At 73.0% G+C, this 57,171-nt stretch carries 50 protein-coding genes (2 of these 50 only partly in view); 25 read left to right on the top strand and 25 right to left on the bottom strand.

Annotated elements, in window-relative coordinates:
* Positions 1–288, top strand: partial view of a DUF5667 domain-containing protein gene (locus tag ABT015_RS11065; RefSeq protein ID WP_350878433.1) — the final stretch only. Its footprint begins 1,032 nt before the window's first position; 288 of the gene's 1,320 nt are visible here — the last part of the coding sequence; the start codon falls outside the window, past its left edge; the stop codon is at positions 286–288.
* Positions 289–453: 165 nt separating this feature from the next.
* On the opposite strand, the gene ABT015_RS11060 is transcribed toward ABT015_RS11065, so the two are convergent.
* The 5 genes from ABT015_RS11060 to ABT015_RS11040 all read right to left on the bottom strand — a co-directional run bounded on the left by ABT015_RS11060 (position 454) and on the right by ABT015_RS11040 (position 4,648).
* Positions 454–1,461: a lysophospholipid acyltransferase family protein gene (locus tag ABT015_RS11060; RefSeq protein ID WP_350878432.1), complete on the bottom strand. Its 1,008-nt coding sequence runs from the start codon at positions 1,459–1,461 to the stop codon at positions 454–456.
* A 7-nt stretch (positions 1,462–1,468) separates the two neighbouring features.
* A complete protein-coding gene (locus ABT015_RS11055; protein ID WP_350878503.1) occupies positions 1,469–2,581 on the bottom strand; it encodes an NAD-dependent epimerase/dehydratase family protein in 1,113 nt (370 codons plus the stop codon).
* 146 nt (positions 2,582–2,727) lie between these two features.
* Positions 2,728–2,826: a 30S ribosomal protein bS22 gene (locus tag ABT015_RS11050; RefSeq protein WP_003948845.1), complete on the bottom strand. Its 99-nt coding sequence runs from the start codon at positions 2,824–2,826 to the stop codon at positions 2,728–2,730.
* 189 nt (positions 2,827–3,015) lie between these two features.
* Positions 3,016–3,225, bottom strand: a complete 210-nt coding sequence (locus ABT015_RS11045; protein WP_063351305.1) for a helix-turn-helix domain-containing protein — start codon at positions 3,223–3,225, stop codon at positions 3,016–3,018.
* A 226-nt stretch (positions 3,226–3,451) separates the two neighbouring features.
* Entirely contained in the window at positions 3,452–4,648 is a 1,197-nt protein-coding gene (locus ABT015_RS11040) for an acetoin utilization protein AcuC (protein ID WP_350878430.1), read from the bottom strand.
* Positions 4,649–4,768: 120 nt separating this feature from the next.
* Here ABT015_RS11040 and ABT015_RS11035 point away from each other — a divergent pair, with 120 nt between their 5' ends.
* Positions 4,769–5,284 (top strand): hypothetical protein, encoded by a 516-nt coding sequence (locus ABT015_RS11035; protein ID WP_350878429.1) that lies wholly within the window; start codon positions 4,769–4,771, stop codon positions 5,282–5,284.
* A 28-nt stretch (positions 5,285–5,312) separates the two neighbouring features.
* On the opposite strand, the gene ABT015_RS11030 is transcribed toward ABT015_RS11035, so the two are convergent.
* The 3 genes from ABT015_RS11030 to proC form a co-directional block, all read right to left on the bottom strand.
* On the bottom strand, positions 5,313–6,509 hold the full coding sequence (locus ABT015_RS11030; RefSeq protein WP_350878428.1) for an MFS transporter: 1,197 nt from the start codon (positions 6,507–6,509) through the stop codon (positions 5,313–5,315).
* 150 nt (positions 6,510–6,659) lie between these two features.
* Entirely contained in the window at positions 6,660–7,310 is a 651-nt protein-coding gene (locus ABT015_RS11025; protein WP_350878427.1) for an HAD family hydrolase, read from the bottom strand.
* Positions 7,292–8,161, bottom strand: a complete 870-nt coding sequence (gene proC / locus ABT015_RS11020; protein WP_350878426.1) for a pyrroline-5-carboxylate reductase — start codon at positions 8,159–8,161, stop codon at positions 7,292–7,294. Before proC ends, ABT015_RS11025 begins: the two co-directional genes overlap by 19 nt.
* Before the next feature lie 165 nt (positions 8,162–8,326).
* On the opposite strand from proC, the gene ABT015_RS11015 reads away from it, so the two are divergent.
* Positions 8,327–8,776 carry a hypothetical protein gene (locus ABT015_RS11015; RefSeq protein WP_159398487.1) on the top strand — a complete coding sequence of 150 codons (450 nt, stop codon included), beginning with the start codon at positions 8,327–8,329 and terminating at the stop codon, positions 8,774–8,776.
* A 132-nt stretch (positions 8,777–8,908) separates the two neighbouring features.
* On the top strand, positions 8,909–10,273 hold the full coding sequence (locus ABT015_RS11010; protein WP_350878425.1) for an SCO2583/SCO2584 N-terminal domain-containing protein: 1,365 nt from the start codon (positions 8,909–8,911) through the stop codon (positions 10,271–10,273).
* Between the two features lie 3 nt (positions 10,274–10,276).
* Here ABT015_RS11010 and ABT015_RS11005 read toward each other — a convergent pair whose 3' ends face one another.
* From ABT015_RS11005 to ABT015_RS10980, 6 genes are all read right to left on the bottom strand, one after another.
* A complete protein-coding gene (locus ABT015_RS11005) occupies positions 10,277–10,807 on the bottom strand; it encodes a hypothetical protein (RefSeq protein WP_350878423.1) in 531 nt (176 codons plus the stop codon).
* Positions 10,808–10,886: 79 nt separating this feature from the next.
* The gene (ilvD, locus tag ABT015_RS11000; protein WP_350878421.1) at positions 10,887–12,731 is read right to left on the bottom strand and encodes a dihydroxy-acid dehydratase; all 1,845 of its coding nucleotides are present in this window, start codon (positions 12,729–12,731) and stop codon (positions 10,887–10,889) included.
* Positions 12,732–12,927: 196 nt separating this feature from the next.
* The gene (locus tag ABT015_RS10995; RefSeq protein WP_350878420.1) at positions 12,928–13,695 is read right to left on the bottom strand and encodes a class I SAM-dependent methyltransferase; all 768 of its coding nucleotides are present in this window, start codon (positions 13,693–13,695) and stop codon (positions 12,928–12,930) included.
* 46 nt (positions 13,696–13,741) lie between these two features.
* Positions 13,742–14,545: a sugar phosphate isomerase/epimerase family protein gene (locus ABT015_RS10990; protein WP_402448748.1), complete on the bottom strand. Its 804-nt coding sequence runs from the start codon at positions 14,543–14,545 to the stop codon at positions 13,742–13,744.
* Between the two features lie 629 nt (positions 14,546–15,174).
* Positions 15,175–16,137: a Ppx/GppA family phosphatase gene (locus tag ABT015_RS10985; protein ID WP_350878418.1), complete on the bottom strand. Its 963-nt coding sequence runs from the start codon at positions 16,135–16,137 to the stop codon at positions 15,175–15,177.
* A 96-nt stretch (positions 16,138–16,233) separates the two neighbouring features.
* Positions 16,234–17,085 carry a glycerophosphodiester phosphodiesterase gene (locus tag ABT015_RS10980; RefSeq protein ID WP_350878417.1) on the bottom strand — a complete coding sequence of 284 codons (852 nt, stop codon included), beginning with the start codon at positions 17,083–17,085 and terminating at the stop codon, positions 16,234–16,236.
* 267 nt (positions 17,086–17,352) lie between these two features.
* Between ABT015_RS10980 and ABT015_RS10975 the strand changes: the two genes are divergently transcribed.
* On the top strand, positions 17,353–18,189 hold the full coding sequence (locus ABT015_RS10975; RefSeq protein WP_350878499.1) for a DUF3109 family protein: 837 nt from the start codon (positions 17,353–17,355) through the stop codon (positions 18,187–18,189).
* Positions 18,190–18,271: 82 nt separating this feature from the next.
* Here ABT015_RS10975 and ABT015_RS10970 read toward each other — a convergent pair whose 3' ends face one another.
* On the bottom strand, positions 18,272–19,441 hold the full coding sequence (locus tag ABT015_RS10970) for an NADH-quinone oxidoreductase subunit D (RefSeq protein WP_350878416.1): 1,170 nt from the start codon (positions 19,439–19,441) through the stop codon (positions 18,272–18,274).
* The gene (locus ABT015_RS10965; protein ID WP_350878415.1) at positions 19,438–20,454 is read right to left on the bottom strand and encodes an SAM-dependent methyltransferase; all 1,017 of its coding nucleotides are present in this window, start codon (positions 20,452–20,454) and stop codon (positions 19,438–19,440) included. The genes ABT015_RS10970 and ABT015_RS10965 overlap by 4 nt, the downstream gene beginning before the upstream one ends.
* 128 nt (positions 20,455–20,582) lie before the next feature.
* Between ABT015_RS10965 and ABT015_RS10960 the strand changes: the two genes are divergently transcribed.
* The 15 genes from ABT015_RS10960 to ABT015_RS10890 all read left to right on the top strand — a co-directional run bounded on the left by ABT015_RS10960 (position 20,583) and on the right by ABT015_RS10890 (position 38,713).
* The gene (locus ABT015_RS10960; RefSeq protein WP_350878414.1) at positions 20,583–21,809 is read left to right on the top strand and encodes a sensor histidine kinase; all 1,227 of its coding nucleotides are present in this window, start codon (positions 20,583–20,585) and stop codon (positions 21,807–21,809) included.
* 37 nt (positions 21,810–21,846) lie between these two features.
* The gene (locus ABT015_RS10955) at positions 21,847–22,536 is read left to right on the top strand and encodes a response regulator (protein WP_350878413.1); all 690 of its coding nucleotides are present in this window, start codon (positions 21,847–21,849) and stop codon (positions 22,534–22,536) included.
* A gap of 209 nt (positions 22,537–22,745) precedes the next feature.
* Entirely contained in the window at positions 22,746–23,675 is a 930-nt protein-coding gene (locus tag ABT015_RS10950; protein WP_350878496.1) for a Rossmann-like and DUF2520 domain-containing protein, read from the top strand.
* Positions 23,675–24,580: a pantoate--beta-alanine ligase gene (panC, locus tag ABT015_RS10945; RefSeq protein WP_350878412.1), complete on the top strand. Its 906-nt coding sequence runs from the start codon at positions 23,675–23,677 to the stop codon at positions 24,578–24,580. Before ABT015_RS10950 ends, panC begins: the two co-directional genes overlap by 1 nt.
* Before the next feature lie 95 nt (positions 24,581–24,675).
* Positions 24,676–25,125 (top strand): aspartate 1-decarboxylase, encoded by a 450-nt coding sequence (gene panD, locus ABT015_RS10940; protein WP_350878411.1) that lies wholly within the window; start codon positions 24,676–24,678, stop codon positions 25,123–25,125.
* Between the two features lie 16 nt (positions 25,126–25,141).
* The gene (locus tag ABT015_RS10935; protein WP_350878410.1) at positions 25,142–26,815 is read left to right on the top strand and encodes an L-aspartate oxidase; all 1,674 of its coding nucleotides are present in this window, start codon (positions 25,142–25,144) and stop codon (positions 26,813–26,815) included.
* 4 nt (positions 26,816–26,819) lie between these two features.
* Positions 26,820–27,791, top strand: coding sequence for a carboxylating nicotinate-nucleotide diphosphorylase (gene nadC / locus ABT015_RS10930; protein ID WP_350878409.1), 972 nt, complete (start codon positions 26,820–26,822; stop codon positions 27,789–27,791).
* Between the two features lie 29 nt (positions 27,792–27,820).
* Complete coding sequence (locus ABT015_RS10925) at positions 27,821–28,606, top strand: type III pantothenate kinase (RefSeq protein WP_350878407.1); 786 nt, start codon at positions 27,821–27,823, stop codon at positions 28,604–28,606.
* A gap of 156 nt (positions 28,607–28,762) precedes the next feature.
* Positions 28,763–29,503, top strand: coding sequence for a hypothetical protein (locus ABT015_RS10920; RefSeq protein WP_350878405.1), 741 nt, complete (start codon positions 28,763–28,765; stop codon positions 29,501–29,503).
* A 94-nt stretch (positions 29,504–29,597) separates the two neighbouring features.
* Positions 29,598–31,154 (top strand): bifunctional lysylphosphatidylglycerol synthetase/lysine--tRNA ligase LysX, encoded by a 1,557-nt coding sequence (gene lysX / locus ABT015_RS10915; protein WP_079135798.1) that lies wholly within the window; start codon positions 29,598–29,600, stop codon positions 31,152–31,154.
* Between the two features lie 263 nt (positions 31,155–31,417).
* Positions 31,418–31,855, top strand: a complete 438-nt coding sequence (locus ABT015_RS10910) for a BlaI/MecI/CopY family transcriptional regulator (RefSeq protein ID WP_350878403.1) — start codon at positions 31,418–31,420, stop codon at positions 31,853–31,855.
* Positions 31,856–31,865: 10 nt separating this feature from the next.
* Entirely contained in the window at positions 31,866–32,402 is a 537-nt protein-coding gene (locus ABT015_RS10905; protein ID WP_350878402.1) for an amino-acid N-acetyltransferase, read from the top strand.
* Positions 32,403–32,493: 91 nt separating this feature from the next.
* Positions 32,494–32,844, top strand: coding sequence for a histone-like nucleoid-structuring protein Lsr2 (locus ABT015_RS10900; protein WP_350878401.1), 351 nt, complete (start codon positions 32,494–32,496; stop codon positions 32,842–32,844).
* Positions 32,845–33,494: 650 nt separating this feature from the next.
* The gene (locus ABT015_RS10895) at positions 33,495–36,014 is read left to right on the top strand and encodes an ATP-dependent Clp protease ATP-binding subunit (protein ID WP_350878400.1); all 2,520 of its coding nucleotides are present in this window, start codon (positions 33,495–33,497) and stop codon (positions 36,012–36,014) included.
* Positions 36,015–36,355: 341 nt separating this feature from the next.
* Positions 36,356–38,713, top strand: coding sequence for an immune inhibitor A domain-containing protein (locus ABT015_RS10890; RefSeq protein ID WP_350878399.1), 2,358 nt, complete (start codon positions 36,356–36,358; stop codon positions 38,711–38,713).
* Positions 38,714–38,813: 100 nt separating this feature from the next.
* Here ABT015_RS10890 and ABT015_RS10885 read toward each other — a convergent pair whose 3' ends face one another.
* Positions 38,814–40,007: a threonine aldolase family protein gene (locus ABT015_RS10885; RefSeq protein ID WP_350878398.1), complete on the bottom strand. Its 1,194-nt coding sequence runs from the start codon at positions 40,005–40,007 to the stop codon at positions 38,814–38,816.
* Positions 40,008–40,380: 373 nt separating this feature from the next.
* Here ABT015_RS10885 and ABT015_RS10880 point away from each other — a divergent pair, with 373 nt between their 5' ends.
* A complete protein-coding gene (locus ABT015_RS10880; protein ID WP_350878397.1) occupies positions 40,381–41,313 on the top strand; it encodes a M23 family metallopeptidase in 933 nt (310 codons plus the stop codon).
* 48 nt (positions 41,314–41,361) lie between these two features.
* Here ABT015_RS10880 and ABT015_RS10875 read toward each other — a convergent pair whose 3' ends face one another.
* On the bottom strand, positions 41,362–41,997 hold the full coding sequence (locus ABT015_RS10875; RefSeq protein WP_350878396.1) for a TetR/AcrR family transcriptional regulator: 636 nt from the start codon (positions 41,995–41,997) through the stop codon (positions 41,362–41,364).
* 219 nt (positions 41,998–42,216) lie between these two features.
* Between ABT015_RS10875 and ABT015_RS10870 the strand changes: the two genes are divergently transcribed.
* A complete protein-coding gene (locus tag ABT015_RS10870; RefSeq protein ID WP_350878395.1) occupies positions 42,217–43,818 on the top strand; it encodes an MDR family MFS transporter in 1,602 nt (533 codons plus the stop codon).
* Positions 43,819–43,889: 71 nt separating this feature from the next.
* On the opposite strand, the gene ABT015_RS10865 is transcribed toward ABT015_RS10870, so the two are convergent.
* On the bottom strand, positions 43,890–44,765 hold the full coding sequence (locus tag ABT015_RS10865; protein ID WP_063351300.1) for an HhH-GPD family protein: 876 nt from the start codon (positions 44,763–44,765) through the stop codon (positions 43,890–43,892).
* Between the two features lie 266 nt (positions 44,766–45,031).
* Between ABT015_RS10865 and ABT015_RS10860 the strand changes: the two genes are divergently transcribed.
* Positions 45,032–45,922, top strand: coding sequence for a hypothetical protein (locus ABT015_RS10860; protein WP_350878394.1), 891 nt, complete (start codon positions 45,032–45,034; stop codon positions 45,920–45,922).
* Positions 45,923–46,106: 184 nt separating this feature from the next.
* On the opposite strand, the gene disA is transcribed toward ABT015_RS10860, so the two are convergent.
* Complete coding sequence (disA, locus tag ABT015_RS10855; protein ID WP_350878493.1) at positions 46,107–47,165, bottom strand: DNA integrity scanning diadenylate cyclase DisA; 1,059 nt, start codon at positions 47,163–47,165, stop codon at positions 46,107–46,109.
* Positions 47,166–47,366: 201 nt separating this feature from the next.
* Entirely contained in the window at positions 47,367–48,878 is a 1,512-nt protein-coding gene (radA, locus tag ABT015_RS10850) for a DNA repair protein RadA (RefSeq protein ID WP_350878393.1), read from the bottom strand.
* Between the two features lie 150 nt (positions 48,879–49,028).
* On the opposite strand from radA, the gene ABT015_RS10845 reads away from it, so the two are divergent.
* The gene (locus ABT015_RS10845) at positions 49,029–50,921 is read left to right on the top strand and encodes a BACON domain-containing protein (protein ID WP_350878392.1); all 1,893 of its coding nucleotides are present in this window, start codon (positions 49,029–49,031) and stop codon (positions 50,919–50,921) included.
* A gap of 37 nt (positions 50,922–50,958) precedes the next feature.
* On the opposite strand, the gene ABT015_RS10840 is transcribed toward ABT015_RS10845, so the two are convergent.
* From ABT015_RS10840 to ABT015_RS10825, 4 genes are all read right to left on the bottom strand, one after another.
* Entirely contained in the window at positions 50,959–52,293 is a 1,335-nt protein-coding gene (locus ABT015_RS10840) for a DUF1254 domain-containing protein (RefSeq protein WP_350878391.1), read from the bottom strand.
* Between the two features lie 72 nt (positions 52,294–52,365).
* On the bottom strand, positions 52,366–53,715 hold the full coding sequence (locus ABT015_RS10835; protein WP_350878390.1) for a DUF1254 domain-containing protein: 1,350 nt from the start codon (positions 53,713–53,715) through the stop codon (positions 52,366–52,368).
* A gap of 285 nt (positions 53,716–54,000) precedes the next feature.
* Positions 54,001–55,050, bottom strand: coding sequence for a family 2 encapsulin nanocompartment cargo protein polyprenyl transferase (locus tag ABT015_RS10830; protein WP_350878389.1), 1,050 nt, complete (start codon positions 55,048–55,050; stop codon positions 54,001–54,003).
* Positions 55,051–55,322: 272 nt separating this feature from the next.
* The gene (locus tag ABT015_RS10825; RefSeq protein ID WP_350878388.1) at positions 55,323–56,744 is read right to left on the bottom strand and encodes a family 2B encapsulin nanocompartment shell protein; all 1,422 of its coding nucleotides are present in this window, start codon (positions 56,742–56,744) and stop codon (positions 55,323–55,325) included.
* A gap of 378 nt (positions 56,745–57,122) precedes the next feature.
* On the opposite strand from ABT015_RS10825, the gene ABT015_RS10820 reads away from it, so the two are divergent.
* Positions 57,123–57,171, top strand: the 5' end (the start) of a protein-coding gene (locus ABT015_RS10820) for an ATP-grasp domain-containing protein (RefSeq protein WP_350878387.1). The gene runs 1,031 nt beyond the window's last position; the window shows 49 of its 1,080 coding nt (coding positions 1–49); it begins with the start codon at positions 57,123–57,125; the stop codon falls past the right edge of the window.

Below are 57,171 nucleotides of genomic sequence, written 5' to 3'. Positions count from 1 at the left end.
GCCCCCGCCAGTACCGGCGCCAGCACGCCCGGCGGCACCGGCGCCAAGGGCGGCGGACTGCCCAGCGCCCTGCCCAGCAGCGCGCCGGACGCCGTCAACGGGCTCGTCGGGGACCTCACCAGCGGGCTCACCGGCGGCAAGACCTCGCCGAGCGCCGCCCCGGCCCCGCCGCAGGTACCGCAGCCGCCCTCCGGCACACCCAGCGCCCCGGCCGCCGGCCAGCCGCAGGGCGTCGAGGTGCCCCCGCTGATCCCGGGCCTGCTGCCCGGGCTGCGGCTCCTCGGCTGACCGACAGTTGGCCGACAGCTGCTCGACGGTTGCCCGACAACCGACCGGACGGCGCAGGGCCCCGGCGGTCCCTGGAGTTCCAGGGACCGCCGGGGCCCTCGGCCGTGCCTCGCAGGTCCACCGTGCCCCGGGGGCCACGGGAAAGACCCAAGGGTCACGGGAAACCTAGAAGAACACCGACCGCCGCTGCACCAGCAGCTTGTAGAGCGTGTGCTGGATCGTCTCGCGCACCTCGTCGGCCAGGTCGAAGACCAGCATCGGATCGTCCGCCGCCTCCGCCGGGTACCCGTCGGTGGCGATCGGCTCCCCGAACCGGATGGTCCACTTGGTCGGCAGCGGCAGCACGCCCAGCGGCCCCAGCCACGGGAAGGTCGGCGTGATCGGCACGTACGGCAGGCCCAGCAGCCGGGCCAGCGTCTTCACGTTGCCGATCATCGGGTAGGTCTCCTCGGCGCCGACGATCGAGCACGGCACGATCGGCACCTTGGCGCGCAGCGCCGAGGAGACGAAGCCGCCGCGCCCGAAGCGCTGGAGCTTGTACCGCTCGGCGAACGGCTTGCCGATGCCCTTGAAGCCCTCCGGCCAGACCCCGACCACCTCGCCGCGCTCCAGCAGCGCCTGGGCGTCCTCGTTGCAGGCCAGCGTGTGGCCGGCCTTGCGGGCCAGCTCGTTGACGCCCGGCAGCACGAACACCAGGTCGGCGGCGAGCATCCGCAGGTGCCGGCGGTGCGGGTGGTGGTCGTGGATGGCGACCTGGGTCATCAGGGCGTCCAGCGGGATCGTCCCGGAGTGGTTGGCGACGATCAGCGCGCCGCCCTCGGCCGGGATGTTCTCGACGCCCTGGACCTCGATCCGGAAGTACTTCTCGGCCAACGGGCGCAGCAGGGCGAGCAGCACCTCCTCGGTGAGCTCCCGGTCGAAGCCGAACTCGTCCACCTCGTAGTCGCCGGTGATCCGGCGGCGCAGGAAGGCCAGCCCGTCCGCGGCCCGGCCCTCCCAGCCCTTGCCGAACAGCCGGGTGGCCGCCGAACCGAGCTGCCCGGACAGCGCCCCGCCGACGGCGTCGGCGAGCCGGTCGGCGGGCCCGGGGTCGTCGGGCGAGGTCCAGCTGGGGGCGGACTCGATCGGGATGACCCTGGCCTCGCCCGGCGCGTTCTCGGCTGCGGCACTCATCGCGGGTTCAGCTCCTGGGTCGGCGGGGGCGGTCGGTACGGACGGTGGGGACGTCGGCGGCCGGGGCCCGCACCGGGCCGAGCAGGGCGGCCAGCCGGTCGGTGACGGCGGCCAGCCGTTCGGGCGGCAGCAGGCCGGGCCCCTGCGCGGCGGCGAAGTCGGCGAAGGCCTCCGGGGTGGTGAACGCCGGGCGGTAGCCGAGCGTCTCGCGCAGTCGCGCGGTGTCCACCACCCGGCCGTGGGTGAGCAGCCGCAGCTGCTCCGGCGAGACGTCCAGCAGCCGGGTCTGCCGGGCCAGTGCGGCCATCCAGCTGACCGCGGGCAGCAGCAGCGGCACGGTCGGCCGGCCGAGCCGGCGGGCGCACTGGGAGAGCAGCAGGACGCCCTCCCCGGCCACGTTGAAGGTCCCGGTGTTGACGGTGCCCGGCTCGGCCTGGGCGGCGGCCCGGCAGAGCACCGCGACGGCGTCGTCCTCGTGCACGAACTGGAGCCGGGGGTCGTAGCCGAGGACGGTCGGCAGCACGGGCAGCGCGAAGTACTCGCTGAGCGGGGTGTCCGCGCCGGGGCCGACGATGTTGGCGAAGCGCAGGACCGTCACCGCGACGTCCGGGCGGCGCCGGGCGAAGCCGCGGACGTAGCCCTCGACCTCCGCCGCGTCCTTGGCGAAGCCGCCGCCGGGCGGGTTCTTCGGCTGGATGCGCTCGGTGAACACCGCCGGGTCGCGGGGCGCGGAGCCGTAGACGCCGGTGGTCGACTTCACCACCAACCGGCGCACCCCGGGCGCCTTCTGGCAGGCGCCGAGCAGCTGCATGGTGCCGATGACGTTGGACTCCTTCACCGCGGAGCGGTTGGTGGAGCCCAGGCCGGTGGCGCTGACGCTGAGGTGGACCACGGTGTCGACCCGGTGCTCGGCGATCACCCGGGAGACCGCCGGGCGGCGCAGGTCGAGCTGGTGGAAGCGGTACTCGGCGGCCGGTCCGTCCGGTTCCTCGACCGGCAGCCGGGGCGGCTGCACGTCCACGCCGACCACCAGGTCCACGCCCGGACGGCGGCGGACCTCGGCGGCGAAGCGGGCACCGAGATGGCGTGCCACGCCGGTGACGAGCACGACCACGCCCACGGTGTGCACCCCATTCCCTCGACCCGAGCGGCCTGCGTGCACCGTACCGTGCCGCCCCGCCGGGCCGTGAAACGACACCGCCCGCCCAGGCCGAGGCCTGGGCGGGCGGTGGAAGCGCCGGGCGCGCTGAGCGCGGCCGGGGGCGCTTACTTCTTGTTGCGACGCTGAACGCGGGTCCTCTTCAGAAGCTTGCGGTGCTTCTTCTTGGCCATACGCTTGCGACGCTTCTTGATGACAGAGCCCACGGAACAACCCTCGCTCACTGAGACTCTCGCCCGTGAGAGACGGAGTCCATACGACTGACGGACGGCCTAGCCTACCGTCCACGGGCCCAGGGCCGTAATCGTGCTCCCGGTGACCGGGAAACTCGCGGGGAATCCCCGGCGAACGGGGGTGGGATCCGCAGCTGCGGCCCCACCCCCGCCCACCCGGAACTACGCGCTCTCAAGCCTCACGTAGGACTCCTTGAGGTACTCGTGCACCGCCTGCTGGGGCACCCGGAAGGACCGCCCGACCCTGATGGCCGGCAGCTCTCCGCTGTGCACCAACCGGTACACCGTCATCTTCGACACCCGCATGACCGAGGCAACCTCCGCCACGGTCAGGAAGACGACTTCCTGCAAGGGGCGTTCGCCGGAACTCATGACCATCACCCGACCCTTCACCCGTGTGCAAGGCACCGGCTTCCCCTCCGGTGACTCCACCGGCACACGTGTATCCCCAGAGTAGTTATGGGTGGTACCAGTGGGAAGAGGGGAGGTGCGGTCCTCGTACGGTGAGAGATAGGACTGTTGCAGTACGTAGTCGCTCGGCGGAACGCGGGAGCGGGCGTACGCACGTCCCACCTGCACCTGGGCCGGGAGGCCGGTCTCAGGCCAGGAGTCCGAGGTGGGGGAACACCGCTCGGCGGCTGGCGAGGATGGCCTGATCGAGTCGGTCGGCCGGATCGTAACCCGCGTCGAAGTCGCGCCAGACCGGTCGGGCGCCGTCGGTCATCCGCAGCGGGGCGGGCCGGCGGGTACGGCGGTAGACCTCGGCGCGCCAGGACTCGGGGGTCTCGGTGGCCGGGTCGACGGGCCGTCCGGCGGCGGTGGCGACCAGGTGGGTCCAGGTGCGCGGGACGACGTCCACGACGGCGTAGCCGCCCCCGCCGGTGGCGATCCAGCGGCCGCCGGTGAGCTGGTGGGCGAGGTCGTGCAGTTCCTCGGCGATCATCCGCTGGGCGTCCAGCGTGACGGCGAGGTGGGCGAGCGGGTCCTCCAGGTGGGTGTCGGCACCGTGCTGGGTGACCAGGACCTGCGGGCGGAAGGCGGTGAGCAGTTCGGGCACCACGGCGTGGAAGGCCCGCAGCCAGCCGGCGTCGCCGGTGCCGGCCGGCAGCGGCAGGTTGGCGGCGGAGCCGGGGGCGTCCGGGCCGCCGGTCTCGGTGGGCCAGCCGGTCTGCGGGAAGAGCGTGGCGGGGTGCTCGTGGAGCGAGATCGTGAGCACCCGGGGGTCGTTCCAGAAGGCCTGCTGGACGCCGTCTCCGTGGTGGACGTCCACGTCGACGTAGGCGACCCGCTCGGCCCCGAGTTCGAGCAGCCGGGCGACGGCCAGCGCCGGGTCGTTGTAGACGCAGAAACCGGAAGCCCTGCCGGGCATCGCGTGGTGCAGCCCGCCGGCGAAGTTCACGGCGTGCGGGGTCTCCCCGCGCCAGACCGCCTCGGCGGCGGCCACGGACTGACCGGCGATCAGCGCGGAGGCCGAATGGACGGCCGGGAAGGCCCAGTTGTCGTCGGTGCCGAGCCCGTGCCGGGGATCCGACTCGTCAGGGTGGGCGGCGGCGTATTTGACCGCCTCGACGTACTCCCGGGTGTGCACCAGCCGCAGGGTGGACTCGCCGGCGGGCGGTGCGGCCCGCACCGTCACCCCGGGCCCGGCGTCCAGTCCGAGGGCCTCGACCAGGCGCATGGTGAGCGCCAGCCGGGTCGGGTCCATCGGGTGGCCGGGGCCGAAGTCGTAGGCGGTGACGGCCTCGTCCCAGAAGAGGTGCAGGCCGCAGGGGGTGTCACGCTCGGCGTCGGGCATGGCCTCCACCGTAGCGGGTGGGGGTGTCCGGGCCTTGCCCAGGGCGCGCCGGGGGCGGGGCTCAGAGCTCCGGCGGAGGCCCTACAGACAAAACCTTCACGACTTCATATCCTCTCCGCCATGAAGCCATTCAGCGCGCAACGCCTTGGGGTAATTCTCGCTGCATTACTGGGACTTGGCCTGCTCTTTGCCGCCCAGCCGGCCTCCGCCGCGGTCAGCGGCAGCTCGTTCGCCGTCGACAGGAAGACGGCGGCGGCGGGCGACCAGCTGACCCTGACGCTCTCGCTCACCAACACCGAGACCACCGACATCTACTTCGCCTACGAGTTCATCCAGCCGATCTGGCCGGCCAACCAGGAGGCCGGCGCGTTCACGGTCACCGGGTGCTCCGGTGACTCCACCGACTGCGCCTTCGGCGGGAACAACGCGAACTTCCACTTCCGGGCGCCGATCGCCCCGGGCGAGACCCGCACCGTCGCGGTCACCGTCCAGATCACCTCGGCCCCGACCTGGACCGGGCCGTACACCCTGAACTGGGCGCCGTACGTCTACTACGAGTACTACCAGTCGGGTGGCGGAGCCAAGGGGCAGCTCTGGGCCGAGGGCCTGCCCGAGCTGGCCACCGTGATCGGCTGACCCCCCTTCCCGCCCCCGCTCGCCCCCGTCACACCGTGGCGGGGGCGAGCACGGGCGCCGGCGCGAAGCGCTCGGCCAGCGGCAGGACGGCGAGCACCAGCAGCATCGGGGCGAGCAGCGCCCAACGGTACGAACTCGCGTCGGCGATCGTCCCGACCAGCGGCGAACCGATCAGGAAGCCCACGTAGTTGAAGAGGTTCAGCCGGGCCACCGCGGCGTCCGAGTCGGCCGGGAACAGCCGGCCCCCGGCCGCGAACACCTGCGGGATGATCGCGCAGATGCCGAAGCCGAGCACGGTGAACCCGGCGATCCCCACCCAGGCGGCGGGCGCGGCGGCGGCCAGCGCGAAGCCGAGCGCGGCCAGCCCGGCACCGGCCCGGACCACCGGGACGGCGCCCCAGCGCTGCACCGCGCGGTCGCCCAGCGCGCGGCCCAGCAGCATCGCGACCATGTAGCCGAGGTAGGACAGCTTGGCGACGTCCGCGGCGCTGCCCAGGCCGTCGGTGAGGTACTTGACGCTGTAGTTGGAGACCGAGGCGTCCGCGATGTACGCGAAGGCCATCGCCAGGCACAGCGGCAGCAGTGGCCGCCAGGGGATGGACCGCGCGGCGGCCTCGGCGGCCTCCCGGACGGCGTCCCCGAGTTCGGCCGGTCCGGCGAACCGGGTGCCGGTCAGCAGGGCCAGCGGGGCGATCACCGCCGCGACCGTGCCGAACAGCACGGGCAGGCCGAGATCGTAGTGCGAGCCGAGGCCGGCGAGGGCCGCCCCGAGGATGCCGCCGAGGCTGAACGCGGCGTGGAAGCCGATCATGATCGAGCGGCCGTAGCGGTGCTGCAGGCCCACCCCGAGCATGTTCATACTCGCGTCGAGCGCGCCCACCAGCAGGCCGAACGCCCCGAGCGCGACGGCGAGTTGCCAGAGCGTGTCGCCCAGGCCGGCGCCCGCGAGACTGAGGCAGACCAGCGGCTGGACGACCCGCAGCACGGCCCGCGCGCCGGTGCGCTTCACCAGCCGTTCGGAGGTGATCGAGCCGACGCCGGCGAGGATCGGCACCGCGGCCAGGAAGAGCGGCAGCAGCGCGTCGCTCAGCCCGTACCGGTGCTGGATCTCCGGAATGCAGGTGACCAGCAGCGCGAAGGTGGTGCCCTGGAGCAGGAAGCTGACGGCGAGCGCGGCCCGCCCGGCGCGCAGGCCGGGCGGGATCGCGGGTGACTCGGCACTCATGGCGAACCTCGCTACTGGCCGGTACGACGATGTTGGCGAGAGCGTAGGCGGTGGACCGCGATTGCGGGAGGGGTCGCGCAGGGACTTTCCGCAGCCGGACGGAAGGGCCGGGCGGAACGGGTCGGGCGGAACGGGTCGGCGCAGAGCGGGTCAGAGCAGGGCGGCGACCTCGGCGAGGTCCGCGATCAGCCCGGTGGCCCCGGCCGCGGTCAGCTTCGCCGGGTCGGTGAGCGCCGTGTAGCCGTACACGTCCATGCCCGCGGCCCGGGCCGCCAGCACGCCGTTGGGGCTGTCCTCGACGACCAGGCAGCGGGCCGGGTCGACGCCGAGGGTGCGGGCGGCGTGCAGGAAGAGGTCCGGCGCGGGCTTGCCCACGCCGACGTCCTGGGCGCTGAAGATCCGCTCCTCGGCGACGTACCCGCGCAGGCCGGTGACGTCCAGCGCGGTGCGGATCCACACGTGGTGCGCCGACGAGGCCAGGCAGTAGGGGACGGCGCGCTGCCGCACTTCCTTCAGCAGCTGCTCCGCGCCCCGGACGGCCGTCAGCTCGGAGCCGAACGCGTCGAAGACCCGGCCGTGGAACAGCTCGTCGAAGCCCTCCGGCAGCGTCGCGCCGTCGTGCCGCTCGGCGATCACGTCGTGGATGCGGTGGGCGGCACAGCCCATGAAGTCCCGGTAGGAGTCCTCGACCGTGGTCGGGTAGCCGAGTTCGGTCAGGTACGCGGCCAGCACCCGGTTGGAGAGCGGCTCGCTGTCCACCAGGACACCGTCGTTGTCGAAGATCACCAGGTCGTAGGCCATGCCGTCGAGCCTACCCAGCCGACTACTTCCCCCCCGGAGGCGAGCTCCCGGGAGCGGTCCCGCGCCGCCTCCAGGGCGCCCAGCAGCGCGGCCCGCACCCCGTGGTTCTCCAGCTCGCGGATGGCCGCGATGGTGGTGCCGGCCGGGGAGGTGACGGCCTCGCGCAGCTTCACCGGGTGCTCGCCGGAGTCGCGCAGCATCACCGAGGCGCCGATCGCGGACTGCACGATCAGGTCGTGCGCCACCTGCCGGGGCAGGCCGAGCAGGATGCCCGCGTCCGTCATCGCCTCGACCAGGAAGTAGAAGTAGGCCGGGCCGGAGCCGGAGAGTGCGGTGGCCGCGTCCTGCTGCGCCTCGGGCAGCCGCAGCGCCTTGCCGACCGAGCTGAAGATCTCCTCGGCCCGCTCCAGGTGCTCCTCGGTGGCGTGGGAGCCGCCGGAGATGACGCTCATCCCCTCGTCCACCAGGACCGGCGTGTTGGGCATCACCCGGACCACCGGGGTGCCGGCCGCCAGCCGCTCCTCGAACCAGGCGGTGGGGATGCCGGCCGCGGCCGAGATCACCAGCCGGTCCGCGCCGACGTGCGGGGCCAGCTCCTCCAGCAGGGTGCCCATGTCCTGCGGCTTGACGGCGAGGATCAGGGTGTCGGCGAGCTTGGCGGCCTCGGCGTTGGAGGCGGCCACCACGCCGTAGCGGGCGGCGAGTTCGGCGGCGCGCTCGGGGCGGCGGGCGGTCACCAGGACGTCCGCCGGGTCCTTGCCGGCCCGCAGCAGGCCGGAGAGCAGGGCCTCGCCGATCTTGCCCGTGCCCAGGAAGGCGATCTTCTGTCCGTGTGCTGCGCTGGCGCCCATGGCCGCTCCTTACCTCGGTACTGCGGCCATCCTCGCACCGCGCGGGGGCACCCGCCGGGACCGTCCGACCCGTGGTCGGCGGCGGTGGTGCGTTCGGCGTCCCTAGGGAGAATCTCGGGGGTTTCCCCTATGGCCTCCGGCGCCGCGCGGGAGCACCGTGGAGTCATGGCACACGACGAAATGTCCCGACGTGAGAACCGGCAACTCGCGGTCGCCTCGGCGACCGTGGGACCGTGGCGGACGGCCGCGGGGGTCGGTGCGGTGGTGGGTGCGACCGCCCTGGGGATCGACGCGATCTCCGGGCACTGGTCCCTGGGCATGCTGGCCGGGCCGGCCGGCTGGGCCCTGTTCTTCTTCTTCCTGGTCGGCACCGTCGGCGGGCAGCTGCGCCGCGACACCTCCGAACGGCGGCTGCGCCGCTGGGCGAACGACCACCCGTGGCAGTCGGCCCTCCCGGCGGCCGGCGGGCTGCTGGTGCTGGACATGCTGGCGCAGCTGCTGCTCGGGGACGCGGGCCTGTTCGGCGCGTTCTTCCTGGCGCTGCTGCCGGCCGGCATCCTGCTGGCCGTCGCCGGGATCGTGGGGTCGGTGAAGCAGGCCCGCACCAAGGACTGACGCCCCCGCAGGGCGCGCCGGACACGGCCGGAACGGAACAGACCGGGACGGATCGCCACGCCCGCGCACGAGTTCACCACAAGGTGTGCCCCCGATCGACGAATCGTCACACCCCGTCGGCATACTGGCGCGATGCCGATAGCCGAAGATCCACAACCGCGCCCCGCCGAGGGCCGTGAGCCGGACGGGTCCGCCCCGTCCGGAGCGGGCGGGAAGGACCCGTTCGCAGACCTCGTCCTGGACGAGGAGTTCGTCAAGGGGGCGGCCGTCACCGAGCAGTCCGGGCGCACCCGGATGCTGGCCGCCCGATGGAAGCACACCCCGCCGGTCGACCCGGGCGGCCGCCGCTCGGTCAACGACGGCCCGGCCAAGGCCGGCCGCCGGTTCGGCCGCACGCCGAAGCCCCCGGTGACCGACCCCTGGGGCAACCCGCGCCCGCGCCGCCGCCGGCTGGACTGGCGCGCGCCGCTGTACGTCGCGCTGACCATCGCGGTGCTGCTCGCGGCCCTGAACCTCGACGGGCTGCGCGGCTGGTACTCCGACCACTACGGCGGGGGCTCCTCGAACGCCCGCACCCCCGTGCCCACCGTCGCCCCGGAGACGGCCCAGCCGACCGCCGCGCCGCCGAAGGTCGACGAGCAGCAGCCGACCGTGGACCACCCGTGGGCCGGTTCCATCGCCGAGGGCTGGCCGAACGGCGCCGAGGCCTTCGTCCTGCCCGACGCCCGGGCCACCGGCGTGTTCTCCGCCGACCAGGTGGGCGCCCAGCTGCAGTTGGTCAAGGACTACCTGACCGCCGCCAACCTGGACCCGCAGGTCATCGCGGGCGGCCGGCCGGAAGCCGCCCTGGCGCTGCTGGACCGGGAGGACCGGGACCGCGCGATCAACGCGCTGGCGAACCCCTCCAAGGACACCGACCCGACCACCTGGTTCAGCCGCTTCGACCAGCGCGAGGCCGTCCAGGTGGGCGACACGGTCAAGGTGCAGGGCCGGATCACCTTCGAGGGCGACGGGGACAAGGGCCTGCTCGTCCACGCCGACTTCAGCTACGTGTACGCGATGCGCCCCGGCCCGGACGCCGCCAAGCGCGCCGCGTCACCCCAGCCGCCGACGGGCGGGCAGCCGCCGACGAAGCCGGCCGCGCCGAAGGACGGCACGGCCAAGCCGGTGGGTCTGCTGGTGCCGGCGGCCGACGTGACCGGGGACACCTGGACCACGCGCACGATCGTGCGCCGGGTCGAGAACTTCCGCTTCTACGATCCGGCCCGCTACCGGATCAACCCGAAGAAGCTCGTGTTCGGCGAGGGCGGCGGGTCGGAGTCGGCCAACTCGTCCTGCGACGTCTACGACGGCTACTACCACCCGCAGTTCGACCAGTTCGCGGCGCAGTCGCCGGACACCCCGGGCAGCCGCCCGACCGGCCCCACGACCGACCCGTACGACCGCCACAAGGACCTGTCGACCCGCGACGAGTGCGGCGCGGCCAGCCGCCTCTGAGGCTCAGCCCTTGCGCTTGCCCCGGCCCGGCGCCTTGGCGCCGGGCCGGCCGCTGCGGCCCGCCTGGCGCTTCTCGTACTGGGCGACGGCCCGCTCGTACGAGGACCGCCTGACCGTCTCGCCGGGGGCCTCGACCAGGCTGCGGGCGAAGTAGGCGGCCAGGCTGCCGGCGCCGCCGATGAGCCAGACCGCGCCGAGCGACTTGTCCTCGGCCATCCAGCCGCTCAACTGGTCCTTGCCCTCGGTGAGGACCTTCCAGGTGCGCATGACGCACATCATCGAGCACACCGCGATCGCGGCCGTCAGCAGCCCGTTCAGGAAGCCGCCGCCGTCGGAGAGGGCGACGCCCTCGACGCCGAAGCGCAGCAGCAGGACGGCGGCGGCGGTCGCCACCAGCGCGCCCGCCGACACGGCGACGCGGCGCAGCCAGTAGCCGTTGTCCCGGTTCACCCAGGTGGTGCCGAACCAGCGGATCGGCTCCGGCTCGGGGGCGCCGGCGGGCTTGGGTGCGGGGGTGGGGGGCTGCTCGCTCACGGGGTCGATTATCACCCAACGCGCGAGGAGCCGCCCCGGCCTGCGGGACGGCTCCTGCGGTACTGCGGTGCTGCGGTGCTCAGCCGAGCTTGGTGACGTCGCGGACGGCGCCCTTGTCGGCGGAGGTGGCCATCGCGGCGTAGGCGAGCAGGGCCTGGCTGACCTGGCGGTCGCGGTTCTTCGGGCGGTAGCCGCCCGCGGCCTCAAGGGCGCGGCGGCGCTCGGCCAGGACCTCGTCCGGCACCTCCAGGGAGATGCTCCGGCCCGGGATGTCGATGGCGATGGTGTCGCCGTCCTCGACCAGGGCGATGGTGCCGCCGGAGGCGGCCTCCGGGGAGGCGTGGCCGATGGACAGGCCGGAGGTGCCGCCGGAGAAGCGGCCGTCGGTGACCAGCGCGCAGGCCTTGCCGAGGCCGCGGCCCTTGAGGAAGGACGTCGGGTAGAGCATCTCCTGCATGCCCGGGCCGCCCTTGGGGCCCTCGTAGCGGATGACGACGACGTCGCCCTCCTTGACCCGCTTGGCGAGGATCGCCTCGACGGCGTCGTCCTGGGACTCGACGACCACGGCCGGGCCGCTGAAGGTCCAGATCGACTCGTCGACGCCGGCGGTCTTCACGATGCAGCCGTCCTCGGCGAGGTTGCCGTGCAGGACGGCGAGGCCGCCCTCGACCGAGTAGGCGTGCTCGACGCTGCGGATGCAGCCCTTGGCGGCGTCGGTGTCCAGCGACTCCCAGCGCTCCGACTGCGAGAAGGCCTCGGCGGAGCGGACGCAGCCGGGGGCGGCGTGCCACAGTTCGACGGCCTCGGCGGAGGGCGAACCGCCGCGCACGTCCCAGGTCTTGAGCCACTCGGCGAGCGAGTCGGAGTGGACGGTGTGGACGTCCTCGTTGAGCATTCCGCCGCGGTACAGCTCGCCGAGGATGGCGGGGATGCCGCCGGCCCGGTGCACGTCCTCCATGTAGTACGAGCCGTTGGGCGCGACCTTGGACAGGCAGGGGACCCTGCGGGAGACGGCGTCGATGGCCCGCAGGTCGAAGTCCAGCTCGGCCTCCTGGGCGGCGGCGAGCAGGTGCAGGATGGTGTTGGTCGAGCCGCCCATGGCGATGTCCAGGGCCATGGCGTTCTCGAAGGCGGCGCGGGTGGCGATCGCGCGGGGCAGCACCGAGGCGTCGTCCTGGCCGTAGTGGCGGTCGGCGATCTCGACGACCGTCCGCCCGGCCCGCTCGTACAGGGCCTTGCGGGCGGTGTGGGTGGCGAGGACGGAGCCGTTGCCGGGCAGCGAGAGGCCGATGGCCTCGGTGAGGCAGTTCATCGAGTTGGCGGTGAACATGCCGGAGCACGAGCCGCAGGTGGGGCAGGCGTTCTCCTCGATGATCGCGATGTCCTCGTCGGAGACGTTCTCGTTGGCCGCCTGGGAGATCGCGTCGATCAGGTCGAGCCTGCGCACGGTGCCGTCGACGAGGGTGGCCTTGCCGGCCTCCATCGGGCCGCCGGAGACGAAGACGGTCGGGATGTTCAGGCGCAGCGCGGCCATCAGCATGCCCGGGGTGATCTTGTCGCAGTTGGAGATGCAGATCAGCGCGTCGGCGCAGTGCGCGTTGACCATGTACTCGACCGAGTCGGCGATCAGGTCGCGCGAGGGCAGCGAGTAGAGCATGCCGCCGTGGCCCATCGCGATGCCGTCGTCCACGGCGATGGTGTTGAACTCGCGCGGGATGCCGCCCGCCTGCTTGATCGCCTCGGAGACGATCCGCCCGACCGGCTGGAGGTGGGTGTGGCCCGGGACGAACTCGGTGAAGGAGTTGGCGACCGCGATGATCGGCTTGCCGAAGTCCTCGCGGGCTACGCCGGCGGCCCGGAGAAGCGCCCGGGCGCCTGCCATGTTGCGACCATGGGTGACCGTACGGGACCTCAGCTCGGGCACTGTGCTCCACTCCTTCGGGGCTCTCGCCGGCGCCCCGCCGGTAGGAGGATGCGGGGGCCGCTGTGGCTACCGAGCCTACGCCCGACGTCCAGGCGGCGGACGGTCCGTCCGCGATGCGGGCACGCGGACGGGCCGTCCGGGCGAGGGTCGGGCGGGGTGCGGGTCGGCCGGGGTGCGGGTCAGGCCGGGGTGCGGGTCAGGCCGGGGTGATGCCCACCGCCAGTTCCAGGACGTAGGGCTCGACCACCCAGCCGTCCGGGAACTCGGCGATCATCGCCTGCCGCTCGACGGCCAGCACCGGTTCGCGCTCGGCAGGGGGGAGCGAGGCCATGAACGAGCGGGAGACCAGGTCGTCGAGCACGTGGTCCACGGTGATCCGCCGCTCCCAGCGCAGCACCGCGCGTTCGACCCTCAGCCCGGCCGGGGCGAGCAGGGCGATGAACTCGGCCGTCCGGCCGTAGCCGTGGTAGTTGGGCAGCGCGGCACTCAGCCGCTCGGCCCGGGCCCGGACCCAGGGCACGGTCTCGTCGTGCACGTTCCACCAGACGGCGAGGGCGCCGCCGGGCCGCAGCACCCGGATCGCCTCCGGGATGGCCCGTTCGGTGCGGGTCCAGTGGAAGGACTGGGCGTAGCTGATCAGGTCCGCGGAGTCGTCGTGGAACGGCAGTTCGTCACCGCCGGCCCTGACCAGCGGCAGGCCCGCCGAGGAGGCCAGGAACTGGGCGGCCATGCCCGCGTTGGGCTCCACCGCGACGACGTCGGCGCCGCGCGCGGCCAGCAGCCGGGTGGCGATGCCGGTACCGGCGCCGACGTCCAGCACCCGGGCCCCCTTGAGGCTGCGACCGGACAACCGCTCCAGCGCCTCGAACAGCCCGTCCGGGTAGCCGGGGCGGGCCCGGTCGTACTCCGCGGCGACCCCGCCGAAGCTCTGGGCGATCTCCCGGAAGTCCTGTTGGTCCGTCATCTCTCCCCTTACGCAAGGAAGTTCGCACCCAGCCGGGCGCGGTTCCTCAGCGTACGCGCGAGGGGGTGGCCAGGTGCAAGCGGGTGAAGGCGAGGGCCTCGGCCAGGTCGGCCTCGCGTTCGGCGGGGGACGCGGCGCGGCGGGTGTTGACCTCCAGCACCACGTGGCCGTCGAAACCGGTACGGGCCAGGTGCTCCAGCAGTTCGGCGCAGGGCTGCTTGCCGCGGCCAGGGATCAGGTGCTCGTCCTTGCCGGAGCCGCTGCCGTCGGCGAGGTGGATGTGGGCGAGCCGGTCGCCCATCCGCTCGACCATGGCGAACGCGTCGATCCGGGAGGTGGCGACGTGCGAGAGGTCGATGGTGAAGTGCCGGTACTCCTCGTCGGTGACGTCCCAGCCCGGGGCGTAGGCCAGCACCTCGCGGTCGCGGTACCGCCACGGGTACATGTTCTCCACCGCGAAGCGGACGTCGGTCTCGCCCGCCATCCGGTTGATGCCCGTCACGAAGTCCCGGGCGTACTGGCGCTGCCAGCGGAACGGCGGGTGGACCACGACGGCGCTCGCACCGAGCTTCTCGGCCGCCGCCCGGGCGCGGACCAGCTTGGTCCACGGGTCGGTGGTCCACACCCGCTGGGTGATCAGCAGGCACGGCGCGTGCACGGCCAGGATCGGCAGCTGGTGGGCGTCGGAGAGGCGGCGCAGGGCCTCGATGTCCTGGCTGACCGGGTCGTTCCAGACCATCACCTCGACCCCGTCGTAGCCGAGCTTGGCGGCCAGTTCGAAGGCGACGGCGGTGCCCGCCGGGTACACCGACGCGGTGGACAGGACCACCTTGGTGTCGGGGATGTGCAGGGTCGGGTGCGAGGGCAACACCAGCCGGTCGGTGGTGCGCAGCAGCGGCGGGCGGGCGGCGTCGCGCCGGGCGGCCTTGACCGAGCGCACCGACTGGACGGCGGCCTTGGCGGCGCCGGCGGCCCGGGCGGTGCGGGTCTCCCGGGGGGCGGCGGTCGCGGCGGCCTTCCGCGTTCCGGACTTCCTCGCCTCGGGCTTCGTCCCGGCGGGCTTGCTCGCTTCGGGCTTCGTCCCGGCGGGCTTGCTCGCTTCGGGCTTCGTCCCGGCGGGCTTCGTTCCGGTGGACTTCCGCGCTTCGGACGCGTCCCCCGCGGGCTGCTTCGCCCCGGGCGCGGACGGCTTCTCGGCGGCCTTGCGCGCGGTGCTCTTCCGCGCGGTGCGCCGGGCCGCCTCGACGGCCTTCGCGGCCTGCGCCCCGGTGGCTCCCTTGACGGCCTTGCCGAGTTTGCGGCGCGGGCTGTCCGGCCGCGGCTGCCCGTCCCCGGGAGCGCGGCCCTCCCGCGTCCCGTCCTCGCCCGCTGGTTGCGCCACGGGAGACAGCGTATGCGGACCGCGCTCCGAACGGGACCGGATCCCCGGCCGGCCCCGGCGAGCCGCCGGACGGGCCATCGGGCCGCCGGTGCGGAGCCCTACGGGGTGAGGGCGGGGCGGCGGCGGTCCGCCGCGCCGTCCATGGCGTCCAGGCGGCGCAGGATGATGCCCTCGCGCAGCGCCCACGGGCAGACATCCAGCTCGTCGAGGCCGAACAGGTCCATCGCGGCGTCCGCGACCAGCGCCCCGGCCAGCAGCTGCCTGGCGCGGCCCTCGGAGACGCCGGGGATCCGCGCCCGCTCCTCGACGGTCATCGAGGACAGTCGCGGCAGCCAGGCGGACAGCCCGCTGCGAGTGAGCCGGCGGTCGGCATACGGGCCGGCGTCGGCGGGGGCGGCGCCGGTCATCCGGGCCAGCTGCTTGAAGGTCTTGGAGGTGGCGACGGCGTGCTGCGGCGCGCCGAGCCGGGCGACCTCGCCCACGACGGTGGCCATCTCGGCCCGGATGTGGCGTCTCAGCCCGCGCAGCCCGTCCGGGTCGGCGACGTCGCCGGGCAGCCAGCGGGCGGTGAGCCGGCCGGCGCCCAGCGGCAGCGAGCAGGCGACGTCGGGCTGCTCGTCCAGGCCGCAGGCGATCTCCAGCGAGCCGCCGCCGATGTCCAGGTTGAGCAGTCGACCCGAGGACCAGCCGAACCAGCGCCGGACGGCCAGGAACGTGAGCCGGGCCTCGTCCTGCCCGGACAGCACCCGCAGCTCCACCCCGGTCTCCGCGGCGACCCGGCGCAGCACCTCTTCCCCGTTGGCGGCCTCCCGGACGGCGGAGGTGGCGAACGGCAGGATGTCGACGACGCCCTTGTCCTCCGCGACCCGCAGCGACGAGGCGATGTGGCCGACCAGCCGTTCGACGCCCGCCTCGCTTATCGCGCCGTCGTCGTCGAGCAGTTCGGCCAGCCGCAGTTCGGCCTTGTGCGAGTACGCGGGCAGCGGGGCGGCACCCGGATGGGCGTCCACCACGAGGAAGTGGACGGTGTTGGAACCTACGTCGAGTACACCGAGTCGCATAACTCTCCACGCTACGCGATCCGGCCCCGGGGGAAACCGGTCTCGACCGTCTTCACACCGGTCCCAGCCGTACCCCGCCTCCGGCGACCGGACGCGTCAGTGGCCGCGCGGTCCGGCCCGGCGCTCGGGGCGGCAGTTGGTGTCCACCCAGCGACGGGCCCGGCCCGGGGTGTCGGTGATCAGGCCGTCGGCGTCCCGGGCCGACATCAGCTGCCAGGACTCCTCGTCGTCGAGCGTCCAGACGTACACCTCGCGGCCCGCCTTGCGCTCGGCGGCGATCCGGGAGGCGCTGGCCAGCGCCGCGTCCAGGGCGATGCCGCGCAGCGGCAGGTCACCCGGGTCCTCGGCGATGGCGGAGCCCTGGATCAGCACGACCGGCAGGGCGGGCGCGGCGGCGTGGGCCTGGCGCAGGTGCTCCGCCGAGAACGAGTAGAGGACGACCCGGGCGCCGCTGGCGGCGGCGATCCGGGCGATCCGGGTGACGTCCTCGGCGCGCTGCCACTTGATCTCCATCAGCAGGGTGGCGTTGCTGTCGGAGAGGCGTTCGAGCAGTTCCTGGAGGGTGGGGACGGGCTCGGTGGGGCCGGGGCCGACGGTCACCCGCAGGGCGGCGATCTGGGCGGCGGTGAGGTCGGCGATGGCGCCCTTGCCGTTGGTGGTGCGGTCCACCGTGGGGTCGTGCATCAGCACCGGGACGCCGTCCCGGGTGGTCTGGACGTCGGTCTCCAGCCAGTCGGCGCCCTGGTCGAGGGCGGTCTCGAAGGAGGCCATGGTGTTCTCGGGGGCGTTGCGCGGGGTGCCCCGGTGGCCGATCACCACCGGGGCGTCGCACAGCGGAGCGGCGGCGGCCGACCGGGCCCGCAGGGCGGGCGCGGAGGCGCACCCGGCGGCCAGGACCGCGAGGGCGGCGAGGACGGCCGTCTGGGCGGCGCGGGGCGAGGCGGTCACGGCTCGGGGCTCCAGTGGTGATCCGGGGTGTTCCAGGGCATCCAATACGGGTCAACGCGAGATCATCAAACTGATCTGACAACCCGACAGTGCCGCCCGGTTCCCTCCAGCCTGCGGTCGGTCGGCCGCCGCCGGCGCCGCGGCGCAGCCCGGATCACCCGGACGGGTCCGGGCAGGCCTCCCCGAAGGCTCTACCCTTGCCGGGTGGCACCAGCAGAAACGTCCAAGAAGAAGTCCAAGGCCTCCCCCGCCCCCGTCGACCTGGCGATGCCGACCCTGCGCGGCGAGGCCCCGCTCGGCGGGATCCCGCGTGACGAGGTCCCGCTCGACTTCCCGCGCGCCTGGGTCGAGTTCGCCGACCCCGACGACGAGGAGCAGGTGTTCCGCTGTGACCTCACCTGGCTGACCTCCCGCTGGGGCTGCGTCTTCGGCCAGGGCTGCCACGGCATCCGCGAGGGCCGCGGCGAGTCGGACGGCTGCTGCACGCTGGGCGCGCACTACTCGGACGAGGACGACGAGAAGCGCGTCCTCGGCCACGCGGCGCGGCTGACGCCCGAGCTGTGGGAGAACTTCGCGCACGGCACCGACGCCGCGGGCCGGATCACGTCCGACGGCGGCATCACCATGCTCGACGAGGACGGCGACCGCCAGACCCGCCGGGTGGGCGGGGCGTGCATCTTCGTGAACAGCCCCGGCTTCGCGGGCGGCGCCGGCTGCGCGCTGCACGCGCTGGCGCTCAAGGAGGGCCGGGAGCCGCTGGAGACGAAGCCGGACGTCTGCTGGCAGCTGCCGGTCCGCCGCACCTACGACTGGATCGACCGGCCGGACGACACCCGCTACCTCCAGGTCTCGATCGGCGAGTACGACCGCCGCGGCTGGGGCCCGGGCGGCCACGACCTGCACTGGTGGTGCACCGGCAGCCCGGCGGCGCACCAGGGCCCGGACCCGGTGTACGTCAGCTACCGCCCCGAGCTGACCGAGCTGATGGGCAAGGCGGCGTACGACGTGCTGGCCGGCCTGTGCGCGGAGCGGATCGCCACCAAGGGCGACCGCAAGGTGGCCCCGCACCCGGCCGACCCGGTCAAGCGGCCGAAGAAGGGCTGAGCCGGAGCAGGGCTGAGCCGGAGCAGGGCTGGGCTCGGAAAGCACCGGCCCTGCGCAGGCCCGGCCCGCGAAGGGCCGAGCCCTACTTGTCGATGTCCCCGACGACGAAGAACATCGACCCGAGGATCGCCACCATGTCCGCGACCAGCGTCCCGGGCAGCAGCTCGGTCAGCGCCTGGACGTTGTTGAAGGAGGCCGAGCGCAGCTTGAGCCGCCACGGCGTCTTGTCGCCGCGCGAGACCAGGTAGTAGCCGTTGATGCCGAGCGGGTTCTCGGTCCAGCAGTAAGTGCTGCCCTCGGGGGCCTTGAGCACCTTGGGCAGCCGCTGGTTGACCGGGCCGGGCGGCAGGGTGGCGATCTTGTCGAGGCAGGCGTCGGCGAGGTCCAGCGAGTTGAGGGTCTGCTCCAGCAGGCACTCGAACCGGGCCAGGCAGTCGCCCTCCTCGCGGGTGACCACGGTGAGCACCTGCCGCAGCTCGTCGGAGCCGTACGCGAGGTAGGGCTCGTCGCGGCGCAGGTCGAAATCGAGGCCGCTGGCGCGGGCGATCGGGCCGCTGACGCCGTACGCCTGGGCCTGGGCCCGGGTGAGGGTGCCGACGCCGGCGGTGCGGGCGCGGAAGATCTCGTTGCCGAGGACGAGCTCCTCGAAGACCGGCAGCTGGGAGCGGACGGTGGCGACGGCGGTGCGGACGCGGCCGAGCCAGCCGGCCGGGATGTCCTCCTTGAGGCCGCCGACCCGGTTGAACATGTAGTGCATGCGCCCGCCGGAGGCCTCCTCCAGGACGTGCTGGAGGTCCTCGCGGCTGGTGAAGGCGTGGAAGATCGGGGTGATGCCGCCGAGTTCCAGCGGGTAGGAGCCGAGGAACATCAGGTGGTTGAGCACCCGGTTGAGTTCGGCGAGCAGGGTGCGGATCCACACCGCCCGCTCGGGGACCTCCATGCCGAGCATCCGCTCGACGCCGAGGACGACGCCGAGCTCGTTGCCGAAGGCGGAGAGCCAGTCGTGCCGGTTGGCCAGCATGATGATCTGCCGGTAGTCGCGGGCCTCGAACAGCTTCTCCGCGCCCCGGTGCATGTAGCCGATCACCGGCTCGGCGGTGATGATCCGCTCGCCGTCGAGCACCAGCCGCAGCCGCAGCACGCCGTGCGTGGCGGGGTGCTGCGGGCCGATGTTGAGCACCATGTCGGTGGTGCCCGCCTCGCCGGTGAAGTTCTCGGCTCCCGCCCCGATGCCGACCGTGGTCTCCCTCATGGGGTCAGAGTCTGCCACCCCGGGAGGGCGGCCAGGGCCTCCGGTACCGGCATGCGGACGGCCTGGGCGAGCCAGCCGAAGGCGCCGAGCCCGGCCGGGTCGGTCAGTTCGGCGCCCTCGCCGGCCCCGCCGAGCGCCCGCAGGTAGCCGACCGGGTCGGTGGAGGCGAGCGCGAGCGGCGGCCGGGCGCCGTTCACGCCGAGGGCGCGCAGGGCGTCCCGCTGGGTTGTCCACAGGCTGTGGAGACCGGGTGCGGCGGCGGAGTCCAGGGCGACGTGCGCGGTGACGTCGCAGGAGCCGTCCGGCACCGGCGACACCTCGCGGCCGCCCCGGAAGCCGGTGAGGGTGCCGAACAGCGGACGCCGGTCGGCGGTGTGCCCGTAGTCGACGGCGACGGCCAGGCCGCGCTCCAGCCCGGCGACGGCCCGCGCCCAGGCGGCATCCCGGGTACCGCCGAACTCCACGAAGTCCCCGGGGTGCCCGACCGGCCACCAGCGTTCGGCCCAGGCCGCGTCGGCCGCCGAGGCGGGCCCGCCGAGCCGCTCCCCGCCGGTCGCGGTGTCCACCTCCCGGTAGCGCAGCACCCCGTCCTCGTCGACCTCGCCGACGTCCAGCGGCACGTTGTCCAGCCATTCGTTGGCGAACAGCAGCCCGGTGAGGCCGCGCGGCACCTCGTCCGTCCACAGGGCTGTGGACGGCAGGCCCGCCGGGCGCGGCGCGATCTCCACGCCGTACGGACGCAGCCGCGCCAGCACCTCGCCGGGCAGTTCGGCCAGCACCCCGGTGAGCAGTTCGCCGCGTCCGGCCCCGACGTCGACGAGGGCCAGCTCCTCCGGACGGCCTAGGGCGGCGTCAACCTCCAGCAGCAGCCGGGCCACCGCGCGGGCGAACCGCGGCGAGGCGTGCACCGAGGTGCGGAAGTGCCCGGCCGGGCCCTCCGGCCTGCGGTAGAAGCCGCCGTCCGGGTCGTACAGCGCCTGCTCCATGGCGGGCGCCCACCGCATCCAAGTCATAGCGCGGGACGCTACCCGGAGCCGGGCGCGCCCTCCCCACCGGTACGGTGCGTCTCCGACCTACGGAGTAGGACGGATCGCCCTACCGGCGGACCTGAACACGCCAGGTGACTGCCTAGGCTGGAGACGTGCATCGACTCAACGCCTGGCTCCGCCGTCACCCCGTGGTGGTCGACGCCGCCTGGGCTGCGATGGTGCTCTTCGCCGGCCTGCTGCCGAACGACAGTTTCAGCGACGGCTGGCGCTTCGACGCACAGATCCTGATCGCGGTGCTGCTGCCCGCGCTCATGGTCTTCCGCCGACGCTTCCCCGACGTCACCGTGGCGGCCGCCACCGGCCTGGGCCTCGGCCAGGTGGCCGCCGACGTCCTCCCGGCCGCCTCCTCCATCGCCTACCTGGTGTTCGCGTACACCGGCGCCGCCTTCGGCCAGAAGTGGACGTCCCGGCTGGCGCTGGTCGCCGGGCTGGCCGCCGGACCCCTGGTGTTCTGGCAGCTCCACCCGCTGAAGACGGTCTCCAACGGCGCCGGGGACTTCCACACCCGCCCGTACTCCTTCGCCGAGGCGGCGCTGATCACGCTGCTGATGAGCACCCCGTTCATCCTGTGCTGGGCGTGGGGCCGGCTGACCAGGGTGCGCCGCGCGTACCTGACCGAGCTGGAGGACCGCGCCGCCCGGCTGGAGCGCGAGCGGGACGCCCAGTCCAAGGTGGCGGTGGCCGCCGAGCGCGCCCGGATCGCCCGCGAGCTGCACGACGTGGTCGCGCACAACGTCTCGGTGATGATCGTCCAGGCCGACGGCGCCGCGTACGTGCTCGACAACTCGCCGCAGCAGGCGAAGGAGGCGCTCGGCACGATCGCGTCCACCGGCCGGCAGGCGCTGGTCGAGATGCGCCGCCTGCTGGGCGTGCTGCGCACCGCCGACACCGCCGAGGAGTACGTGCCGCAGCCGGGCGTCGAGGAACTGCCGGAGCTGCTGGAGCAGGTCCGCACGGCCGGGCTGCAGGTGGACTACGCGACCTCCGGGCACCCGCGCGAGCTGCCGCGCGGCGTCGAGCTGACGGTCTACCGGATCGTCCAGGAGGCGCTGACCAACGTCCGCAAGCACGGCGGCCCCGACGTGCACGCCCGGGTCGCGGTCGACTTCGGCGAGCGCGAGCTGGCCGTCCTGGTCGAGGACGACGGCCGCGGCAGCACCGACGAGCACCTGGCCACCGGCGGCACGGACGGCCTCGGCCACGGCCTGATCGGCATGCGCGAGCGGGTCGGCATGGTCAGCGGCAGCCTCGACGTGGGCCCCCGCCCCGGCGGCGGCTTCCGGATCCGCGCCATCCTGCCGCTCAAGGCGGCCCACTAACCCCCCGGTCCCCCCGACGCCCTCTGAAGGAGCCACCTTGACCATCCGCGTGATGCTCGTCGACGACCAGGAACTGCTGCGCACCGGTTTCCGGATGATCCTGCAGTCGCAGGGCGACATCGAGATCGTCGCCGAGGCCGGCGACGGCGCCCGGGCCCTGGAGCAGCTGCGGCACACCGAGGTCGACGTGATCCTGATGGACGTGCGGATGCCTCGCCTGGACGGGGTGCAGACCACCCGCCGGATCTGCCTCGCCGAGGACGGCAGCCCCGTGCCCAACGCCCCGCACGTGCTCATCCTGACCACCTTCGACCTGGACGAGTACGCCTTCGCCGCGCTCAAGGCCGGCGCCAGCGGCTTCCTGCTCAAGGACGTCCCGCCGACCGAGCTGGTGGCCGCGATCCGCGCGGTGCACGGCGGGGACGCGGTGGTCGCGCCGACCACCACCCGCCGCATGATCGACCGCTTCGCCGAGGTGCTGCCGACGCCGCAGAGCGCGCCCGGCGCGGACGCCCTCGGGCCGCTGACCGAGCGGGAGCGGGAGGTGTTCCTGCTGGTCGCCCAGGGGCTGTCGAACGGCGAGATCGCGGCCCGGCTGGTGCTCTCCGAGGCCACCGTGAAGACCCACGTCGGCCGGATCCTGGCCAAGCTCGGCCTGCGCGACCGGGTCCAGGCCGTGGTGCTCGCCTACGAGGCCGGGCTGATCCGGGCCGGGGCGACGGACTGAGCGCCCCGGGCGCCCCGGGCATCCCGTGGAGCACCCCGTGGAGGACGGGCTGAGCGCCCGTAGAATGGGCCGGTACGTCCGGTACCCGAAGAGGACCGGAACGAGGAGCTAAGGACGAGGGCCGGGCCGTGAACACGTCCGACAGTGCCGACCACGCCGCCGACGGCGGGTTCGCCCCGCTCGCCGACGGCTTCGGCGATCCGAGCCACCTGAACGACCCGGGCCACCCGAGCTACCGCGACGACCCGGCCGACCCCGGCAACCGCCCGGCCCGGCTGGCCGTCGGCGTGGTCGGCACCGGCCGGGTCGGCCCGGCGCTGGGCGCCGCCCTGCAGCTCGCCGGGCACACCGTGGTCGCCGCCTCCGGGGTGTCCGCCACCTCCCGCCGCCGCGCCGAGGCGCTGCTGCCGGGGGTGCGGATCGTCACCCCGCCGCAGGTGCTGGCCGCCGCCGACCTGGTGCTGCTCACCGTGCCGGACGACACCCTGGCCGACCTGGTGGCCGGTCTCGTCGCGACCGGCGCCGTCCGCCCCGGGCAGCTGCTGGTGCACACCTCCGGCGCGCACGGCGTCGGCATCCTGGAGCCCGCCACCCTGGCCGGGGCGCTGCCGCTGGCGCTTCACCCCGCGATGACCTTCACCGGCACCTCCGTCGACCTGGACCGGCTGGCCGGCTGCCCGTTCGGGGTGACCGCCCCCGAGGAGCTGCGGCCGGTCGCCGAGGCGCTGGTGGTGGAGATGGGCGGCGAGCCGGAGTGGGTGCCGGAGCAGGTCCGCCCGCTCTACCACACGGCCCTCGCGCACGGCGCGAACCACCTGGTCACCCTGGTCGCGCAGGCGATGGACCTGCTGCGCACGGCCGGCGTCGCCGAGCCCGGCCGGCTGCTCGGCCCGCTGCTCGGCGCCGCCCTGGACAACAGCCTGCGCTCCGGCGACGCGGCCCTCACCGGCCCGGTCGCCCGGGGCGACGCGGGCACCGTACGGCGCCACCTGGCGCAGCTCAGTACGGTGTCCCCGGACATCCCGGCGGCCTACCGGGCGATGGCCCGCGCCACCGCGCAGCGGGCGCTCGCCAACGGGACGATCGACGAAGCGTCGGCGGCGGCGCTGCTGGACGTACTGAACGAGGAGAATCGCTAATGGCACGCGGAAAGCAGCCGGTCAGGACCCAGCGGGCGCCGAAGGTCCACCGGGCCGTCGTCACCCGCACCGTGGACGACTTCGAGGCCGCGTTCTGGCCGGACGAGCGCCCGGTCGACAACGCCGTCGTGATGACCATGGGCGCGCTGCACGAGGGCCACGCGGCGCTGATCCGGGCCGCCCGCAAGCAGGTCGGCCAGGAGGGCCGGGTGGCGGTGACGGTCTTCGTCAACCCGCTGCAGTTCGGCCCGGCCGAGGACCTGGAGCGCTACCCGCGCAGCCTGGACGAGGACGTGAAGCTGGCCGAGGAGAACGGCGCCGACGTGGTGTTCGCGCCCTCCGTCGACGAGGTGTACCCGAACGGCCGGCCGCAGGTGCGCCTGTCGGCCGGCCCGATGGGCGAGCGCTTCGAGGGCGCCACCCGCCCCGGCCACTTCGACGGCGTGCTGACCGTCGTCGCCAAGCTGCTGCACATCACCGACCCGGACTTCGCGTTCTTCGGTGAGAAGGACGCGCAGCAGCTCGCGATCATCCAGCGGATGGTCGCCGACCTCGACTTCGACGTCGAGGTGGTCGGGGTGCCGACCGCCCGCGAGGAGGACGGGCTGGCGCGCTCCTCGCGCAACCGCTACCTCTCCGCCGACGAGCGCGAGCAGGCCCTCGCCCTCTCCAAGGCGCTGTTCGCCGGCCGGGACGCCGCCGCCCAGGGCCCGAAGGCCGTCCGCGAGGCCGCCTCGGCCGTCCTGGACGCGGCCGAAGGCATCACCATCGACTACCTCGCCCTGATCGACCCGCACGACTTCAGCGAAGCGGCGGACGACTTCCAGGGCGCGGCGGTGCTGGCCGTCGCCGCGAAGGTGGGTTCCACCCGCCTGATCGACAACGTCCACGTCATCTGCCGCTAGGCCCTGTCCGGGCTCGGGCAGCTGACCACCCGGCACGGAACCGTTCGGCAAGAGCTCCCCTTTCAGGCATGCACTCACAGGAGGCGTGACCCGCAATGCTCCGCACCATGCTCAAGTCCAAGATCCACCGGGCCACCGTGACCCAGGCCGACCTGCACTACGTCGGCTCCGTCACGGTGGACGAGGACCTGCTCGACGCCGCCGACCTGCTCCCCGGCGAGCTGGTCCACATCGTCGACATCGACAACGGGGCCCGGCTGGAGACCTACACCATCGCCGGCCCGCGCGGCTCCGGCGTGATCGGCATCAACGGCGCCGCCGCCCGCCTGGTCCACCCCGGCGACCTGGTCATACTCATCGCCTACGGGCAGATGGACACGGCCGAGGCCAAGGGCTACGAACCGAGCATCGTCTTCGTGGACGAGCGGAACCGGATCACCGGCCTGGGCGGCGACCCCGCCGAGGCCCCGGAGGGCACCGGACTGCTCCGCGGCGACGAGGCGTACGGTGACGGCAACGGCGCGGCCCCGACCGCCGCGCGCTGAAGGAGCCACTGACGCCATGTCCGCCACGCACCGCCTCACCGCCCCGGCCCCCGGCTGGACCGCCACCACCGACGTGGTCGTGGTCGGCTCCGGGGTGGCCGGCCTCACCGTCGCCCTCAACGCCCGCAAGGCCGGTCTGCGGACCCTGGTGGTCACCAAGGCGATGCTGGACGACGGCTCCACCCGCTGGGCCCAGGGCGGCATCGCGGCCGCCCTGGGCGAGGGCGACACCCCCGAGCAGCACCTGGACGACACCCTGGTCGCCGGCGCCGGGATCTGTGACGAGGAGGCCGTGCGCACCCTGGTCACCGAGGGCCCGGACGCCGTCCGCCGGCTGATCGCCGTCGGCGCCGCCTTCGACCGCGGCGCCGACGGCGAGATCCTGCTCACCCGCGAGGGCGGCCACCACCGCCGCCGGATCGCGCACGCCGGCGGGGACGCCACCGGCGCCGAGATATCGCGCGCCCTGGTGGAAGCCGTCCGCAGCGACCCCGGCGTCGAGCTGATCGAGCACGCCCTCGTCCTCGACCTGCTCACCGACGCCGACGGGCACGCCGCCGGCCTCACCCTGCACGTGATGGGCGAGGGCCAGCGCGACGGCGTCGGCGCCGTCCGGGCCCGCGCGGTGGTGCTCGCCACCGGCGGCATGGGCCAGGTCTTCTCCGCCACCACCAACCCGGCGGTCTCCACCGGCGACGGCGTGGCGCTCGCCCTGCGGGCCGGCGCCGCCGTCACCGACCTGGAGTTCGTCCAGTTCCACCCGACCGTGCTCTGGCTCGGCCCGGAGGCCGAGGGCCAGCAGCCGCTGGTCTCCGAGGCGGTCCGCGGCGAGGGCGCCCACCTGGTGGACGCGCACGGCACCCGCTTCATGCTCGGGCAGCACGAGCTGGCCGAACTGGCCCCGCGCGACATCGTCGCCAAGGCGATCACCCGGCGCATGCAGGAGCAGGGCGCCGAGCACATGTACCTGGACGGGCGGCACTTCGGCGCCGAGATGTGGCAGCAGCGCTTCCCGACCATCTTCGCCTCCTGCCGCGCGCACGGCATCGACCCGGTCACCGAGCCGATCCCGGTCGCCCCGGCCGCGCACTACGCCTCCGGCGGCATCCGCACCGACCGGCACGGCCGCACCAGCGTCCCCGGCCTGTACGCCTGCGGCGAGGTCGCCTGCACCGGGGTGCACGGCGCCAACCGGCTGGCCTCCAACTCGCTGCTGGAGGGCCTGGTCTTCGCCGAGCGGATCGCCGCCGACCTCGCCGACCGGCACCGCCGCGGCGCACTGCCCGAGCGCGTCGTGGACGTCGCCGCCGCCCGCGCCGCACGGCCGGTGCCGCTGCCCGCCCCCGAGTCGCGCGCCGAGATCCAGCGGCTGATGTCGCGCGGCGCGGGCGTGCTGCGCTCGGCCGCCTCGATGGCCGGCACCGCCGCCGGGCTGGCCCTGCTCACCGAGCAGGCCCACGCGCACGTCGCCGAGGAGAAGCCCGCCGACCCGCGGGTGGAGACCTGGGAGGCGGCCAACCTGCTGCTGGTCGCCACCGCGCTGGTCGCGGCCGCCGCGCAGCGCGAGGAGACCCGCGGCTGCCACTGGCGCGAGGACTTCCCCGAGCGCGACGACGCCCACTGGCGGCGCCACCTGATCACCACCCTCACCGCCTCCGGCGGCCCCGTCAGCACCCCTGAGGAGCAGTAGAACCATGACCCACTCCCACGAGGAACTCCCCCTGGCCGACGCCCAGGGCGGCTGCGGCGACGGCTGCGCCTGCGGGGACGGCGAGGGCTACGAGACCGGCCTGGACCCGCAGCTGGCCGAGCTGCTGGAGCAGGCCGGACTGGACCCGATCGAGGTCGAGGACATCGCCACCCTGGCGCTGGCCGAGGACCTGGCCGGCGGCGAGGACGTCACCTCGGTGGCCACCGTGCCCGCCGAGGCCGTCGCCACCGCCGACTTCACCGCCCGCCAGGCCGGCGTGGTGGCCGGCCTGCGGATCGCCGAGGCGGTCGTCTCGCTGATCTGCGAGGAGGAGTTCGAGGTCGAGCGGCACGTCCAGGACGGCGACCGGGTCGAGGCCGGCCAGGTCCTGCTGTCGGTCCGCTCCCGCACCCGCGACCTGCTCACCGCCGAGCGCAGCGCGCTCAACCTGCTCTGCCACCTGTCCGGCATCGCCACCGCGACCCGCGCCTGGGCCGACGCCCTGGAGGGCACCGGCGCCGTCGTCCGGGACACCCGCAAGACCACCCCGGGCCTGCGCGCGCTGGAGAAGTTCGCGGTGCGCTGCGGCGGCGGCGCCAACCACCGGATGGCCCTGTCCGACGCGGCCCTGGTCAAGGACAACCACGTGGTCGCGGCCGGCGGCGTCGCCGAGGCCTTCCGGGCCGTCAAGGCCGCCTACCCCGACCTGCCGGTCGAGATCGAGGTCGACACCCTGGAGCAGATCCCGCCGGTGCTGGAGGCCGGGGCCGACCTGATCCTGCTGGACAACTTCACCGTCCCGCAGCTGAAGGAGGCCGTCGAGCTGGTGGCCGGCCGGGCGAAGCTGGAGGCCTCCGGCGGCCTGACCCTGGCCACCGCGCGCGAGGTCGCCCAGACTGGTGTCGACTACCTGGCGGTGGGCGCGCTCACCCACTCCTCGCCGATCCTGGACATCGGCCTCGACCTGCGCGCCTGACCTTCGTCCCGACTCGCAGAAAGCGCCCCATGCTCCTCACCATCGACGTCGGCAACACCCAGACCACGCTCGGCCTGTTCGACGGCGAGGACGTGGTGGAACATTGGCGGATCTCGACCGATTCGCGCCGCACGGCCGATGAACTGGCAGTGCTGCTACAGGGGTTGATGGGCAACCACACCGCGGTCCGGGAGGCCGCGGTGGAGGGCCTGGCGATCTGCTCGTCCGTTCCCGCCGTGCTCCACGAACTCCGCGAGGTGACCCGCCGCTACTACGGCGACGTCCCCGCGGTGATCGTGGAGCCCGGTGTGAAGACCGGGGTGCACGTCCTGATGGACAACCCCAAGGAGGTCGGCGCCGACCGGATCGTCAACGCCCTGGCCGCCAACCACCTGTACGGCGGCCCGTGCATCGTGGTCGACTTCGGCACCGCCACCACCTTCGACGCCGTCAACGCCCGCGGCGACTACGTGGGCGGCGCGATCGCCCCCGGCATCGAGATCTCGGTGGAGGCGCTCGGCGTCCGCGGCGCCCAGCTGCGCAAGATCGAGCTGGCCCGGCCCCGCAACGTGATCGGCAAGAACACCGTCGAGGGCATGCAGTCCGGCATCCTGTACGGCTTCGCGGGCCAGGTCGACGGCCTGGTCGACCGGATGGCCAAGGAGCTGTCCAAGGACCCGGACGACGTCCAGGTGATCGCCACCGGCGGGCTGGCCCCCCTGGTCCTCGGCGAGGCCTCCACCATCGACGTCCACGAGCCCTGGCTCACCCTGATCGGCCTGCGCCTGGTCTTCGAGCGCAACCGCCCGGCCTGACCGGCCCCCAGGGCCCACCGTCGGCGCCTCCCGGTCCGTCCGGGGGGCGCCGACGCGCGTCCTCCCCCACTCCCGCGGCCGATTCCGCCGGGCCGAACGTGGGGCGTCGGCGCGACGTTACCGACAAATCGGATATTCCTCACGTAGTGTCAGCCCATGCCTACGCCACACGGATCGCGCGGCGGCATGGCCTTCAGCGCCGACGAAGTCCGCGTGCTGCGCCGCGCCCTCGCCCAAGCCCTGCACCCCGCCGTCCCCGTCCACCTCCAGCTCCCCGACCGTCCGGTGTTCGCCGGCCCCGGCGCCGAGCTGTGGGCGGAGGACGTCCAGGACGCGCTGCGTCTGACCGAGGCGATCGACGAGGCCGTCCAGGAGGGCGGCCGGCTGCGCGCCTTCCTGCTCGCCGACCTCGGGCGCTACCGGGCGGCCCTGCCCGGCAGCGCCCCCGGCTACCTGGAACGCCTGGAGGAGGCCGTCACCGACGGCTACCTGCCCGGCCCGGAGGACCTCACCGCGCTGCGCGGGCTGACCCGCCAGCCGTGCGGCCACGGCGAACGCGCCCGCCGCTCCCGGCTGGCCGGCCGCTGCCACGCGCTGGCCGAGGCCGCCGTCCGCGAGCGGCTCGCCCTCACCACCGGGCAGCCCCGCCACCTCGTCGTCGTACCGAGCCCCGCCGCACCCCCGAGCAGTCTCCCCACCCCTGTTGGAGGACGGATCACGATGAGCAGCACCGACTCCCCCGCCGAGCGGCCCGCCGCCCCCCAGAACCCGCCCCGCCCGCACCGGATGCCCACCCCGGCCGAACTCTTCGGGCGCCGCCCCAAGCCCCCCGCCCACCCCGCGCCCCCGGCCTCGCCGGACCCGGACGAGATCGAACTCGCCACCGGCACCGGCTGAGCCGCCCGCACCCGAGGAGGGGGACCGCCGACGCGGCCCCCCTCCCGCGTTATCCCGTGGCGGAGCACGGTGTGTGGCTGGCTACCCTTGTGGGGTGAGCGATCAGAGCCCCATCCCCGCGACCGACGACCTTCCCGAGCAGATGCGCGTCCGGCGCGAGAAGCTGGACCGGCTCCGGGCGGCCGGTGTCGACCCCTACCCGGTCGGCTTCCCCCGCACCAGCACCATCGCGGACCTGCGCGCCAAGCACCCGGACCTGGAACCCGACACCGCGACCGGTGAGCGCGCCGGCGTCACCGGCCGGGTGATCCTCTCCCGCACCGGCGGCAAGCTCTGCTTCGCCACGCTGCGCGACGGCACCGGCGACCTCCAGGTGATGTTCTCCCTGGACAAGCTGGGAGCGGAGCGGCTGGCGGCCTGGAAGACGGACATCGACCTGGGCGACCAGGTCGGCGTCGAGGGCGAGGTGATCACCTCCAAGCGCGGCGAGCTGTCCGTGATGGTGGACCGCTGGGAGCTCACCGCCAAGTGCCTGCGCCCGCTGCCGGACAAGCACAAGGGCCTGACCGACCCGGAGGCCCGGGTCCGCCAGCGGTACGTCGACCTGATCGTCAACCCCGAGGCCCGCGAGATCCTGCACCTGCGCAGCAAGGTGGTCCGCTCGATCCGCCGCACCTACGAGGACCGCGGCTACATCGAGGTCGAGACCCCGATGCTGCAGCCGGTGCACGGTGGCGCCAACGCCCGCCCGTTCAAGACGCACATCAACGCGTACGACATCGACCTCTACATGCGCATCGCCCCCGAGCTGTACCTCAAGCGGCTGGTGGTCGGCGGCGCCGAGAAGGTCTTCGAGATCAACCGCAACTTCCGCAACGAGGGCGCGGACTCCACCCACAACCCGGAGTTCACCTCCCTGGAGTCGTACGAGGCGTACGGCGACTACGACACCCAGGCCGAGCTGATCCGCGAGACGATCGTCAACGCGGCCCGGGACGCGCTGGGCACCACGGTGATCAAGGGCCTGGACGCGCACGGCGTGGAGCACGAGATCGACCTGGCCGAGCCGTGGGAGGAGGTCTCCGTCTACCCGGGCATCTCCGCCCGCCTGGGCGTCGAGGTCACCCCGGAGACCGGCGTCGAGGAGCTGCGCAAGCTGGCCTTCGACCACGGCATCCCGTTCGACAAGGACTGGGGCCACGGTCAGATCGTGCTGGAGATGGTCGAGCGCCTGCTGGAGGAGAACGCCGTCCGGCCGACCTTCATCAAGGACTACCCGACCGAGGTCTCCCCGCTGACCCGCCAGCACCGCTCGGTGCCGGGCGTGGCCGAGAAGTGGGACCTGGTGATCTTCGGCACCGAGATCGGCACCGCCTACTCCGAGCTGGTCGACCCGGTCGAGCAGCGCGCCCGCCTGACCGCGCAGTCCCTGCTGGCGGCCGGCGGCGACGTCGAGGCGATGCAGATCGACGAGGACTTCCTGCGGGCCCTGGAGTACGCGATGCCGCCGACCGGCGGCCTCGGCCTCGGGGTGGACCGCCTGATCATGCTGCTGACCGGCAAGAACATCCGGGAGACCGTGCTCTTCCCGCTGGTGAAGCCGGAGGCGAAGGCTTCCGCCGCGACGGCGGAGAAGACCGAGGAGGAGTGACTGATGGACTACGTCAGCGCGATCGTGCCGCCGCTGGTCATGGCGATCGGCTTCGGATTCCTGGTGCGGGCCATCATCCGCAGCCAGGGCGGAGCCCAGAAGGCCAAGGAAGACCTCGACTGACCCGCGAGCGAACCCGCGACTGACACCGTCAGCCGCCGAACCACCGGCGCGCCGCCATTCCCGATTCCCGGGGGTGGCGGCGCGCCGGTTTGGTGCACTTCACAAGATTTGCCCCATTCACTCCCTATCCTGGCCGCACTATGGTCCGGCAACTCGGTGAACTTGAGAACGCCATCATGACCCGGGTGTGGCAGTGGAACCGGCCGGTGACGGTTCGCGAGGTTCTCCTGGATCTGCAGTCGGAACGCGAAATCGCGTACACCACGGTGATGACCGTCCTGGACAAGCTCCACAGAAAGGGCTGGCTGCGCCGCGAGCGGGTCGGCCGGGCCTATCGATATGAACCGGTCTCGTCCCGCGAGGCGTACACCGCTGCGCTGATGAACGACGCGTGGGCCACCAGTGACAATCCGGCCGCGGCCCTGGTGCACTTCTTCGGCCTGATGTCGCCCGGGCAGCGCGAGGCACTGCGGGACGCCTTGCGGGTCACCGCTCTGTTCCCGCCGGATCCATCCCCCGCCGAATCCGCGGAGCCGGGGCCGGATACCGGGGAGACCCCGCCGGGCGCGACACGATAACGTCCCGGCCATGGAGGTCACCATCCGCCGTGCGCGGACCACGGACGTGCGGACCGTACGCGGGCTCATCGACGCCTACTCGCGCGACGGCATTCTGCTCGACAAGCCCACAGTCACACTGTTCGAATCCGTCCAGGAGTTCTGGGTCGCCGAACGCGACGACACCGGTGCGGTGGTGGCCTGCGGCGCCCTGCACGTGATGTGGGAGGACCTGGCCGAGGTCCGCACGCTCGCCGTCGATCCGTCCTGCCGGGGCTTCGGGGTCGGACATCTGCTGCTGGAGAAGCTGCTGCAGACCGCGCGCTGGCTCGGCGTCCGTCGGATTTTCTGCTTGACGTTCGAGGTTCCGTTCTTCGCGAAACACGGTTTCGTCGAGATCGGAGAGCTTCAGGAAACCGATGATGGTACGACAGACCCGGCGGCGATCGCTACGGATGTCTATGAAGAACTTCTCCGCTCGTACGATGAAGGTGTCGCGGAGTTCCTTGACCTGGAGCGGGTGAAGCCCAACACACTGGGCAACTCGCGCATGCTGCTGCACCTCTGAGCGGCTCCGCGCCGGTCAAGGGTTTGTGTTTTCCGGAGAAAGGCGCTTTCCTTTCCTTAGGCAATGGGTCGTTTAGCGGAAAGGGAAGCCCGTGGCACAGAGGGTGCAGGTCATTCTTGAAGACGATCTCGACGGTGGTTCGGCGGACGAGACGGTGACGTTCGCGCTCGACGGCGTTGCCTACGAGATCGACCTGAAGAGCGTCAACGCGGACAAGCTGCGCGGTCTGCTGGCGCCGTACGTGGAGAAGGGCCGCAAGCAGAGCGGCCGGCTCGCCGGCCCGCGACGCCCGGGTCGCGGCACCGCGCCGCGCCCCTCCGGCAGCGCGCCGGACACCGCGAAGATCCGCGCGTGGGCCAAGGAGCAGGGCATGGAGGTCAACGACCGCGGCCGGGTGCCGAGCACCGTCCGCGAGGCCTACGACAAGGCCAACGCGTCCTGACCCCGGCGCCGCCGGAACGCCGGAGCGGATGCGGGGCCCCGGCGGCCGCACACGGCGCCGACGACACACGCGCGGGGCGCGGAGGACTCTCCTCCGCGCCCCGCGGCGCGCACCCCGGGGGCCGCGGGGCCACCGGTACCGGGGGGCGTCCGGGGCGCGGGCTCGGGCGGCGGAACAATCACGAGCTGTGCAACGCTGTAAGGGCGAAGCGGTAGCGCCGGCACCACCGGGCGGCGTACCGGCCACACCGGCCGTGCCGAACCGCCGTCGCCGCGACGCGACTTCTCGCCAGGCGAACACCGCCACCGCGGAAACTGCGCGAGAAGCGCCCCGATACCGGGTATGAATGCAGGTGGACGGGTTCTTCGACCCGTCCAGGGGCAGTATGCGTGACCGGCCGGAGACGGCCCGGCTCCGCCCCGGCGGCTCTTGTTCGCCGATGGCGTAGCGGTATCCGGTGCATCCGGGCCACCTGTGGGAACACCGTTTCCCAGCATCAGGTTGGGATTGGTGTCGGCTGGTCGCGCAGCATCTCGCTCCCGTACCGGGGAGTGAATCCGTGGGCCGCGCCGCTGAGCGGGACTAGCATGCGGAAGGACAGGGCGGGGACCGACCCCGAACTGCCCGACCGCTCTGAGGAGCGATAAACGATGTTCGAGAGGTTCACCGACCGCGCGCGGCGGGTTGTCGTCCTGGCTCAGGAAGAAGCCCGGATGCTCAACCACAACTACATCGGCACCGAGCACATCCTCCTGGGTCTGATCCACGAGGGCGAGGGCGTCGCCGCCAAGGCCCTGGAGAGCCTCGGGATTTCCCTTGAGGCCGTGCGCCAGCAGGTCGAGGAGATCATCGGCCAGGGGCAGCAGGCCCCGTCCGGCCACATTCCCTTCACCCCGCGGGCGAAGAAGGTCCTGGAGCTGTCGCTCCGGGAGGCACTGCAGCTCGGCCACAACTACATCGGCACCGAGCACATCCTGCTCGGTCTGATCCGCGAGGGCGAGGGCGTCGCCGCCCAGGTCCTGGTCAAGCTGGGCGCCGACCTCAACCGGGTGCGCCAGCAGGTCATCCAGCTGCTCTCCGGCTACCAGACCGGCGGCGGCAAGGAGTCGGCCACGGCCGGCGGGCCCGCCGAGGGCACCCCGTCGACCTCGCTGGTCCTGGACCAGTTCGGCCGCAACCTCACCCAGGCCGCCCGCGAGGCCAAGCTCGACCCGGTCATCGGGCGCGAGAAGGAGATCGAGCGGGTCATGCAGGTGCTGTCCCGCCGCACCAAGAACAACCCGGTCCTGATCGGCGAGCCCGGCGTGGGCAAGACCGCCGTGGTCGAGGGCCTGGCGCAGGCGATCGTCAAGGGCGAGGTCCCGGAGACGCTCAAGGACAAGCAGCTCTACACGCTGGACCTGGGCGCCCTGGTGGCCGGCTCGCGCTACCGCGGTGACTTCGAGGAGCGCCTGAAGAAGGTGCTCAAGGAGATCCGCACCCGCGGCGACATCATCCTGTTCATCGACGAGCTGCACACCCTGGTCGGCGCGGGCGCCGCCGAGGGCGCCATCGACGCCGCCAGCATCCTCAAGCCGATGCTGGCCCGCGGCGAGCTGCAGACCATCGGTGCCACCACCCTCGACGAGTACCGCAAGCACCTGGAGAAGGACGCCGCGCTGGAGCGCCGCTTCCAGCCGATCCAGGTCGCCGAGCCGTCGCTGCCGCACACCATCGAGATCCTCAAGGGTCTGCGCGACCGCTACGAGGCCCACCACCGGGTCTCCATCACGGACTCCGCGCTGGTCGCCGCCGCCACCCTGGCCGACCGCTACATCTCGGACCGCTTCCTGCCGGACAAGGCGATCGACCTGATCGACGAGGCCGGCTCCCGAATGCGCATCCGCCGGATGACCGCGCCGCCGGACCTGCGCGAGTTCGACGAGAAGATCGCCGACGTGCGCCGCGAGAAGGAGAGCGCGATCGACGCGCAGGACTTCGAGAAGGCCGCGTCCCTGCGCGACGACGAGAAGCAGCTCCTGCAGGCCAAGGCCAAGCGCGAGAAGGAGTGGAAGGCCGGCGACATGGACGTCGTCGCGGAGGTCAACGAGGAGCTCATCGCCGAGGTCCTGGCCACCGCCACCGGCATCCCGGTCTTCAAGCTGACCGAGGAGGAGACCTCGCGGCTGCTGCGCATGGAGGACGAGCTGCACAAGCGCGTCATCGGCCAGAAGGACGCCATCAAGGCGCTCTCCCAGGCCATCCGGCGCACCCGTGCGGGCCTCAAGGACCCGAAGCGCCCCGGCGGCTCGTTCATCTTCGCCGGCCCGTCCGGCGTCGGTAAGACCGAGCTGTCCAAGACGCTCGCCGAGTTCCTCTTCGGCGACGAGGACGCGCTGATCGCGCTCGACATGTCCGAGTTCTCCGAGAAGCACACCGTCTCCCGGCTCTTCGGCTCGCCCCCCGGGTACGTGGGCTACGAGGAGGGCGGCCAGCTGACCGAGAAGGTCCGCCGCAAGCCGTTCTCCGTCGTCCTCTTCGACGAGGTCGAGAAGGCCCACCCGGACATCTTCAACTCGCTGCTGCAGATCCTGGAGGACGGTCGCCTGACCGACTCCCAGGGCCGCGTGGTCGACTTCAAGAACACCGTCATCATCATGACGACCAACCTCGGCACCCGGGACATCTCCAAGGGCTTCAACCTGGGCTTCGCGGCCACGGGTGACTCCACGACCGGGTACGAGCGGATGAAGGCGAAGGTCGGCGAGGAGCTCAAGCAGCACTTCCGCCCCGAGTTCCTGAACCGCGTCGACGACATCGTGGTGTTCCACCAGCTGTCCGAGGAAGACATCATCCAGATCGTCGACCTGATGATCGAGAAGGTGGACGGCCGCCTCAAGGACAAGGACATGGGCCTGGAGCTCAGCGTCGAGGCCAAGAAGCTGCTGGCCAAGCGCGGCTACGACCCGATCCTGGGCGCCCGGCCGCTGCGCCGCACCATCCAGCGCGAGATCGAGGACCACCTCTCCGAGAAGATCCTCTTCGGCGAGCTGCGGGCCGGTCACATCGTGGTCGTCGGTGTCGAGGGTGAGGGCAAGGAGGCCAAGTTCACCTTCCGCGGTGAGGAGAAGTCGGCCGTCGCGGACACCCCGGCCGCCGTCGCCTCGTCTGGTCCGGACCTGACGAAGTAGCAACATTTAACAGACAACTTCACAGCTACCGAGCCCCCGGCGTCCGCGCCGGGGGCTCGGCGCGTTCCGGCCGGCCGGACCGGGGGTGCCCGTGGACGAGGGCGGATGGCCTCGCGGCGGGCTGGTGCGGGTGCGTCCGATTTTTCAGTAAGCTTTAACGGACATACGGTTGACATATGGTCAGCTGATCGGAAGTTGCGCAGGATAGCGCCGTGGCCATGTCATGGTCAAGGGCTATCTTTTCTGTCCACGCTTGTATCAAATGACGTCCACCTGTCTTTCATTTTGGTTTGCCGGGCTTTGGCCAAGAGCTGGCCCCGGTCGGGGAGGACGTCACAACGTTGAAGAACATCAGGAGATCCGCTGCGGCTGCCACAGCCGCAGCGGTCATAGTCACGCTCGGCGCGGGCCTGTTCCCGGCCACCGCCGTCGCCGCGGGCTCGGCTCCCGCGCCCAGGGACCCGGCCGACGCCGTCCAGTCCGCCAACATCGAGCACAACCTGCCGGGCCCGCTGACCGAGAAGGTCGAGGCCGAGCAGAAGGCCGCCACCGAGCAGCTGATCGCGGGCACCGCCCAGGTCGAGCAGCACAACGGCAGCAGCAGCATCAAGCTGGGCAAGGACAAGTACGTGGAGCTCGGTCGCGAGCGCACGGACAAGATCTTCACCATCCTGGTCGACTTCGGCGACCAGGTGGACAACACCACCAAGACCGCCGACGGCAAGGTCATGTACGGCGGTGAGCCCGGCCCGAAGCACAACGAGATCGAGAAGCCGGACCGCGCCAACGACAACTCGACCGCCTGGCAGGCCGACTACAACCAGCAGCACTTCCAGGAGCTGTACTTCTCCAAGGACAAGCCCTCGCTGAAGACCTTCTACGAGAAGCAGTCCTCGGGCCGCTACTCGGTCGACGGCGTGGTCTCGGACTGGGTGCGGGTGCCGTGGAACGAGGCCCGGTACGGCTCGGACTACTGCGGCTCCAACGTCTGCGACAGCGCCCAGGACCTGATCCGCGACGCCGTGGACATCTGGTACAAGGACCAGATCGCCAAGGGCCAGACCAAGGAGCAGGTCAAGGCCACCCTGGCGTCGTACGACCAGTGGGACCGCTACGGTTCCCACAACGACGGGAACTTCAACCAGCCCGACGGGTACATCGACCACTTCCAGATCGTGCACGCCGGTGAGGACAAGTCGGCCGGCGGCGGCAAGCAGGGCAGCAAGGCCCTGTGGGCCCACCGCGCGTACGCCTACGGCAACCTGAACGGCCAGGCGGGCCCGGCCGGCAACAAGCTCGGCGGCGTCCAGGTCGGCGACTCCGGCTTCTGGATCGGCGACTACACGATGCAGCCGGAGAACGGCGGCCTCGGCGTCTTCGCCCACGAGTACGGCCACGACCTCGGTCTGCCGGACCTCTACGACACCGCCGGCACCGGCATCGACAACTCGGTCGGCTTCTGGTCGCTGATGTCCTCCGGTTCCTGGCTCGGCGAGGGCAAGGGCGCCATCGGCGACATGCCGAACGACCTCGACGCCTGGAGCAAGCTCAAGCTCGGCTGGCTGAAGTTCGACAAGGCCAAGGCCGGCACCGAGTCGACCCACCACATCGGCCCGGTCGAGTACAACAGCAACCTCCCGCAGGCGCTGGTCGTCGAGCTGCCGAAGAAGACCATCCCCACCGACATCAACAAGCCCGCTTCGGGCAAGAGCGAGTGGTGGAGCGGCAGCGACGACAACCTGAACGTCACGCTCACCCGTGACATCGACCTGACCGGGAAGACCAAGGCCAGCCTGAACGCCAAGGCCTGGTACGAGCTGGAGGCGAACTTCGACTACGCCTTCGCCGAGGTCTCCACCGACGGCGGCACCAACTGGACCGCCCTGGACGGCACCTGGAACGGCAAGCCGATCACGAAGGACGCCGGCGGCCGCGCGGCCCTGACCGGCCTCACCGCCGCCTGGGGCGACGTGTCCTTCCCGCTGGACGCCTACGCCGGTAAGGCCGTCAAGGTCCGCTTCCACAACACCACCGACGGTGGCCTGCACTACCGCGGCTTCGCCGTCGACGACATCTCGGTGACCGCCGACGGTGCGACGATCTTCAGCGACGACGTCGAGAACGGTGACAACGGCTGGGTGGCCAAGGGCTTCACCCGCTTCGCCGGCAGCTACACCAAGGACTACGGGCAGTACTACATCGCGGAGAACCGCCAGTACGTCTCCTTCGACCAGACCCTGAAGACCGGCCCGTACAACTTCGGCTGGGGCAACACCCGGCCGAAGTGGGTCGAGTACTACCCGTACCAGCCCGGTCTGCTGATCTGGTTCTGGGACGAGTCGCAGCCCAACAACAACGTCAGCGCCCACCCGGGCCACGGTCTGATCCTGCCGATCGACTCGCACCCGACCCCGCTCAAGTGGAGCGACGGTGCCCTGCTGCGTCCGCGCATGCAGGGTTACGACTCGACCTTCGGCTCGCGCAAGACCAGCCAGCTGACCCTGCACAAGAACGGCGTCGAGACGGTCATCCCGAAGGCCAAGGGCGTCGACGAGTTCTCGGACCTGAAGTCGTGGTGGTCCAAGGACAACCAGTACAGCGGCGTGGACGTCCCGAAGACCGGTACCAGCATCGAGGTCGAGAACGAGTCCTCGAACTACCTGGAGACCTGGATCCGGGTCCGCCCGGTCGACAACTGATCGGTCGAGCAGTAGCGATCAGCCTGTGACCAGGCGGTTCTGACCCACCACGTCCGGCCCGTCCCCGCATCGCGCGGGGGCGGGCCGGACGCTTTTCCGGTCAGGCCCCGCCGCGGCTCCCGCCGACCCCGGCGCCCCGGGCCGGCAGCCGGTCCAGGAAGGCGGCGGCCGCCTCGGCGACGTCCGCCGCCGTCCAGTCGAGCGCGGACGCCGACACCGTGACCTCGGTCATCGCCAGGCCCGGCAGGTCCCGCTCGCGCCAGCCGCCGAACAGGGCGACCCCGGTCTCCTCGGCCAGCCCCAGCCCGGCCTCGTCCAACTCCCCGGCGGCGTACGGCAGCCAGAGCTGGAACTGGTGGGTGTGCGGCGGGGCCGGGTGCACCCGGGCGCCGGGGACCGCCGCGAAGGCCGCGTCCAGCGCCTCGGCGACCACCTTGGCGTGCGTCACGTACCGCTCCAGCAGCGGGAGTCGGGCGTCCAGCCCGGCCAGCGCGGCGAGCGCCGCCGGCCACTGCTGGTAGAGCTGGCCGCCGTACCGGTGCCGCCAGGCCTTCGCGGTGCGGACGAAGCCCCGCGAGCCGGCCAGCGCGGCGCCGCTGATGCCGCCGAGCGTCTTGTAGAAGGACACGTAGACCGAGTCGGCCAGCGCGACGATCTCCGGCAGCGGGTGCCCGAGGTGGAACACCGACTCCCAGATCCGGGCACCGTCCAGGTGCAGGGCCGCGCCGCACTCCTCCCGGACGACCCCGGCCAGCGCCGCCAGCTCCGCCCAGTCGGGCAGCACGAAGCCGGCCTCGCGCAGCGGCAGCTCCAGGCTGAGCGCGGCGTACGGCTCGTCGAAGGAGCGCAGCTCCTCGACGCTGGGCCGGCGCGGGGCCGTGGTCGGCCAGACGCTGCGCAGGCCGGTCAGCACGCCGAGCGCGTGCCGCTCGTGCTGGTCGGTGTGGGCCAGCGGGTGGGTCGCGACGGTGCGCAGCCCGGCCGCCTCGGCGTGGATCCGCAGGGCGATCTGCTGGGCCATGGTGCCGGTGGGAAAGAAGGCCGCGTCCTCGGTACCGAGCAGGTCGGCGACCGTGCGTTCGAGGGTGCGGACCACGCCGTCGCCGTACTGGTCCGGGCGGTGGTCCAGGTCGTGGCCGCCGCCCTCCCCCGCGAGGGCGGCGAGGCGTTCGCGCATGCTCTGCGGCCGCTCGCCGGACAGGATCCGCTCGCAGCCGCGCAGGGCGGCGAAGCGGCGGTCCGGCAGGCTCGGGCGGTCATTGCCGTCGAGGTCTTCGCTCCTGTTGCCATACATGCGTCGATGGTCCCCCAGCGGGCCCGCCAGGTCAGCGGGGCGGACAGCGGAAAGGGGTGTACGGCCGACGCAAACCCCGGGCGGGCGTGGCACTGGTCACACCGACCTGGCCACCGCCGGGCGCGGTACGACCGGCGGTAGTAGCCGGGCCGCGGGCGCGGGCGGCCCGCCGCGGGCCGGTGGTAGACGATCAGATCTCATGATCATTACTCCGTCAGCTTGAATCTCCGGCGCGACGCTGACTACACGCCGTAGTACGTCACGCCGTTTGGGACTCCGCTCGGTGACCGTTACACCTGAGTGGTCCCCCGCTCAGCACGCGCCCGAACGGGCACTTCGTGCTGCCCTCGTCCACCGTGAGGTACGGCTACCGATGTCCTCTGTCCCGCCCGTGGGGCCGGTCCTGCGCCGGCTCGCCGCCCGTACGGCGGCCCAGGCGGCGGCCTGGCAGCCCCGGCTCGGCCATGCCGCCCGCACCCATGCCGCGCCGCTGCGCGCGCTCGCCGCCCGCCGGCACGCGCTGCCCGGTGGACACCAGCAGGCCGAACGGGAGCGCGCGGTGGTCGCCGCCGGGGCGGCCGCGGTGCTGCTCGCCGGCGCACTGCTGGTGGCCGCGCCCGGCAGCGCCTCGGCGCAGACCGTCCGGCCCACCACGCCCGGCAGCTCGGCCTTCACCGCGCCGCAGGCCGCCGTGCCCAGCCCGGGGCTGGTCCAGGTGGCCGGGCCGAGCCCGTACCGGCTGCCGAACGACGGCGACTCGGCGCAGGAGTTCGTGGCGGTGGCCGCCAACCTGCTGCCGGTGGAGCCGCCCGCCGCCGGCGCGCCGGCCGAGGCCGCCGCGCCGGAGCCCGAGGCCGCGCCCGCAGCGGAGCCCGCTCCGGCCCCGGCTCCGGCTCCGGAGTGGTCGGCCCCGGTGCCGGACGCGCCGACCAGCAACCCGTACGGGGTGGCCAACTCCGAGTACGCCGCCGGGTACCACACCGGGGTGGACTTCGCGGTCGACCCGGGCACGCCGCTGCTCGCGGTCGGGAACGCGACCGTGGTGTCGGCCGGCTGGGACGGCTCGTACGGCAAGGAGGTCGTGCTGCGGCTGGCGGACGGGCACTACGCGCAGTACGCGCACCTGTCCTCGCTCGGCGTCTCGCCGGGGGAGCAGGTGTCGGCGGGCGAGCAGATCGGGCGGTCCGGGAGCACCGGCAACTCGACCGGGCCCCATCTGCACTTCGAGATCCGCACCAGCAACCGCTACGGCGCGGTGGTGAACCCGATCGCGTACCTCGCGGGGCACGGCGTCACCGCGTTCTGAGCCGGGCCCCGGCTACCGGTCCGCCCGGCCGCCCGTCGGCCCGTCCGCTCAGGAATGGGCCGGGGCCGGGTGGCCGATCCGGCCGCCGATCTCCAGCGCGACCTCCCGGGCCGCCCCGATCGCCTCCTCCAGGGTGGCCGCCGGCGGCCACGACTCGCCCCACACGTTGTCGCCGTGGTCGCAGTCCGCGGCGTCCTGCTTGACCAGGAACATCGCCGAGTGGACGGTGAACAGCGACATCGTGGCGCGCAGCCGCTCCCGGAAGTCGGCCTCCGGCCCGTGCACCAGCTGGATCATCGTGATCATGCGGTCCTTGAACGCCAGCCCGGCCGCGGACTCGCGCAGCGCGGGCTGGTTCTCGTGGAAGAAGCGCAGCAGCGGCGCCCGCTCGGCCATCCCGTCGGCGAAGCGGCGGATCAGCTCGTCGCGCATCTCCGGGCTCCAGGACTGCTGCCGGCCCCACGCGATGGTCTCGTCGATCGGCGCGGCCATCCGCTCCACGATGCCCAGGACGATGTCGTCCTTGGTCTTGAAGTGGTAGTAGAGCGCGGCCTTGGTGACACCGAGGCGGTCGGCGATCTCGCGCAGCGAGGTCTGCTCGTAGCCCTGCTCGGAGAAGAGCTCCAGGGACACCTCGATGATGCGGGACCGCGTGTCGCTGCGGGGGCTGTGCGGAGTGCCCATGGCCTGCCTCATGAGTGCGTCGGTGACTGCTGCGGACCCCGGTGGCGTCCGCCCCGGGCCCATTCTCCCTGCCCAGGTAGCCGGGCGGGAAACTGGCTTGACGGCCGGCTAGTAAACAACTTACCGTGCCGACGGTCCACAAACTAGCCGGGCGTCAAGTAAGTGAATCACTGCGCGGCCTCCGCCTGTCCGAAACACCCCTCCGGGAGACACCACCTCATGTCACAGTCCAAGACCACCGGCCCGGTACCGGAGGAGAAGTCCGCCGAGGAGGAGCAGCCGCGGTCACCCCGCGAGATCCGCCTCGTCATGGTCGGCCTGGTCGTCACCATGCTGCTGGCCATGCTCGACAACCTGATCGTCGGCACCGCGATGCCGACCATCGTCGGCGACCTCGGCGGCTCCGAGCACCGGTCCTGGGTGGTCACCGCCTACACCCTGACCACCGCCGCCTCCACCCCGATCTGGGGCAAGCTCGGCGACATGTACGGCCGCAAGGGCAGCTTCCTCACCTCGATCGTGATCTTCCTGGTGGGCTCGGCACTGTCCGGTCTGTCGCAGAACATGACCGAGCTGATCGGCTTCCGCGCCGTGCAGGGCCTGGGTGCCGGCGGTCTGATGGTCGGCGTCATGTCGATCATGGGCGCGCTCGTCCCGCCGCGCGACCGCGGCAAGTACCAGGGCATGTTCGCGGCGGTGATGGCCCTCGCCACCGTCGGTGGCCCGCTGGTCGGCGGCTTCATCACCGACCACCTGAGCTGGCACTGGACCTTCTACATCAACCTGCCGCTCGGCGTGGTCGCGCTCGCCGTGGTCATCGTCACCCTGAAGCTGCCGAAGGTCCGCAACACGGCCCGGATCGACTACCTGGGCGCGATATTGCTCACCACCGGCATCACCTCGCTGGTGCTGATGACCACCTGGGGCGGCCAGCAGTACGCCTGGGGCTCCAATGAGATCCTCGGCCTGATCGCGCTCTCCGTCGCCTCGCTGATCGGCTTCTGCTACGTGGAGCAGCGTGTCGAGGAGCCGATGCTGCCGCTGGCCCTGTTCAAGAACCTGAACTTCACCCTGGTCTCGATCATCGGCTTCATCGTCGGCTTCGTGATGTTCGGCTCGACCTTCTTCCTGCCGTTCTACCAGCAGATCGTCCAGGGTGCCTCGGCGACCAACTCCGGTCTGCTGCTGATGCCGTTGATGTTCGGCATGCTGGTGGTCTCGCTGGTGGTCGGCCAGGCCGTCACCAGGACCGGGAAGTACCGGATCTACCCGATCATCGGCACCATCGTGATGACCGGTGGCATGATCCTGCTCTCCACCATGGGCGTCGGGACCAGCAGCTTCACCTCGGCCTGCTGGATGGTCGTGCTCGGCGCCGGCATGGGCTTCCTGATGCAGATCACCATGCTGGTCGCCCAGAACAGCGTCGAGCTCAAGGACATGGGCGTGGCCAGCTCCACCGCCACCCTGTTCCGCACCATCGGCGGCTCCTTCGGTGTCGCGCTGTTCGGCGCGCTGTTCAACAACCGGGTGAAGGACACCATGACCGCGCGGCTGGGCGCGCAGGCCTCGGCCGGCGGCGGGGCCAAGGACCCGGGCGAGATGAGCCCGGCCGAACTGCGCAAGCTGCCGGAGCACGTCCAGGACGCCTTCCACCACGCGGTGTCCAACGGCACTCACACCGTCTTCCTGTGGGGCGCCGGGTTGGCCGTGGTCGCCATCGCCGCCGCGGTGTTCATGCGCGAGGTGCCGCTGCGCGGTACCGGCACGGGCAAGGCGGACAAGTCCGCCGAGGCCTCGCTGGAGGCGGCGGCCGTCTGACCGCCCTCCCGCCGACAGGACGGCGCCCCCGGAGGAATCCTCCGGGGGCGCCGTCCCGCGTTCGTGGCCGACTACTGGGGAAGCCGGTAGACGCCCTGCTCGACGGGCTCCACCAGGCCGTCCGCGACCAGGCCGTCCAACGCCCGGGCCCGCTGGACCGCGTCCGGCCAGACCGCGTCCAGCCGGGCCTGCGGCACCGAGCCGTGCGACTCCCGCAGCACCGCGAGCAGCTTGCCGCGCACCTGCCGGTCCGTCCCCTCGTAGGTCTGGCCGCGCCGGGCCGGGCCCTCGTACGGCGGGCGGCCGGCCCGCTGCCAGGCGCAGTGGGCGAACAGCGGGCAGCCCCCGCACTCCGGGCCGCGCGCGGTGCAGACCAGCGCACCCAGCTCCATCACGCCGACCGCCCAGGTGGCCGCGGTCTCGGCGTCGTCGGGCAGCAGCGCCGTCGCCGTCCGGCGCTCGGCGGCCGTGGTGGCCTGGGCCGGGTACTCGACGCCGGACACCGCGCGGGCGAACACCCGGCGGACGTTGGTGTCCAGCACCACGTGCCGCTGGCGGAAGGCGAAGGAGGCGACCGCGGCGGCCGTGTACTCCCCCACCCCGGGCAGCGAGAGCAGGGTGGCGTGGTCGTCCGGCACCTCGCCGCCGTGCTCCTCGGTGATCGCCACCGCGGCCGCGTGCAGCCGCAGCGCGCGGCGCGGGTAGCCGAGCCGGCCCCACATCCGGACCGCCTCGCCGGGCGCGTCGGCCGCGAGGTCGGCCGGGGTGGGCCAGCGGGTCAGCCACGCCTCCCAGGCGGGCAGCACCCGCTTCACCGGAGTCTGCTGGAGCATGAACTCGCTCACCATGATCGCCCAGGGCGTCGCCTCGGGCGTCCGCCAGGGGAGGTCGCGCTTGTCGGCCTCGTACCAGTCGAGGACGGTCGCGTGCAGCAGCGGCAGCGGCATCGGCGGCCGGACGGCGTCCGGCGCGGCGCCTGCCGGGGGGACGGGGGCGGGGGTGACGGTGATGGCAGCCATGGCCCTTCGATCCTCCCATGTCGACGGGCACGACCGAAGCGGAGAGAAGAACTCCGGATACCCCTGCGGATCTCCCGGAGAACCACCGCTTCGGACCTCCCTCGAACGGCGCAAATGGCGGATCATGTGAAGGAAGGGGCGACTGTGCGGTGTTGGTGCGTCAAGCGGCACACACAGTCTCGTAGAGTTTGGGCGTGCCCTCTCTGCGTCAACCCGTGGGACCGCTGCCGGCCTCGATCTACTGGCGTCGGCGCGTCGTCGTGCTCGTCGCCGTCGTGCTCGTCGCCGCCCTGATCGCCTGGCTGATGATCGATCAGGATGGGGGCGGTGACGGCGGCTCATCGAGCAAGGCCGCGCAGGCCGTTCCGTCCCAGAGCCAGACCCCCGCCCAGTCCATCACGCCCGGTGCGTCGCCGAGCGGCCCCGCGGCGCGCCCAGGCGGCGGCAGCGGCGGCAACGCGAGCGGCGGCCCGGTGGCCGGCTCCGGCGGCGGCGAGGTCAGCCTCAGCACCGGCGGCACCGGCGGCGGCGCCAACCCGGCTCCCGCCACCGGCGGTGGCACGGGTGGCGGTGCGGCGGCGGGCGGCGCGGCGGCCGGCGGTTCCGGCGGCGCGGGCGGCTCCGGCGGCTCGGGCGGTGGTGCCCCGGTGGTGAACACGCCCGAGGTGATGGCGCTTCCGGTCTGCGTCTCCGCGCAGGTCACCCTGGAGCTGGCCAGCGCGCAGAACTCGTACCAGCCCAAGGACAAGCCGCGGCTCTCGCTCACCGTGAAGAACGCCTCCGGCGCCAACTGCCGGGTGGACCTGGGCCGGACGGCCTCCGCGATCACCGTGACCGCCAGCAACGGCGACCGGGTCTGGTCCTCCGGCGACTGCCCGTCCGACCGCGGCAGCAGCTGGGTGCAGATCCCGGCCAACAACGGCCTGACCGAGACCTTCACCTGGGACCGCAGCCGCAGCAAGCCGCAGTGCGCCACCGCCGACCCGGCGCCCCCCGCGGCGGGCACCTACCTGGTGGTCGCCGACCTCACCGGGCTCTCCGGCGGCCAGGTCTCGGCACGCTCCTCGATCCGCCTGGACAGCTGAGCCCCCCTCAACTCGACTCGAAGCCCCCGGCCGACGCGGCCGGGGGCTTCGGCGCCTCACGGGCCGCCCAGGGTGCGCCGGTCGGGGCGTCGGTCGGGGATGGCGCGGCGGGAAGCGCGACGGCCCCCGGGGCGTTCCCCGGGGGCCGTGCGCGGCGGTGCGTCGGACCGGACGTGGCGCCGGGTCAGACGTAGCGCTCCAGGATGGACGATTCGGCGAGCCGGGACAGGCCCTCGCGGACCGAGCGGGCCCGGGTCTCGCCGACGCCCTCGACCGTCTGCAGATCGTCGATGCTGGCGGCGAGCAGCTTCTGCAGGCCGCCGAAGTGCTCGACCAGGCGCTCTATCACCGTGTTGGGCAGGCGCGGGATCTTCGCCAGCAGCCGGTAGCCGCGCGGCGAGACCGCCGAGTCCAGCGACTCCGGGGAGCCCGAGTAGCCGAGCGCCTTGGCGACCGTCTGAAGGTCCAGCAGCTCGGCGTGGGTGAGCGCCTCCAGGTCGGCCAGCACCTCGTTGACCGTCCGGCCCTTCTTGGCGGCCCGCTCCGGGAAGTAGTCCCGGGCGACCAGTTCGCGCTCCGGCTCCACGCCCGCGATCAGCTCGTCCAGCTGGAGCGAGAGCAGCCGGCCGTCGATGCCGAGCTCCAGCACGTAGCCGGCGATCTCGGTGGCGATCAGCCGGACCATCTCCAGCCGCTGGGCGACGGCGGTGACGTCCCGGACCGTCACCAGGTCCTCGATCTCCAGCGCGGACAGCGTGCCGGCCACCTCGTCCAGACGCAGCTTGTAGCGCTCCAGGGTGGCCAGCGCCTGGTTGGCGCGGGACAGGACGGTGGTGGAGTCCTCCAGCACCCGGCGGATGCCGTTGACGTACATCGCGATCAGGCGCATCGAGTGCGAGACCGCCACCACCGGGAAGCCGGTCTGCCGGTTGACCCGCTCCGCGGTGCGGTGGCGGGTGCCGGTCTCGTCGGTGGGGATGGTGGAGTCCGGCATCAGGTGCACACCGGCCCGGACGATCTTGGTGATGTCCTTGTCCAGCACCACCGCGCCGTCCAGCTTGCACAGCTCGCGCAGCCGGGTCGCGGTGAACTCGACGTCCAGGACGAAGCCGCCGGTGCAGATCGACTCGACCGTCTTGTCGAAACCGAGCACGATCAGGCCGCCGGTGTTGGCCCGGAGCACCCGCTCCAGGCCGTCGCGCAGCCCCGTGCCGGGTGCGATGGCACTGAGGGAGGCCCGCAGCAGGGCCTCCTCACGGGAGGCCTTGTCCGCCCCCCGGTCGCTGGCTGCCACGTGACTCCTCCGGTCGACCCCGTGCCGCGCGCCTCGCGCCGTGCGCCGGTCCGCGGTCTGTTGCTCTGTCGCTCAGTACCGCTCGGTACTGCCTTCTGGCCAATGAGACTGGGGAAAGTCTAACTGCGTGCGGCATCGACAGGGCTTGGGTCAGCGCAGTTCGTCGGAGTCGAGCGGCTCCCAGCCCTCCATCAGCTCCTCCGGGTGCGCGACGACCCGGGCCGCGCGCGGGGCCGGCGGCGCCGACGGCGCCTCAGCACGCGCCTCGGCACGCGGCTTGGCGGCGGCCCGGCGGCGGCCCGGGATGGCCCGCAGCGCCTCGCCGATGTCGGCCACCTCGACCACCTTCATGCCCGGCGGCACCTTGCCCGGATCCGGCGGGACCAGGGCGTGCGTGAAGCCCAGCCGGTGCGCCTCGGCGAGCCGCCGCTGCACCCCCGTCACCCGCCGTACCTCGCCCGCCAGGCCGACCTCGCCGATCGCCACCAGGTTGCTGGGCAGCGGGGTGTCCGAGGAGGAACTGGCCACCGCGAGCGCGATCGCGAGGTCGGCGGACGGCTCGCTCAGCTTCACCCCGCCCACCGTCGCGGTGTAGATGTCCTGCTTGCCGAGCTTCACCCCGCCGTGCCGCTCCACCACGGCCAGGATCATCGCGATCCGGGGCGACTCCAGGCCCGAGGTGGTGCGCCGCGGGGACGGGATCTGCGAATCCACCATCAGCGCCTGCACCTCCGCCACCAGCGGGCGCTTGCCCTCCAGGGTGACGGTGAGACAGGTGCCCGGGACGGGCTTGTCACGCCTGGTCAGGAAGAGGCCGGACGGATCGGCCAGGCCGACGATGCCCTCGTCGTGCAGCTCGAAGCAGCCCACCTCGTCGGTGGCGCCGTAGCGGTTCTTGATCCCGCGGATGAGTCGCAGCCGGGCGTGCCGGTCTCCCTCGAAGCTGAGCACCACGTCCACCAGGTGCTCCAGCAGGCGCGGACCGGCGATCTGGCCGTCCTTGGTGACGTGGCCGACCAGCAGCGTCGCCATGCCGCGCTCCTTGGACACCCGGATCAGCGCGCCCGCCACCTCGCGGACCTGGGCCGGACCGCCGGGGGCGCCGTCCAGCTCGGCGGAGGCGATGGTCTGCACCGAGTCCAGGATCAGCAGGCCGGGGTTGACCGCGTCGATGTGCCCGAGCACCGCGCCGAGGTCGGACTCTGCGGCGAGGTAGAGGTGCTCGGAGAGCGCGTTGATCCGGTCCGCGCGCAGCCGGACCTGACCGGCCGACTCCTCGCCGGTGACGTAGAGCGTGCGGTGCCGGTCGGTGGCGGCCTTGGCCGCGACGTCCAGCAGCAGGGTGGACTTGCCGACGCCGGGCTCGCCGGCCAGCAGGACGACCGCGCCGGGGACCAGCCCTCCCCCGAGCACCCTGTCCAGCTCCGGCACGCCCGTCGAGCGGGCCGTCGCGACCTGGCCGTCCACCTGACCGATCGGACGGGCCGGCGAGCTGACCGGGCCCGCGGCCGTCGTCCGGATCGGCACCGCGCCGTACTCCTCGACCGTGCCCCACGCGTTGCACTCCGGGCAGCGGCCGACCCACTTGGGCAACTGGTTGCCGCACTCGGTGCAGCGGTACGCCGGGCGCGGCTTGGCGGTGGTCTTGGTACGGGCAGCCATGCGGCCCACCGTAGCGCCTGGGTCCGACAACGCCCTGCTCCACCGGAGCCGGGCCCAAACCCACACAGATGGGCGATGTTGTTACCCGAAAGAAGTACATACACGGCGAACGGCCGGGGTGCGCCGCCCGCCGTCTCTACCGTCGGACGGGTGACAACGCGTACTGAAGGGCCGCCGGCCGCCGTGCCGGCGGCGTACGACCGGCAGGTGGACGGCCTGTTCACCTACTGCCTCTCGGTGCTGTGCGAGCACGACGCGGCCACCGGCGCCCTGCGCGAGGCCCGCGAGCTGGCACGGCGGCACGGTGCCCGGCTGACCGAGCCCGGGCTGGTCCGGGCCTGGCTGTTCTCGCTGGCCCGGTACTGCTGCCTGCGGCGGCTCGCGGACGGCGCCGGGCGGGACGCCACGGCGGAGCCGACCGAGGCCGAGGCGGCCCGGCGGCGGCGTGAGCTGGCCTCACTCGCCTGGCCGGAGGCGGCCGGCACCGACCCGGAGCAGCGCGAGGCGCTGGAGCTGTCCGTCCGCCACCGGCTGACCCCGCACGAGGTGGCGGCGGTGCTGGGCCTGCCGTTCGAGCGGACCCGCGCGCTGCTCGCCGCCGCCGAGGCCGAGGTGGCCCGGACCAGGGCGGCGCTGCTGGTGCTCGGGGTGGGCAGCTGCCCGGAGCTGGACCGGCTCGGCGGGGCCGGGGCGGAGTCCTGGCGGGACTGGGTGCTCGGCCCGGCGCTGCGCCGGGAGCTGGTGCAGCACGTGGTGGACTGCCCGACCTGCCGGGGGACGGCGGGGCGGGTGGCCGGCGAGGTGCGGGAGGGCGCGGCGGGGATGTCCGGGCTGCCGCTGCTGGCGGCTCCCGCCCCCGCTCCGGCGCCCTCGGGCGAGGGAGGCGAGGGAGCGGCGTACCTGGCGTCGGTGATCGGCCACCTGCCGTCGGCGGTCGGTGCGGTGCGGCGGGCGAAGGCGGTGCCGGCGGCCGAGTCGGGGCTGCGGTTCGACCAGGGCGGCTTCCCCCGGCACCGGGCGCCGGACGCGGGCCGGGCACTGGCGGTGCGTCGGCGGGTGGTGACCACCGGGGTGCTCGCGGCCGTCCTGGCGGCTCCGGTGGTCGCCCTGTGGGCGGGGCACCGGAGCAGCGGGTCGGGGACGGCGGCCGCGGTGTCCGCGGTGCGGGTGGAGGAGGCCGGGCGGACGGGCGGGCAGCAGCCGTCGAAGCCGTGGCCGACGGCGGGCGCACCGGCGGGCACGGGGATGCCGGGGATGCCGGGGGTGCCGGGGGTGCCGGGGATGGAGCTGGCGGGGGCGGGGACGGTGGGTGCCGGGGCGATCGGTGCAGAAACGTTGCCCCTCGGCTTTCCACGGCTGACCCTCCAGGGCCCGGCGGTCCCGGTACCGGCCCGCGGGGCGACCCCGATCGGCAGTCCGGCCCTGGTCGCCGCACCCGCCCCCGCCGTCGGACGGGCACCCGCGCCCGGAGGCGGCCCGGGCAGCGCCGAACCGGCCCCGGCCGGGCTGCTCACCGTCGAGGCCGCCGAGTACGGCAGCCGGACCATCCTCACCCTCACCGACTCCGGCACCACCGAGATCCACTGGCACGCCGTGACGGACGCCGCCTGGCTGCGGCTCAGCCGCGACTCCGGCACCCTCGCACCGGGCCAGCGGATCACCGTGACCGTCACCGTGGACGAGGACCTCGCGCCCGCGACGCACTGGACCGCCCGGATCGCGCTGCCACCCTCGCAGGCGGTCGTCACCCTGGAGGGCGGACCGCACAACCGGGGCGGCTCGGTCTCCTCCCCCGCCGCCCCGGGGGCGTCGGCATCGGCGTCGGCCACGGCGGACCCGCAGCCGAGCAGTTCCCCGCAGCCGTCGGGGACGGCCACGGCGGCTCCGTCCCCGTCCCCGTCGGGGTCGCCGTCGTCCGGCGCTCCCTCGCCGTCGGCGTCCTCCTCGGCGTCGGCGTCGGCGTCGGCGTCGGCGTCCGCGCACCCGTCCTCGGGTACCCCGACGGGTTCGGCGACGGGCACCGCGACCCCGGCCTCGCACTGAGCGTCCGGCGGTCGGCGTCCGTGCCCGGCGACGGCGGTCAGCTCCGGTCGATCGGCGGCACCCGGTAACTGCCGTCCAGCACGGCCGCCTTCGGCTGGTAGAGCCGGATGATCGGCCGGAACTCGCCGACCGGGGCGGGCAGCCAGTTGGCCGCCTCCACCTCGTCCTCGGGCTGCTCGTGCTGGAGCGTCAGGGTGAGCGAACCGTCCTCGCCGTACACCAGGCCCGGGGTGCGGTCGCCGATCGCGTAGCGCTCGATCGGGTTGTCCACCAGGTAGTAGTCCGGCAGCGCGTACATCGTGACGGACCAGAACGCCTCGGCGGGCGGCGGCTGGTCGAACCGCAGCGTGTAGCGGTGCGCGCCGCTGAGCGGGCGGCCGCCGGAGTCGTCGTAGGTCATCGCGAACGAGGCCTCGTAGGCGTGGTTGCCCCAGAGGCCGGCCCGGGCGGCGGCGGCCCGGCTGAGGTAGCCGGCGCGGCGGTCGGGGATGCGCCACTCGGGGTCGTCGAGGGTGCCGGGGCCCAGGTGGTCGATGTTGTAGTCGAACAGGTGGAGCGCCGAGCGCCACTCGCCGGGCGGGTGGTCCTCGGGCGGGCGGGTGGCGTCCTCGACCCGTTCGCGGCCGGCGGCCAGTCCCTTGGCCAGCGCGAGGGTCCAGTCCGCGGCGGTCGCGCGGTACGGCGAGATGCCCTCGTCGAGCAGGCCGAGCGGGGCGAAGCGCTGCTGGTACTCGACGTCCGGGGCGGCCGGCGGGAAGGCCTGCATCCAGACCCGGAGCCGCTCGAAGAAGGCCAGCCGCTCGGGCACCTCCGGGTCGGGCTCGGGCAGTCCGGCGACCAGCCCGCCGGGCTCCAGCGGCTCCAGGGTGAGGGCCTTCTGGAGGGCCTTGACCCGGGGGAGGTCGTCCGGCCCGGTGCAGGCGAAGCGACCGACGATGGTCGCCACCGTGGTCGGCGTCTCGATCACCCGGGACGGGTCGGGCGGGGTGCCGTGCCAGCCGGGAGGGACGATCAGCCAGGTCTGCTCGCCGGTGCCGGTGGCACGGCTGCCGACGTAGGCGACGTTGTCCGTCCACGCGCCGACGACCTGCAGCACGTAGTAGGCGCCCGCGGTGTCCGGGACGCGCAGCACCTGCGGGCCTTCGGAGAGGTCGAGCTGGGCGATCGAGTAGAGGGTGTCGTTGTTGACCGAGACGAAGTGGTCCTTGGGCCCGGCCAGCCGGGTGGCGTGGCTGAAGTGGTTGAACGACGCCGCCGGCAGGGTGCCCAGGCCGCCCCTGGAGAAGCGCTCGACCATGGTGAGGTCGGCGACGAGCGGGTAGCCGTAGACGTAGGCGTCGGCGGCCAGGGCCTCCAGCTCGGGGTGGTTCATCGGGGTGTCCTTCGTCCGGTCGGCGCGTTCTCTGCGGCACGGTCTCTGCGGTGCGGATCTCTGCGCCGCGGGTCAGCTCGGGTCGAGCGGCGGGAGGCGCCAGCGGCCGTCGAGGACGGACCGGTCCGGGCCGCGCAGCCGGACGACGACCGTGAACGGGCCGTCCGGGGCGGGCAGCCAGTTGGCGGAGTGCTGGGCGTCGGCGGGCCGCTTGTGCCGGAGGTGGAGGGTGAGCCCGCCGTCCGGGTCGCGGACCAGTCCGGGGGTGCGGTCGCCGATCGCGTAGCGGTCCAGGGTGTTGTCGACCAGCAGGCGGTCCGGGAGCGCGTACATGGTGGCGGACCAGAAGTACCGGGCCGGCGGCAGGGCGTCCGGGCCGAAGCGGACGACGTAGTCGCGGTCGCTGGCGTTCGGCGGCCGGTTGCCCGCGCTGTCCGCCGCCCAACCGCCGCACCAGGTCTCCTCGGCGGGCAGCCCGTAGCGGCCGAGCCTGGCGCCGAGGGCCTGGCGGAGGAAGTCCCCGCCGATCCGCTCACGGGTGCCGAAGAGTGCGGCCGGGCTGGTGGGTTCGGATTCGGCGGCGGCGCGCTCCAGCCGTGCGCGGCCGTCCGCGATGCCGCGCTCGATCTCGGCCCGAACCTCGATCGGCAGCGTGGCGGGCTCGAACTCGCCGCGCCCGTCGATGCCGAGATCGGTGAGGCGGCCGCGCAGGTCGACCTCGTCGGGCGGCAGCTCGACGGGCCCGCGGAGCGGGAAGAAGCCGAGCAGGAAGTCGAGGAAGCCGAGGAACTCGACGGTGTCCAGCACCTCCTCGCGCCAGACCGGCCAGACCGGCTCCGGCGCGGGGGCGGGCGCCGGGGTGCCGGCGTACTCGTGCAGCGGGCGCAGCCGGTACTGCTGCTGGACGGCCTTCAGTTCGGCGACGTCCGCGGGGGTGTCGCCGGTGAGGTGGGTGCGGCCGAGGATGCCGACCAGGCGGGTGGCGGTGCGGAGCACGCCCCGGACGCCGGGCGGGGGCTCGCCCCGCCAGTCGGGGCCGGCCACCAGGTAGTCGCCGGCCTCCTGGCCGGTGCTCCGGGCACCGACGAACCCGGCGTACACGGTGTCGAGTTCGTGCAGCGGGAGGACGTAGTAGCGGTCCGTGGCCGGGACGGACACCACCCACGGCTCGGCGCGCAGGTCGAGCCAGGCCCAGGAGTGCGGGGTGTCGTTGTCGGGGGCGGCGACGTCGGTGTCGGCCGGGGTGAACGGCTGCGAGCGGTGGCGGAAGACGCCGAAGCCGCCGACGTACCCCGGGTCCGCGTCGTCCAGTGCCTGCGCGTACAGGGCGCGGTAGTTCCGCAGGATCGGGTAGGCACGGATCCAGGCCTCGGCGGCGGTCGCGCGGATCGTGGCCGGGTCCACGAGTGCCGGGTTGGCCATGCTCGTCGCTCTCCCCAGTGCACGGAAGGCCGGTGGCGCGGGCGCGCACCGGAATTCTGGACATACGCATACATAGGGGATGCTATGCGGGGCGGGGCGGGTCAGCATGTCGGGTGGCCCGATGCTTCCCGGGCGCCCGCCGACGACCGCCTACCGGCTACCGGCTACCGGCTACCGGCTACCGGCTACCGACGCTGAGGCGCCGGGCGCGGAGCGGGAAGTCGGGCCGGCCGACTTCCCGCTCCCGACGAGTCCGGCCGGCCGAGTCCGGTCGGACCAGCCCGGTCAGTGGCTGCGGCGGGTGACCAGTTCGGCCAGCACCAGCAGTTCGTCGGCCGCCGACGGCTCCGGGACGGCCGTGGCCAGCTGCGCCATCGCCGCCGCCATCCGCTCGCAGGACTCGCCCTGCGCCCAGCCGCGGCCGCCCGCGCCTTCGACGGACGCCGCGCACTGCGCCAACTCCTCAGGGCTGAGCTGGCGTTCGAGGGCGTACAGCCCGGCGAGCCGGGCCCCCTCGGGGGTGCCGGAGCCCAGCGCCGCGACCACCGGCAGCGACTTCTTCCGGGCGACCAGGTCCGCGCCCACCGGCTTGCCGGTCACCGCCGGATCGCCCCAGATGCCGATCAGGTCGTCGATCAGCTGGAACGCCAGGCCGATCTCCCGGCCGAAGCCGTCCATCGCCTGTGCGGCCTCCTCCGACCCGCCGCCGTACAGGGCCCCCATCGCGCAGGCGGCGCCGAGCAGGGCGCCGGTCTTGGCCTCCGCCATCGCCAGGCACTCGGCGAGCGAGACGTCGCTGCGCTGCTCGAAGGCGCAGTCGATCTGCTGGCCCTCGCACAGCTCGACCACGCAGTCGGTGAGTCGGCGGACCGAACCACGGGCGGCCGGGTGGGCGTCCTCGGCGAGCAGACGCAGTGCCAGCGAGTGCATGGCGTCCCCGGCCAGGATGGCCTCGGTGGTGCCGAACACCCGCCAGGCGGTGGGCCGGTGGCGGCGCGTCTCGTCCCGGTCGATGACGTCGTCGTGGAGCAGCGTGAAGTTGTGCACCAGCTCGACGGCGGCGGCCGCGGCGGTGGCCTCGGCGGTCGTGCCGCCGAGCGCCTGGGTGGCGGCGAGGACCATGGCGGGCCGGATCGCCTTGCCGGAGGGGGCCTCGACGGGCGAGCCGTCCGCCTCCCACCAGCCGAAGTGGTAGCCGGCGACCTTGCGCATCGCGCCGGGCAGTGAGTCGACGGCGGCCCGCAGGACCGGGTCGACCAGGTTGCGGGCCCGGGCGAGGACGTCCGCCGCCTCGTTCCCCTCTTTGTGGTCCCGCTCCAGTGTGGAGCTCGTCATGGGTTTCTCCCCCTGTCGGCCTGCGGTGAGGCGGCCTGGTGTGAGGGGCCGGTCGTGGGTCGGCCGACCCGGTCGGTTGGCAGGGTCGGTCGACGGCCGGCCCGCTTTCCGGACGTGCCGCGGCGCACCGCCCGGCCGGGGTGTGGGTGCCCCGGCCGGGCGGCGTGGAATTCCGACCGGCTCCGGTCGGTCGGTGCCCGGCCCCGGGCCTGGGCGCGCGCCCGGATATCGCGCGCCCGGCCGGAATGACGGAGCCGCGCCCCGGGCAGCGCCTAGCGCTGCGCGACGTCCACGTTCTCCAGGACGCCGACCGCGTCCGGGACGAGAATCGCGGCGGAGTAATAGGCGCTGACCAGGTAGGAAATGACGGCCTTGTCGTCGATTCCCATGAACCGCACCGAAAGGCTCGGCTGGTACTCGTCCGGAATTCCGGTCTGGTGCAGGCCGACGACGCCCTGGTTGTCCTCGCCGACGCGCAGCGCCATGATCGAGCTGGTGTGCCCGCCGACGATCGGGATCTTGTTGCACGGGAAGACCGGCACCCCGCGCCAGGCCGTGACGTGCTTGCCCTCGACCTCGACCGTGCCCGGGACGAGGCTGCGCTTGTTGCACTCTCGGCCGAAGGCGGCGATGGCCTTGGGGTGGGCGAGGAACATCTTGGTGCCGCGGCGGCGACTGAGCAGCTCGTCCATGTCGTCCGGGGTGGGCGGGCCGGAGTGGGTCTGGATCCGCTGGTCGTACGCGGCGTTCTCCAGCAGGCCGAACTCGGGGTTGTTGACGAGCTCGTGCTCCTGGCGCTCGCGCAGCGCCTCGATGGTCAGCCGGAGCTGGTGCTCGGTCTGGTTCATCGGCTGGTTGTAGAGGTCGGCGACGCGGGAGTGCACCTTGAGGATGGTCTGCGCGACGCTCAGCTCGTACTCGCGGGGCTTGAGCTCGTAGTCCACGAAGGCGCCGGGCAGCTCGTACTCGCCCCGGTGGCCGGCGGAGACGTCGATCGCGGCCTCGCCGTGCTTGTTCTGCGCCTGCTGGAAGCCGTTCAGGTACTCGATGACCTGCAGTTGCAGGGCCTCGGAGCGGTCGTGGAGCTCCTGGAAGGCGGGCCAGGAGAGCGCCATCACGGTGCCGGAGGTGGCGGCCCGGACGGTGTACGGCCAGGTGCCCTCCTCCTGCTGGAGGGCCTCGTCGCCGAGGTGGTCGCCGTCGGCGAGGGTGCCGACCACCGTCTCCTCGCCGTACTTGCCGGTGCCGAGCCGTTCGAGCTTGCCGTGCGCGATGAGGAAGACCTCGTTGATCGCCGAACCGGCGGAGACCAGTACGTCGCCGGCGGCGAACTCCCGCTGGACGAAGCGCCCGGCCAGCTCCGTCAGGACGGCCTCGTCCTGGAAGCCGTGCAGCACCGGCACCTCGGCCAGCGTCGGCGGGACGATCCGCACCTCGGAGCCGGTCTTGACGAAGCTCACCCGACCGCGGCCGACCGAGTAGCGCAGGCGGCGGTTGACCCGGTAGGTACCGCCGGACACCTGCACCCAGGGCAGCTTCCTGAGCAGCCAGCGCGGGCTGATGCCCTGCATCTGCGGCGCGGACTTGGTGGTCGTGGCGAGGTTCCGCGCACCCGCCGTGCTCAGACTCTGCTGCTGCCGGATCTCCGGTTGCGCGCTGGGCGCGGGAACACCGGCATTGGTTTCGGTCGACATAAGGGGAGCCCTTCGCATGCCCGATGAAGTGTCGCCTTGCACATTCATGTTGCAGCTTCATGGTGGGCCCATTCGGGTGCATGCCGCAATCACTCGTTCGAGTGGTTCGGGATAACCGAACAAATAGTACGACTGGATCACCCGATCGATATCTGTTCGACTGATTATTCGAACTTATCGGGAATACCGCCTCCCATCTTCCCCCATCGGCACCCCCTCCGTCGCCACCCCTTGACGCCCGCACACCCGGCGCCCCTCCCGTCCGGGCCCGGGGAGCCGGCCGCTAAGGTGCCACCTCACAGGGCCGCCAGGCCAGTTGACGAGCACGGCCGACCGCGAGCCCTGACCATTCGTCATCTCATGCCCTGGGAGGCAGTCTTGACAGCCCCCGTCCGCGTCTGGCTCAACCGCACCTACGCCGAGAACG

It is taken from the genome of Kitasatospora sp. NPDC094016 (assembly GCF_040304045.1).
GTDB lineage: Bacteria > Actinomycetota > Actinomycetes > Streptomycetales > Streptomycetaceae > Kitasatospora.
This window is presented reverse-complemented; position numbering and strand designations above follow the sequence as displayed.

Excerpts from the sequence above, each read along its gene's own strand:
- ABT015_RS11060 (WP_350878432.1), bottom strand. The coding sequence starts at position 1,461 with ATGAGTGCCGCAGCCGAGAACGCGCCGGGCGAGGCCAGGGTCATCCCG.
- ABT015_RS11045 (WP_063351305.1), bottom strand. The coding sequence starts at position 3,225 with ATGAGTTCCGGCGAACGCCCCTTGCAGGAAGTCGTCTTCCTGACCGTG.
- ABT015_RS11040 (WP_350878430.1), bottom strand. The coding sequence starts at position 4,648 with ATGCCCGACGCCGAGCGTGACACCCCCTGCGGCCTGCACCTCTTCTGG.
- ABT015_RS11035 (WP_350878429.1), top strand. The coding sequence starts at position 4,769 with ATGAAGCCATTCAGCGCGCAACGCCTTGGGGTAATTCTCGCTGCATTA.
- ABT015_RS11030 (WP_350878428.1), bottom strand. The coding sequence starts at position 6,509 with ATGAGTGCCGAGTCACCCGCGATCCCGCCCGGCCTGCGCGCCGGGCGG.
- ABT015_RS11025 (WP_350878427.1), bottom strand. The coding sequence starts at position 7,310 with ATGGCCTACGACCTGGTGATCTTCGACAACGACGGTGTCCTGGTGGAC.
- proC (WP_350878426.1), bottom strand. The coding sequence starts at position 8,161 with ATGGGCGCCAGCGCAGCACACGGACAGAAGATCGCCTTCCTGGGCACG.
- ABT015_RS11015 (WP_159398487.1), top strand. The coding sequence starts at position 8,327 with ATGGCACACGACGAAATGTCCCGACGTGAGAACCGGCAACTCGCGGTC.
- ABT015_RS11010 (WP_350878425.1), top strand. The coding sequence starts at position 8,909 with ATGCCGATAGCCGAAGATCCACAACCGCGCCCCGCCGAGGGCCGTGAG.
- ABT015_RS10995 (WP_350878420.1), bottom strand. The coding sequence starts at position 13,695 with ATGACGGACCAACAGGACTTCCGGGAGATCGCCCAGAGCTTCGGCGGG.
- ABT015_RS10985 (WP_350878418.1), bottom strand. The coding sequence starts at position 16,137 with ATGCGACTCGGTGTACTCGACGTAGGTTCCAACACCGTCCACTTCCTC.
- ABT015_RS10975 (WP_350878499.1), top strand. The coding sequence starts at position 17,353 with ATGCCGACCCTGCGCGGCGAGGCCCCGCTCGGCGGGATCCCGCGTGAC.
- ABT015_RS10970 (WP_350878416.1), bottom strand. The coding sequence starts at position 19,441 with ATGAGGGAGACCACGGTCGGCATCGGGGCGGGAGCCGAGAACTTCACC.
- ABT015_RS10965 (WP_350878415.1), bottom strand. The coding sequence starts at position 20,454 with ATGACTTGGATGCGGTGGGCGCCCGCCATGGAGCAGGCGCTGTACGAC.
- panC (WP_350878412.1), top strand. The coding sequence starts at position 23,675 with ATGGCACGCGGAAAGCAGCCGGTCAGGACCCAGCGGGCGCCGAAGGTC.
- panD (WP_350878411.1), top strand. The coding sequence starts at position 24,676 with ATGCTCCGCACCATGCTCAAGTCCAAGATCCACCGGGCCACCGTGACC.
- ABT015_RS10935 (WP_350878410.1), top strand. The coding sequence starts at position 25,142 with ATGTCCGCCACGCACCGCCTCACCGCCCCGGCCCCCGGCTGGACCGCC.
- nadC (WP_350878409.1), top strand. The coding sequence starts at position 26,820 with ATGACCCACTCCCACGAGGAACTCCCCCTGGCCGACGCCCAGGGCGGC.
- ABT015_RS10925 (WP_350878407.1), top strand. The coding sequence starts at position 27,821 with ATGCTCCTCACCATCGACGTCGGCAACACCCAGACCACGCTCGGCCTG.
- ABT015_RS10920 (WP_350878405.1), top strand. The coding sequence starts at position 28,763 with ATGCCTACGCCACACGGATCGCGCGGCGGCATGGCCTTCAGCGCCGAC.
- ABT015_RS10910 (WP_350878403.1), top strand. The coding sequence starts at position 31,418 with ATGGTCCGGCAACTCGGTGAACTTGAGAACGCCATCATGACCCGGGTG.
- ABT015_RS10905 (WP_350878402.1), top strand. The coding sequence starts at position 31,866 with ATGGAGGTCACCATCCGCCGTGCGCGGACCACGGACGTGCGGACCGTA.
- ABT015_RS10895 (WP_350878400.1), top strand. The coding sequence starts at position 33,495 with ATGTTCGAGAGGTTCACCGACCGCGCGCGGCGGGTTGTCGTCCTGGCT.
- ABT015_RS10885 (WP_350878398.1), bottom strand. The coding sequence starts at position 40,007 with ATGTATGGCAACAGGAGCGAAGACCTCGACGGCAATGACCGCCCGAGC.
- ABT015_RS10880 (WP_350878397.1), top strand. The coding sequence starts at position 40,381 with ATGTCCTCTGTCCCGCCCGTGGGGCCGGTCCTGCGCCGGCTCGCCGCC.
- ABT015_RS10875 (WP_350878396.1), bottom strand. The coding sequence starts at position 41,997 with ATGGGCACTCCGCACAGCCCCCGCAGCGACACGCGGTCCCGCATCATC.
- ABT015_RS10870 (WP_350878395.1), top strand. The coding sequence starts at position 42,217 with ATGTCACAGTCCAAGACCACCGGCCCGGTACCGGAGGAGAAGTCCGCC.
- ABT015_RS10865 (WP_063351300.1), bottom strand. The coding sequence starts at position 44,765 with ATGCCGCTGCCGCTGCTGCACGCGACCGTCCTCGACTGGTACGAGGCC.
- radA (WP_350878393.1), bottom strand. The coding sequence starts at position 48,878 with ATGGCTGCCCGTACCAAGACCACCGCCAAGCCGCGCCCGGCGTACCGC.
- ABT015_RS10840 (WP_350878391.1), bottom strand. The coding sequence starts at position 52,293 with ATGAACCACCCCGAGCTGGAGGCCCTGGCCGCCGACGCCTACGTCTAC.
- ABT015_RS10835 (WP_350878390.1), bottom strand. The coding sequence starts at position 53,715 with ATGGCCAACCCGGCACTCGTGGACCCGGCCACGATCCGCGCGACCGCC.
- ABT015_RS10830 (WP_350878389.1), bottom strand. The coding sequence starts at position 55,050 with ATGACGAGCTCCACACTGGAGCGGGACCACAAAGAGGGGAACGAGGCG.
- ABT015_RS10825 (WP_350878388.1), bottom strand. The coding sequence starts at position 56,744 with ATGTCGACCGAAACCAATGCCGGTGTTCCCGCGCCCAGCGCGCAACCG.